Raw genomic sequence first — 57,671 nt, forward strand, 5'->3', positions numbered from 1 at the left:
GATGCTCTACTTCAACCACATCTACGACCGGATGACCGCGGCCGGTGAAGGGCTCCTCGACGACCGGGGGAACGTCCGCGCCGACGTCATCGCGGAGTTCGCCCGCGAGAGCACCCGGCTCGACCGGGCGGAGAACCTCCGGCGCCTCGACCGCGTCGACACCGCCTACCGCACGCTCGGCGGCCGGTACGCCGACTTCGCCGACCACCTGGCCGGGCGCCGCGAGCGGCTGCTCGACGAGGCACGGAGCGACATCGAGGACTTCGCGCTGCTGACCGAGGCGTGGGCACCCCTGGTCCGCGCGAGCAAGGACGCCGGTCCGCTCCTGACGGCGGGGAACCCGGCGTGAGCGCGACGATGACGCACGAGACGCGGGGGGCCGACGGCACGGAGCCCGGCCTCGACAGCCCCCGGCTCCTCGACGCCCTGGCGGCCGCCACCGAGGACCGCGTCGTCTTCGACCTCCCGGGCATCGAGGAGCGCTACCACACGCTGCGCCGCGAACTCCCCGGCGTGGCCGTCCGCTTCGCCATGAAGGCCTGCCCCGTCGACGAGGTCCTCGACCGCCTGGCGCGGATCGGCTCCGGAGTCGACGCGGCAGGACCCGCCGAGGTGGAACAGGCGCTGCGGGCCGGGGTGCCGGTCGAGCGCATGCACTACGGCAACACCGTCAAGTCCGACCGGAACATCGCCGACGCCTTCCGGCTCGGCATCCGCGACTTCGCGACGGACAGCCTGGAGGACGTGCGGGCCATCGCCGCGCACGCCCCGGGCAGCCGCGTGTTCTGCAGGCTCGCGACCACCGGCGAGGGGGCGCTCTGGGGGCTCAGCAACAAGTACGGCTGCTCGCCCGAGGACGCCGTGACGGTGCTGGAGACGGCGCGCGAACTGGGGCTGACGCCCGCCGGTCTCTCCGTGCACGTCGGCTCCCAGCAGATGACGGCCGACGCCTGGCAGGGCGCCATCGACCGCATCGCCGACGTCCTTGCCGCGCTTGCCGGGCGCGGCATCCGGCTGGACCACGTCAATCTCGGCGGCGGTCTGCCCGCCCTCGGCTACCGCGACAAGTTCGGCACGCGGCTCGACCCGCCGCTGGACAAGATCTTCACCGTCATCCGCGAGGGCATGGCACGCCTGGGCGCGCTCCCCGGCCATCGGCTCGCCTTCGTCGTGGAACCCGGCCGCTACCTCGTCGCCGACCAGGGCGCCATCCGCGCGCACGTCTCCCGGCTCGCGGCCCGCCGCCGACCGGACGGTGAGCGCCAGTACTGGCTCTATCTCAGCTGCGGCAAGTTCAACGGCCTCTACGAGATGGACCAGTTGCAGTACCGCCTGGTCTTCCCCGCGCATCCCGACGCACCGTCCGTCCCCGCCGTGATCGCGGGCCCCACCTGCGACAGCGACGACGCCTTCTCCCACGAGGACGGCCTCGTCGAGGTGCCCGGGACGCTCGCGTCGGGCGACCCGGTCTGGGTGCTCTCCTGCGGCGCGTACGCGACCAGCTACATGACGCGGGGCTTCAACGGCTTCAGCCCCCTGCCCCACACCTGGATCGACGGCGCGGGCGGCGACGCATGACCGAGGAGATACGCGTACGCCGCATCGCCGACGGGGACTGGGAGTCCATCGTGGCGCTGGAGTCCCGCGCCTACGAGCCGCTCGGCCTCTCGGAGGGGCGGCCCGCGCTGGAGTCCCGGGTGCACGCGTCCCCGGAGACGTGCTTCGCGCTGGACCTGGGAGGGCAGTTGGCGGGCTACCTGCTCGCCCTGCCGTACCCGGAGTCCACCTACCCGGAGCTGGGCGGGAGCGAGCGGGCCGCGCCGCGGCCCTCGCGCAACCTGCACCTGCACGACATCGTCGTCGCGGAGCACCTGCGCCACCGCGGCCTCGCGCGGCACCTCCTGCGGCGCCTCACGGAGACGGCCCGCTCGCACGGGTACGAGCAGATCTCCCTGATCGCGGTCGGGGGCAGCGAGACGTTCTGGTCGGGCCGGGGCTTCACCGCGCGCCGCGGGGGGCCGCCGCCGACCGGTTACGGCCCGACCGCCGTGTACATGTCGCGGCCGCTGCCCGGTGTCCCGCCCCCGCGCACAGGAACGGAAGCAGCACGTGAGCGCGACACAGAACCGGCGCGACATGTACGACCAGCACGAGAAACAGAGAAGTGGGCTGATGCGGGTGCTCCGCTTGCGTGATCCTTTCCACCGCGGCCAGTTGGCGATCGCAGCGCTGTTCTGCTCGCTGGGCTTCCAGTACGCCACCTGGGCGGCGCGGATCCCCGCCATCAAGACGGACCTCGGCCTGTCAGCGGCGGAGGTCGGCGTGCTCCTGATGGCCGCCGGCATCGGCGCGGCCGTGTCGTTCCCCATCGTGGCGGTGCTGATGCGGCGCCTCGGCTCGCAGCGCCTCGCGCTGCTGTCGGCGCTCTGCCTCGCCCTGCTCCTTCCGGCGCTCGCCGCGGCGCCCAACTACTCCGTCGCCCTCCTCGTCATGTGCGTCGACGGCGTCCTCGTCGGCTGTCTGAACGTCGCCATGAACGCGCAGGGAGCCGAGCTCGAAAGCCGCTACGAGCGCAACGCCATGGCACGCCTGCACGCGACGTTCAGCGGCGGTTCGCTGCTCGCCGCGCTGCTCGCCTCCGGGATGAACGCGGTGACCTCGGCGGTGGCCGCGCACTTCGCGGTGGCCGCGCTGCTGCTGCTCCTGCTGGTGGCCTACGCCAGGACGGGCCTCCTGACCGAGCGACCCGCCACCGAGGCGGCCGAGAAGACCGAGGGGAAGGCGGCGGAAGAGCAGAAGGCGGCGAAGAAGAAGAGCTGGACCGCGCCGTCCCGCATGACGCTGTGGATGTGTGTCGCCATGGCGTTCGGCACGGTGACCGAGGGGGCCATGAACGACTGGTCGGCCCTCTACCTCAAGGACGTGGCCGACGCGTCCGCCGAACTCGCGCCGCTCGGCATCGCCGTCGTCTCGGGAATGATGGTCGTCGCCCGCCTCTTCGCCGACGGCTGGCGCAGCCGCTGGGGCGACGGCAGGATCGTCCTGTCCGGGAGCGTCCTGGCCGGGGCCGGTCTGGCTCTGGCCCTGCTCAGCGGCGGTCTGGTGCCGGCGCTGCTCGGCTTCGCCTGCGTCGGCCTCGGCATCGCCGCCGTCACCCCGTGCGTCTATGTGGCCGCGGCGGGCCAGGGTTCCGACTCGCTGACCCTGGTCGCCGCCATGGGCACCACGGGTCTGCTCGCGGGCCCGCCGCTCATCGGCTTCATCGCGCACGCGAGCAGTCTCGTCTGGGGTCTTGCCGCCGTCGCGGCGTCCGCCCTTGTCGTGTCGGCGTGCAGTACGCGGATCCGGTGGCCCGCGACGAGCGGCTGACCGTCGCGGAAGCGACCCGACCTGCCCTGTCGAATCTCGTACTTACTCGAGGGTAGGCGGACCCGACCCCCTTGTTATACATTCCGTCTAACAAGGGGGTCGCGGCCCGCCGTGCCACAGGGTGCCGTGCCCGCTGCCCGGACGTCTGAAGCCAAGGAGTCGCAGCATGGCAAGCAGCACTGTTCGCCCGAGCACTCAGGGCGGTTCCCCGGAGGGCGATGTCGCCCGGCGGCTGCTGGACTCGGCCGCCGTGCTGGCGTACGACCCGGCGACCGAGGTCGACTGGGAGACGCCGCTCGACCGCGCGTACCACGGCGCGAGCCCGGAGTGGAGCACGCTCTACGGCACCGCCTACTGGCAGGAACTGACCGAGGAGCAGCGCAAGGAGCTGACCCGGCAGGAGGCCGCCTCGGTGGCCAGCACGGGCATCTGGTTCGAGATGATCCTGCAGCAGATGGTGCTCCGCGACGTCTACGCCAAGGACCCGACGGGCACCGAGGTCCAGTGGGCCCTGACGGAGATCGCCGAGGAGTGCCGCCACTCCATCATGTTCGCCCGCGGCGCCGAGAAGCTCGGCGCGCCCGCCTACCGGCCGCGCCGCTGGGCCATCGAACTGGGCAGGGTCTTCAAGTCGGTTGCCTTCGGCGAGGCCGCGTACGCGGCGATCCTGGTGGCCGAGGAGGTCCTCGACGTCATGCAGCGCGACTGGATGCGCGACGAGCGCGTCGTGCCCTTCGTCCGCACCATCAACAACATTCATGTCGTCGAGGAGTCGCGGCACATGAAGTTCGCCCGCGACCAGACGCGCAAGCGGCTCGCGGGCGCGGGCCGGGCGCGCCGCGAGCTCAACGCCCTGGTGGTGGCCATTGCCTCGTACGTCATCGTCACCAGCATGGTGAACCGCAAGGTGTACGCGAACGCCGGGCTCGACGAGGAGCGCGCGCTCGCCGAGGCGAAGGCCAACGAGCACCACAAGTCCATGATGCGGTCGAGCTGTTCGGGGCTGATGGAGTTCCTCGCCTCGTGCGGTCTGCTCACCAAGCCGGCGCTGGTGTTCTACAAGCGCGCCCACCTCATCTGAGCCGACGGACCCGAGCGAGCTGAGCCGACGGCCATGACCTACGCCATCACGCAGACCTGTTGCAGCGACGCCACGTGCGTCGCCGTGTGCCCGGTCAACTGCATCCATCCCACGCCGCAGGAGCGGGCGTTCGGCAGCACCGAGATGCTGCACATCGACCCCGGGACCTGCATCAGCTGCGGCGCCTGCGCCGACGCCTGCCCCGTCGACGCGATCTTCCCGGCGGACAGCCTGCCCGCCGCGCAGCGGGAGTACGCCGAGATCAACGCGGCGTACTACGACCGCGATCCGGCGCCCGGGACGTCCGGAGCCGCGCCCGGGGCGCCCGCCCCCGGGCCCGAGGGGCCGAACTTCCACACCTGGGGCGAGCCGTCCTTCCCGCGCGTGCTGCCGTCGGACTTCGCACCGCTGAAGGTCGCCGTCGTCGGGACGGGACCCGCCGGGATGTACGCGGTGCAGGATCTGCTGCTGCACACCAGCGCCGAGGTGACGCTGATCGACCGGCTGCCGGTGGCCGGCGGCCTGGTGCGCTACGGCGTGGCGCCGGACCACCCGGCGACCAAGAAGGTCGGCGAGACCTTCGCCCGCTTCCACACGCACCCGCGGGTGCGGATGCACCTGGGCCTCGAGGTGGGCACCGACGTCACCCCGCAGGAGATCGCGGACCACCACGACGCGGTGATCTACGCCGTGGGCGCGTCGGCGGACCGCCGACTGTCGATCCCCGGCGAGGAGTTGCCCGGCAGCATCTCCGCGCGGGCCTTCGTCGCCTGGTACAACGCCCACCCGGACGCGGCACCGGACGGCATCGACCTGTCGGCCGAGCGCGTGACCGTCGTCGGCAACGGCAACGTCGCCCTGGACGTGGCCAGGATCCTGCTCGCCGACCCCGGCACGCTCGCCCGCACCGACATCGCCGACCACGCGCTGCGGGCCCTGCGCGAGAGCAAGGTGCGCGAGGTGGTCCTGCTCGCGCGGCGCGGCCCCGAGGACGCCGCGTACACCAGGTCCGAGCTGCTTGCCCTCAAGCACCTGCCGGACGTGGAGCTGACGGTCGACGACCACGACCCGCGCGTCGCCGCCGCCGTCGACGCCGCCCGCGCGACGGACAAGGCGGCGGTCCTGCGGGGCGTCGCACGCATCCGGCCCGACTGGGAGCGGGAGCCCGCGCCCGGCCGCAGGATCGTGCTGCGCTTCTTCTGCGAACCCGTCGAAGTCCTGGGCGCGGGCCGGGCCGAGGCCGTGCGGGTGGCCGCGGACACGGGGGAGCGGACGATACCGGCGGGCCTCGTCCTGCGCGCCATCGGCTACCGTGGCGTGCCCGTCGCCGGACTGCCCTTCGACGAGTCCGACGGCACCGTGCCCCACGAGGGCGGCAGGGTCGACGGGCGGCCGGGCACGTACGTCGTGGGGTGGATCAAGCGGGGCCCCTCCGGCGGCATCGGCGCCAACCGCACCTGCGCCGCGGAGACGGTCTCCACCCTCCTCGCCGACGCGGTCGCGGGCACGCTCCCCGCCCCGCGACAGGGACCGAAGGCGTTCCACCGGCTGGCCCGGCGCCGCAACCGGCACGTGATCGACGCGCGCGGCCTCGCCGCCATCGAGCGGGCCGAGGTCACGCGCGGGCGGAGTGCGGGGCGCCCGCGGGTCAAGCTGGCCACCGTGGCCGAACTCGTCTCCACGGCGAGGGCGGGCCGGGGCGTGCTGTCGCGCTGACGGGACGTCCACCGCCCTCCGGGTCCGCGCCGCGCGCAGCCCCGGACGGGCATGCCCCCACCGCCTCCCGCGACCGCAGGAGCACGCTGCTCGGCGGATGACCGCGCCCACAGCGTACGCCCCGGAAACGGCTCCCGGCAGGCGAACGCGGGGGCCCGCCGTGCGGCGGGGCACAGCAGAAGGCCCGGCCTCCGTCACGGAGGCCGGGCCTTCTGTCACGAGCGCTGGGCAGGCCTTGCACCTGCATCTCCCCACAGGAAGTGGGGCGCCTTTCCTTGGACCACCAACGCCGGGCCCGGCACCGTCTGTTCGGCGGCGAGCACAAGATCGACTCTACCCCACGGCGCGGGCGGGAGCGAAATCCGCGGCGGGCGACGACGGCACCGGACCCCCGTCGGAAATCTCCCACCGGGCTCCCCGGAGTCCCCTCGTCCGCGCTCGCGCCCGCTCTACCATCGCCTGCATGTTGCTGCTGCGCCGGAAGTCACGCATGCTCACGGCCCTGGTCGTGGCGCTCGCCGCCGCGCTGGTCTGGGCGGTCCAGGGGAGTGCCCACGCGGCCCCGGCCGACGGGGACCCGCCCGCGCCCGGCCGCCAACTCCTCTTCTTCAACCACGCGTACGGAATCCTTGACCGGGAGACCGCGGACGCCATCGAGCACTCCGCCTACCTCCGTGACTTCGCGAACTTCCAGGTCCGCACCACGACCGGGTCCGACGGGCAGACCTGGACCGGCCGCTACCTGATGGGCCGGGAGACCTACGTCGAACTGTTCGGGGTCGGCGATCTGCCGGGCAGGGACGGCAAGTCCGGAGCGGGTGGGATGGGCGTCTCCGTCGAGCGGGCGGGCGACCTGGCGACGGCGCGCCGGCGGCTCGTGGACCTGGGCGTCACTCCAACCGACTTCCTCCAGACGCGCGACTTCGGCGACGGCGTCCCGGTGCCGTGGTTCGACGGCTTCTTCGCCATCGCCGCCGACCAGTACGACTCCTTCGGCGCCTGGTCGATGGAGTACCGGCCGGAGTACTTCGCCGACCCGCGCGGCAGGACCGAGCCCGCGCGTCACCCTGGGGACGTCGGCCGCGAGCGCTACCTGAGCGACGACTACCGCAAGCACCTCATGCGCGACGTGACGTCCGTGCGCATCGCCGCCACACCGCGCGACATCGACAGCACGGTGCCGCTGTTGCGGGCGGGCGGATTCGACGTCCGGCCCCTGCCGGGCGGCGGCGCCGTCGCGCTGCGGGGCGGCACCACGGTCCGGTTCGACGCGACACCGCGCGAGGAGGCCGGTCTCCGGGAGATCACCTTCTCGCTCAACCGGCCCGTGGCCCACCGCCACGAGGAGCGGATCGGCCGGTCGACGCTCACCGTGGGCCCCGGCGCGGGCGCCAAGTGGACGTTCGACAGGGCCCATTGAGCGAATGCGGCAGCGCGGGAACCATGCGGTGCCGGATCGGGCAGTGCCTGATCAGGCGGAGCCGTCGAGGAGGCCGCCCATCCACTCCTCGACGCCCGCGACGGTCCGCGGCAGCGCGCCCGAAAGCAGTCGGGCGCCCTGCGAGGTGATGACGAGGTCGTCCTCGATCCGCACGCCGATGCCGCGCAGCTCGGCGGGGAGCGTCTCGTCGTCCGGCTGGAGGTAGAGGCCGGGCTCCACGGTGAGCACGTGACCCTCCTCGAGGACGCCGTCCAGATAGGTCTCGGCCCGTGCCTTCGCGCAGTCGTGCACGTCGAGCCCGAGCATGTGACCGCTGCCGCACAGCGTGTAACGGCGGTGCAGGTCACCCGTCGCGTCCTTGAGCACGCCCCACTCGGCGAGCCCCTCCGCCACGACCCGCATGGCGGCCCGGTGGAAGTCCCGGAAGCGCGCCCCCGGCCGCAGCGCCGCGATCCCCGCCTCCTGGGCGGCCAGCACCAGCTCGTACACCTGCCGCTGGACGGGGGAGAAGCGGCCGGAGAGCGGCAGGGTGCGGGTGATGTCGGCGGTGTAGAGGCTGTCCGTCTCCACGCCCGCGTCAAGGAGGAGGAGCTCGTCCGGGTCGAGCCGTCCGTCGTTGCGGATCCAGTGGAGGACGCAGGCGTGGGCGCCGGAGGCGGCGATGGTCTCGTAGCCGGTGCCGTTGCCCTCGGCGCGGGCGCGCAGTCCGAAGGTCCCCTCAAGGAGACGCTCGCCACGCCGGTGCGTGAGGGCACCGGGCACGGCCCGCACCACGTCCTCGAACCCGGCGACGGTGTGGTCGACGGCGAGCTGCAGTTGCGCGACTTCCCAGGAGTCCTTGACGAGACGCAGCTCGGAGAGGGCCGCGGCGAGTTCGGGGTCGCTCGCGGCGTTGCGCCCGGTCGGTGAGCCGAGGCTCTCCAGGTGGGCGCAGCGGATTCCGGTGAGCCGTTCCGCCTCGGCGAGGTCGGGGCGGCGGCCGACCCAGAACTCGCCGTAGCGCCGGTCCCGGTAGAACTCCTCGTCGCCCGCGGTGCGCGGGGAGCGCGGCCGTATGTGGAGCACCGCCTCGTGTGCGTGCGGTCCCGAGGGTTCGAGGACCAGTACGGAACCCGCCTGGTCCTCCCCGGTCAGGCCGGTCAGCCAGGCGTACGCGCTGTGCGGGCGGAAGCGGTGGTCGCAGTCGTTGGAGCGGACCGTGAGCTCGCCCGCCGGGATGATCAGCCGCTCGCCGGGGAAGCGGGCGGAGAGCCGGGCCCGGCGCGCCGGGGTGACCGCGTACGCGTCGACGCGAGCGGAGTCCGGGAGAGCGGTCGGGGCCCAGGAGGCCGCCATGAAACGGGACAGCTCGGCCGAGACGGCCGGGTCGTGGCTGCCGGTGTGGAGCGACGGAGCGGGGCGGGTGCCGGATGCGGTCACGAGGACTCCCTGGAGACAACGCGAACGGAGGCCCGGAGGCCGGTCAGTAAAATGTCACATTACTATGACGCGGCCCTTCCGGGGCCTCCTGGACGGCAGTAAATCCGGCTGGGGCCAGGGGAGTTGAGGTCCGCGACGGGCTGCCTCCGGGGCATATCCGCCCGCTCGGCCGGACGGGTGACCGGACCGGCGGCCGATGCCCGTACGGAGTGCTCTCCGTACCGCCCGTGACCAGCGGAACCCAGTCCCCGCCGCTCCGATAGCATGCTCAAACTTGCCGGCCGATCGTCCTCATCGACCGGAAGCATGCCATCCGGCACGAAGAGCGACGTTTTTAGTAGATATCTAACAAATCGGCCAAAAATTGAAATCCATAGCATCGCGGGTCTTTCCGCGAATAGACGGCAGAAAGATGTTGGCCGCGTGGCGTCAGCCCCGGGCGCTCCTGTGGACCGCCGCGGTCGTGGTGGCCCTCGGATTCCTGGTCGCGCTCGAGATCGCCGCGCGCCACTACGGCGTGGCGGGACCGATCACCAACCAGGGGCGCGAGGTGATCTTCGCCCCGAAGTCGGGTCCGCTCCTCTACGCCAGCATGGCGTTGATGATGGTGGTGCTCACCTGGCGCGAACGGTTCATCGCCACCGGTGTCGCGGTGGGCATCGACGTCGTCTTCTTCCTGGTCCGGTGGATCGTCGGCGCCGACATGATGTTCGGCAACGGCGCGCTGTGGGTGATCCTCGGCTATGGATTCATCGCTCTCACGCGCCGCACCGGCCAGGAACGGATCCTGCTCCTGAAGGGCGTCGGCCTGGGCCTGCTCCTGGTGGCCGGGCGCAAGACCGGTGACGCCTGGCTGCTCATCACCTGGAAGACCCGCCCGACGGTGCTCGACCAGTACGTGGCGACCGCCGACCACGCCCTGGGCAACCCCTCGTGGGTGGTGGGCCGCATGGTCGAGGCCACCGGCTCGGTGGGCACGCACGTCCTCGAGTGGGTCTACATCCAGCTCGCGGTCGCCGCGGTGGCCGTCGCGCTCTACCAGCTGCGGCACGTCGCGACCGAGCGCCGGTTCCCCGGGCACCACCTGGTGCGCACCTTCCTGGTCATCGGTCTGCTGGGGCCGGGCATCTACATGCTCTTCCCGGTGGTCGGGCCGGTCTTCGCCTACGGTCCCGGCGCCTCCGGGACCGGTGGCGTGCAGTGGGCGGTGGCCGATCTGTGGCCGCACACGGCGCCGACGATCGCCGTGCCGCACCAGATGACGTACGACGACCTCACCCCGCGCAACTGCATGCCCAGTCTGCACACGGCATGGGCCACCACGATCTTCATCCACTCCCGGAGAGGTCCGCGGTACCTGCGCTACGCGGGGGCCTTCTGGCTGCTCGCCACGCTCGGCGCCACCCTGGGCTTCGGCTACCACTACGGCGCGGACATCATCGCGGGCGTGGTGTTCGCGGTCACGATCGACGCGGCGCTGCGCGCGCACGACCGCGGCTGGGACCGGGCGGGGATCCAGCTGGTCACCCATGGGGCGACGGTCTTCGTCGCGCTCCTGGTGTCGTACCGCTTCATTCCGCTGGAGATGGCCAGGCACCCCTGGGTGTTCGGACCGCTCCTCGTCCTGGCGACGGTCTCGGTGGTGCACAGCTATACGCGGACCACGAAACTGTGGGATCCCAAGACGGTGCCCGCCAAGCCACTGGAGCCACAGCCCGAACTGGTGTGAGCGGTTCCGCACGAGGACACGGCACGAACAGACGGAACGAGCGCCTCCCCGACGTGGGGGAGGCGCTCGGCCCGTTCACGGGCTAAGCGCTCGCCGACCCCTCGGCCAGGGAGGCGATCTCCGACAGGGACAGCTGCAGCTCGTCGTGCAGGAACCGCACGACCGTCCAGTGCGGGAGCGCCTCGTCGTCGTAGGGGCCGAACGACGCGGTGTAGAGCGGCAGCCACCGCAGCGCCTCCTCCGCGGCCGTCTCGCGCCCCGGCGCCTGCTGGTAGGCGTCGTAGGAGACGCTCCGGTGGTGGATGAAGTGACCACCGGGCAGCCGCTGTTCGCACAGCTCGCGGTACTCGCGGGTCTGGAGGATGAGGTAGTGCCAGATCTCGTCGATGTCCTGCTCGACGGGGAGGAAGAGGCCGCCGAGCCGGTCGGGGTGGCGGGAGACCAGGTAGAGGTAGCGCAGACACTCGCGGACCTGGTGCGTGACGTACGAGGCATCCGGGGCGCCGGGCCTCGCGGCGAAATGCTGGACGACCTCATCGTGCAGATCCGCGCCGAGCAGTTCCTCGGCGGTCGGGGTCCGGGCGGCGGTGGCGGGCGCGGACGGTGCGGGTGCGGGCATGTCTGGTCCTCGGGGGCTAGGGCGTGGTCAGCCAGGCGTACTTGCCGGAGCGGCCGATCGGGACGTGGGCGCGGTGCTCCACGCGGCAGGACCGGCCGGTCAGCGCGGTCACCGAGGCGGCCAGCGCGGTCTCCTCGGTGGGGGCGAGCGGCTCGCCGTCGAAGGTCGTGCACCACAGCACGCACCGCCCTTCGCCGGTCAGCCGCAGCTGGTGCAGGAAGACGTGCGGGGACGCGGCGGTGACGCGCGCGTCGAGATCGGCCTGCGCGACCGGCCCGTCGGGCGTGGGCAGCAGCTCCTTCTCGCGGCCGCAGAAGGACTCGATCCGCTCCGGGTCGGCGCTGCCGTCGCGGGTGCGGACGCAGTCGCCCGACCGGTAGCGGACGAGCGGCATGTACGGGTTTCGCACGCTGGTGACGATGAGGCTGTGGATGCCGCTGCCCGGCTCCACCGGGATCAGCTCCACGCTCATGTCGTGCAGGTAGGGGCGGTAGCGGCCGTCCTCGTCGCTGTAGAAGAGGTAGCCGAGCTCGGTGCTGCCGAAGAGGTCGACGACGGGGCAGTCGAAGTGGGCCCGCAGATACGCGCGGACGTTCAGCGGCGTGTACTCGTAGGCGTGGACGATGCCGGCGGGGCGCGGGAAACGGTCCCACAGGTCCCACTCGTCGACCCTGCGCACCAGGTGCGCCAAGTGGTATCCGGAGCAGTCCAGGAGATACGCGCCGCGGGGGTGCGCGGCGCTCACCTCGCGGATCTCGGCGAGCATCCGGTCGACCTCGGCGCGGTCCCAGCCGGCCGGGTCCAGTCCGCGGTTGAGGTACAGGGTGCGGTCGTCGAGCCAGCGCTCGCCCGGTGTCGCGCCCGGCTTGCGGGCGTTGACGCGGGCGACGTGCTCGGTGGCGAGGACGGTGGTCAGCGAGATCCGCCGGGCGCCCTCGTGCCAGAGGGCGCCGAGGTCGGGGTGCTCGCTCCACAGCCGGTAGTAGGAGCGGAGCAGGAAGTACGGCGGCCGGATGAGCCGCATGCGGGCGTGGTTGGTCCCGGTGGACAGGACGAACTCGGCCTCGCCCGTCTCCAGGGCGCGGGCCAGCTCCGGGGTCATCCAGTTGTCGGGGAAGTCCCTGGCGATCTCCGGCTTCTCGAGGATGGGGAAGTCGCCGCGTTCGACGGACGCGCGGTAGACGGGGATGTCCCGGATCCGGTCCAGGACGTCGGCGCTCGGCAGGCGGTTCAAGAGGGCTCCGGTGCGGGGCAGGGGGGGGCGGGGTACCGAGGGGCGGGGGCGGTGGCCGCGGCCGATGGCGCCGTGGCCGCCGCCCCCTGCCGGGTCAGCGGGTCAGGAGATGCAGCCGGTCTTCCCGGTGGCGCTGATGCAGCCGCTCTTCGGCGTGGCGCTGATGCAGCCGTCCTTGGAGCCCGCGCCCTGGGCCGAGTTGACCGCGACCCACTTCTGCCACACGGACTCCTGCGTCATGCGCTTGATGAGCTGTTCCACGGTGAAACCTCCATGGTTGATCGGCACTCCGTGCCGAGGGGGTGGGACACCGGGGGCCGGGCGTTCGGTGCCGGGCCCCCGGAGCGGGGGAAGATCGGTGAACGGCGAGCGGTGGCGGTGCGGGAGGGCGTCAGGCCCTGGCCACCGGAAGCGTCTTCATCCGTACGGCTTCGGTACCGCTGTCGTTGTGCCGCAGCGCCCAGTTCTCCAGCGTCGTGCGGCAGGCGTGGTCCAGGTGGCGGACCTCGGTGAGGTCCAGCTCTATCGGCCGGTCCTGGGGCATGGCCTCGAGCGTCTCCAGGATGCGGGGCAGCCGCAGGAACGTGGCGTTCCCCGTGAGGGTCACGACCATCCGACCGTCGGTCAACTCCCTTACGTCCAGCTGGACATGGGAGGTGTCCCAGGCGGACTTGACCACGGCGAGCACCAGGCCGAGCACCACGCCTTCGAACATGTTGGTCACCACGATGGCGATCGCCGTGACGCTGAGGACGACCGCCTCGCCGCGGTGGGCGCGGGCGAGCGGGACGATCTCCTTGACCGGGATCAGCTTGCAGCCCGCGTGCACCAGGACACCGGCGAGCGCCGCCAGCGGGATGATGCCGAGGGCGGACGGCAGGAGCACCGCGAAGAGCAGCAGCCACGCGCCGTGCAGGATCCGGGAGAGCGGAGTGCGGGCGCCTGCCTGGACGTTGGCGGAGCTGCGGACGATCACCGCGGTCATCGGCAGGGCTCCGAGCACACCGCACACCGTGTTGCCGACGCCCTGCGCGACGAGTTCCTTGTCGTAGTGCGTACGGGGACCGTCGTGCATGCGGTCCACGGCGGCGGCGCTGAACAGCGACTCGGCGGACGCGATCAGGGTGAACGCCAGGACGGTGCCGAGGACGGCCACGGTGCCCAGGTCCGCCAGGTCGCCGAGGCCCGGCGGCTGGATGGCGTCGACCATGCCGCGCACCGACACGTTCGCCACGTCGAGGTGGAGTCCGGCGGCCACGGCGGTGGCGAGCGCGACGGCGGCCAGTGGGGCGGGCACCACGCGCGCCGCCGCGGGCAGCTTCGGCCACAGGACGAGGACGCCGATCGTGCCGAGGCCGATGGCCGCGGCGGTCAGCGACGTGGTGTCCTGGACGGTGTCGGCGAGCAGCCCGGGCAGTCCGGTGATCTTGTCGACGCCGGAGAGCGGCTGCTTCGCACCGGCCATGGTGTAGAGCTGGCCGAAGATCAGGACGAGCCCGATGCCCGCCAGCATGCCCTGGACGACGGACACCGAGATGGCGCGGAACCACCGGCCGCAGCGCAGCAGGCCGAGGGCTATCTGCAGCGCGCCGGTGAGCAGCACGATCGCGCCGAGCATGCTGAGCCCGAATTCGCGCACCGCTTCGAAGACGAGCACGGTCAGGCCGGCGGCGGGGCCGCTCACCTGCAGGGCGCTGCCCGGCAGGAAGCCGACGACCAGACCGCCGACGATGCCGGTGACCAGGCCGAGTTCGGCGGGTACGCCGGAGGCGACCGCCACGCCGACGCACAGCGGCAGGGCGACCAGGAAGACGACGAGTGAGGCCAGGACGTCCCGGCGCGGCACGCCCGGTTCGCGCAGGGCGCCGAAGGGCGTGGGGCGGGGGGATGGGGGTGAGCTGAGGGAGGACATGAGGGAGTGGGGGTCCTGTCGTGGGAGCGGGCCGGTCAGGAGGGTGCGGCGGCTCTCACAGCGGACCGAACGCCGCCCGGCCGCTGTCCGACGGACGGTGGGCGGTGACGGTGCCGGTGTGGACCTCGTAGTACCAGGCGTGCAGGGTCAGCGAGCCGTCCTCGGTCCGCTCCCGCACGCAGGGGTAGGCCCGCAGCCGCGCCACCTGCGCGAGCACGTGCGTCTGCACGGCTTCCGCCACGTCCGGCGAGGTGGGGGTGAGGGAGCGCAGGGCGTCGTCGGGGGCGACGGAGTGGTCGAGCCAGTCCCGCACGGCCGGTACGGCTGACAGGTCCTCGCCGCGCACCAGCGCGCCCACCGCGCCGCAGTGGGAGTGTCCGCAGACGACGATGTCGCGGACGCCGAGCACGCACACCGCGTACTCGATGGTGGCCGCCTCGCTCATGGGGCGGCCCGCGCGGTCGGTGGTGCCCCCCGCCGGGTAGGGCGGGACGACGTTGCCCGCCGTGCGGAGTTCGAAGAGCTCGCCGGGGCGGGCTCCGGTGATCAGGGCCGGCACGACACGTGAGTCGGAGCACGTGACGAACAGGGCTTCGGGTGACTGTCCGGTGCCGAGGGCTTCGAAGGCCGGGGCGTTCCGGGGGTCCGCCACGTGTGTCGCGGCGAACGAACGGGCGTTGTCGATCAGTGACTTCAAGGTGGCCTGCCTCCTGCGTCGCTGCGGCGGGGCCGGGACGCGGTGTGGTCGGGTCGACGGTGAACAGTGACAGCCTGGGCGGCCGCCGTGTCCATCACTTTGCCATCGCATTACGGTTGGATGTCAGGGCAAAATTCTGCCAAAGATTGGGTAATTAGCGCCCCTCAACCGGGAATTGATTCGGCAATCAACCGTCGGGTGAAGACCTGGATGCACAATGTGTGGGGTATGTGAAGCAATTCTGTTTGCGCCGGTGCGAAAAGGAGTGGGGCGACCGGGAGGCCGTTGTTACGATCCCGGCGTCGGCCCCCGCGCGGGGGCCGCCCGACCGGGTTCACGGGACCTCGACCAGGCGCACAAGGAGCAGCGGAGACATGCCGGACACGTCGTTCCAGGGTCAGACCGTCGACGCCGAACCGGCCCCGTACGTATTCCTCGTCGTCGGCATTCCGGGGTCCGGCAAGAGCTCCGTGTCGGCGGCCCTGGCCCGCCGGTTCCCGCTCGGTGCGCACATCGAGGGCGACCACCTCCAGGAGCTGATCGTGTCCGGCAGCCGGCTGCCCACGCCGGAGGAGGACCGGGAGGCGGACCGCCAACTGCTGCTCCGCGCACGCAACGGCGCCGTCCTGGCCCGCAGCTTCCACGCCGCGGGGGTCGTCGCGGTCATCGACGACGTGGTCGTACGGCGCGCGCACCTGGAGTTCTACCGGGAGCAGCTCAAGGGCCTGCCGCTGCGGCTGATCGTGCTCGCGCCCTCGATGGAGGCCGTCTCCGGGCGGCTCACCGCGCGCGACAAGGTCCTCGCGGACGACTGGTCGTTCCTGGACGAGGCGCTGCGCGCCGAACTCGCGGGCGAGGGCGAGTGGTTCGACAGCTCCGAGCTGTCGCTGGACGAGACGGTCGACGCGATCCTGGCGAACGCCTGAGGGCGGCCCGGCCGGTGCCGGGCCGCCCTCAGGCGCATGATCCGGTCACGGATAGGAGACCACCGTCGACGGCACGGTGGAGGTTCCCGAGGTGGCGGCGCCGGTGTCATTGATGACGTGCTCGTACTGGCCCTTGCCGCCCAGGGAGATGACCAGGAGGCCGTGGAACCTGACGCCCGGGACCTTCGGCGAGGCGAAGCCGTGGTCCTGCCGGATCGACGGGTCGGACGTGTAGTTGCAGTAGCTGCCGAGTCCCCAGCCCTCGTGGGACGTCACCGAGTTCTCGACCTTGTACGCGGCGAAGCCCTTGACGTTGCCGTCCTGGACGGCGGCCTGGTCGGGGGCGTCGTAGGCCTTCTCGTTCTGGAAGAAGACCGTGCGCCCGCGCTGGCCGAACCACTGCACGTCGTACTTGTTGAAGTGCTCGACGAACAGGCCGGTCGCCAGGACGTCGTCACCGTAGACGCGCACTCCGTAGTCGGCGCGGTTGGTCTCCCAGCCCACCCCGGCACCGTGGTCGGCGCGCCACACCCAGGTGTGGTCGATGATCGTGTGGCGGCTGTTGACCTCCATGCTGGTGGTGGCCTTGCCGGGGCCCGCGCCACCGATTCTGATGAACACGTCCTGGACGGTGATCGGGTTGGCGGAGTGGTCCCTGGTGGCGCCCCGGGGGCCGACCTGCAGCAGTACAGGGGAGTTGACGGGACCCGCGTCGACGAGGAACCCGGCGAGGCGTACCCCGTCCACGTCGGCGACCCTCATCGCGGACACGCCGCCGTCCGGGACGAGCGTGGCGTAGCCGAGACCGAGTACGACCGTTCCGGCACGGTTCACCTCGATGGCCCGGTCGAGGTGGTAGATGCCCGGCGTCAACAGCAGATCGAGCCCCTGGGCCAGGGCCGCGTTGATCGTGGCCGCGCTGGCGCCGGGCTTGGCCACGTAGAACTGGGAGAGCGGCAGGGACGTGCCGCGAGGGGTGCCGTTGCCCCAGGTCGTGCCGCGCGCACCGGTCCGCTTCTCCGGCAGGAACACCCGGTAGTTCGCGCCGTCGAGATACAGGAACGGCTTCTCGCGTGAGATCGGCGTGGTCTCCAGCGTGGTGTACGGCGGGTTGGGGAAGCTCTGCCCCGGCGCGCCCTGGACGCCCGAGAACACCATGTTCCAGACGGCGTTGACCCAGCCGCCCACGGAACTGTCCCGGGTGTACCACTGCTGCTGGGAGTAGGGGCCCACGCTGCCGTCGATCCGGCTGTCGGCGATGTAGCCGCCGCTGGCCCAGCCGTAGCCGTTGGGGGCGAGGTTGAGGCCGCCCCTGATGTGCATCCGGCGGAACGGAGCCGCCTGCGCCACGGCCCACCGGTTGGTGCCGTTGACCGGGGTGAGCGCGAGGTTCTCCGCCGAACGCCAGAAGTTCTGCGTCGCGTTGCCGTTGAACCAGCCGGCGTCGACCGTCACATCGCCGTTGATCGAGGTGTCGTCGGGGGAGAGGCCGAGGCCCGCGATCGAGGTGTAGAAGCCGAGTTGGGCGTTGAGCCCGTGGTACGTGCCCGGCTTGAACAGCAGCGCGTAGCGCCCGGTGCCGAACTGCGCGCTCTCCTGCTGCTTGAAGATCTCGTCGAGTCTCGCCTGGATGCCGGGCGTGGACGGCGAGAAGACGATCACGTTGGGGCCGAGGTCGCCGCCGCCGGGCAGCCGCACGGCCGAGTCCGGGGCCTCGGCCGGGTCGGAGGCCGGGGCCGAGGCCTGCGCGGCGGTGGGGGCGAGGCTCGCGGTGGCGGCCGAAGCGGCGATCGCGCCCAGCACGGTGCGGCGTGTGGGGGAGGTTGGCATGGGGCTCTCCTGTTTCAGGAAGTGAACGATCAGGGGCCTTGGGAGCGCTCTCTTGACCGGGAATAGTTCATCCGAGTGATGGGCGAGTCAAGAGGTAGCTCCGCGGATACGTGCGTTCTCGCTGATGGGGCATCAAAAAACGTGCGGAGGCCGCCCGTTGTCGTGCGGCGGCGGGCTCGCGGGGTCCCGGCGCGGGAGTCGTGCGGGGCGGATTGTGGACGCGGTGAAGCGTTCACTTTCTATTGACACGCTCACGCCAGGGCCGCAACACTCCGCAACGGGAGAGCGCTCTCCCGGGGCGTCACGGCGATCGGTGAAGCCCCTGTCCCGCGGACGGTGCCGGACGGTACGTCCCGTATTCCGCGCGGCCCGCCCCCCCACCGCAGTCCCCACCTACGTGGCAGGAGGTCTCCATGGCACGGAGATCGAAGATCATCTCAGGGTTACTGGTATCCGGCGCGCTCCTGGTGACCTCGCTGGGGGTGGGCGGCATGGCGGAGGGCGCCGACACCGCCCCCGCACCGGCGAGCGACTCCGCCGACGGACCGGCGCGGGCCGCGCACCGGGGCCACACCATGGCGGCGTCCACCGTCGCCGCGGCGGAGGACCACGACCGCGACGGCTTCATCCCGGCGACGTCACCGCTCACCGGCGTGACGCCGTCGGTGAAGGCGCCGCCGCACCGCTACTTCCACGAGTTCCAGGCCAACTGCTCGGTGACGCACACCAAGCCGGACGACCCGATCGTCTACCCGGGCCGGCCCGGCAAATCCCACGACCACACCTTCATGGGCAACACGACGACGGACGCCGCCAGCACCACGGATTCCCTGAAGAAGGGGAACACCGTCTGCAAGGCTCCCGGCGACAAGTCGGGCTACTGGATGCCCACGCTCTTCAACGGCAGCCAGCCGGTGCTGCCGATCGGCCCGCAGGTCATCTACTACAAGGCCGGCGTCACCGACTACACCAGCGTGCGGCCGTTCCCCGAAGGGTTGCGGTACGTCGTCGGCAGCCCGACGCAGAGCGCGGACGAGTTCCGCCACCACCCCGGCTTCGTGGAGGGCTGGGAGTGCGGTGAGAGCTTCTTCAACGTCGACATCCCCAAGAACTGTCCCACCACCGCGTCGACCCAGCTCAACATCCGCTTCCAGGCGCCGAGTTGCTGGGACGGCGTGCACCTGGACACACCGGACCACAAGAGCCACATGTCGTACCCCGCGGTGAAGGCGGGCACGAACGACAACATCTGCCCGGCGTCCCACCCGGTGGCGCTGCCGATGATCGAGTTCAAGATGGCGTTCCCCGTCAACGGCGACCTCTCGCAGGTGAGACTGGCGAGTGGCGCGGGCTACTCGTTCCACTACGACTTCTTCAACGCGTGGGACCCGGCGACGCTCAAGGCGCTGGTCGACCACTGTGTCGTCGGCGGGCTGCAGTGCGACGCCCGCGGGTACGACGAGACGCACCCGGAGGCAGGCGCGGCGCTCGACGAGAACTACGAACTGCCGTGAGCACTCCCGCCCGAACCTCGCCCCCACCCCCGTCAGGAGACCCCGCATGCCCACAGTCCGCACGTCCCGACCAGTGGGCCGACACCTGGCCGTGCCCCTCAGTGCCGCCCTGCTCGCCGCGGGCTGCCTCGCGCTGCCCGCACGGCAGGCCGAAGCCGCCGGCAGCGTGGTCGAGGTGAGCGGCTCCCAGGGCGACTGGCAGCTGTCGGCGAACGGCTCCCCCTACACGGTCAAGGGCCTGACCTGGGGCCCGAGTGTCGCCGACGCCGACGCGTACCTGCCCGACCTCACGTCCATGGGCGTCAACACCATCCGCACCTGGGGCACCGACGCCTCCAGCAAGCCGCTGCTCGACTCGGCCGCCGCCCACGGCGTCAAGGTGATCGCGGGCTTCTGGCTGCAGCCGGGCGGCGGCCCGGGAAGCGGCGGCTGTGTCAACTACCTGACCGACACCGCGTACAGGAGCCGGATGCTCGAAGAGTTCCCCAAGTGGGTGCAGACCTACAAGGACCACGCGGGCGTCCTGATGTGGAACGTCGGCAACGAGTCGGTGCTCGGACTGCAGAACTGCTACACCGGCGACGAGCTGGAGCGGCAGCGCGACGCCTACACCACCTTCGTCAACGACATCGCGAAGAAGATCCACTCCGTCGACCCGAACCACCCCGTCACCTCGACCGACGCGTGGACCGGCGCCTGGCCCTACTACAAGAGGAACGCGCCCGACCTCGACCTGTACGCCGTGAACTCCTACAACGCGGTCTGCGACATCAAGTCCACCTGGGAGCAGGGCGGTTACACGAAGCCGTACATCGTCACCGAGACCGGGCCCGCGGGGGAGTGGGAGGTCCCCGACGACGCCAACGGAGTCCCCGCGGAACTCACCGACCGGGCCAAGGCCGAGGGCTACACCAAGGCCTGGAACTGCGTCGCCGGCCACAAGGGCGTCGCGCTCGGCGCCACGATGTTCCACTACGGCACCGAGTACGACTTCGGCGGCATCTGGTTCAACCTGCTGCCCGCCGGTCAGAAGCGCCTCTCGTACTACGCGGTGAAGAAGGCGTACGGCGGCGACACCTCGCACGACAACACCCCGCCCGTCATCTCCGGGATGACCGTCGAGGGCGACGCCTCCAAGGTCCCCGCGGGCGGCACGCTCACCCTCGCCACGACGACCACCGACCCGGACGGGGACGCCCTCGGCTACGAGGTGCTCGGCAGCAGCATGTACATCGACAAGGACAAGAACCTGCGGCCACTGCGCTACACCGACGCGGGCTCCGGCCGCCTGAAGGTCACCGCGCCGGACCGCACCGGCGTCTGGAAGATCTACGTCAAGGTCACCGACGGCAAGGGCAACGTCGGCGTCGAGACGCGTTCGGTGCGCGTGGTGGCGCCGCCCGTCAACGGCACGAACATCGCCCTCGGCAAGCCCGCCACCGCCTCCTCCCACCAGACCGGCGGCGGCGACTGCCCCTGCACCCCCGCGGGCGCCGTCGACGGCAGGACGACCACCCGCTGGGCCAGCGACTGGAGCGACCCCCAGTGGCTCCAGGTCGACTTCGGCTCAAGCCGGTCGTTCCGGCACGTCCAGCTCAACTGGGAGACGTCGTACGCGAAGGCGTACACCATCCAGACCTCCGACGACGGGCGGAACTGGCGGACCGTCCACGAGGTGCGGGACGGCGACGGCGGCATCGACGACTTCGACGTCAGCGGCACCGGACGCTACGTACGCGTCAACGGCACCGTCCGGGGCACCGGATACGGCTACTCACTCTACGAGTTCGGCGTCTACGGCTGACCCTCCGTCCGTGACACGGCAGGTGGCGGGGGACAGGTGGTGGAGATGACCGACGCGGAACCGGACCGGCTCGACCCGGCGCTCCCGGGCCGAACCGGATGGTGGCCTCGGGCGGCCCCGCGGGACGCGTCCCGCACGCCCCGGGCCGTCTCCGAGGGCCCGCACATCGGCCACCGGGCGTGGCTGCGCGCGGGGTGCTCGCCCGCGTGCTGGTTCGGGCACGGGCTCGGCTGCACGACCTGGGCGTACGAGGGCCCTCCCTCGTGACCAGGAGGGTCGCACCGGGAGAGCGCTCTATCTCCCTTCCGGGAAGGGGAGTTAGGGTGCACGCATGGAGAGACGGTCGCTGACGCTCGAGGATGTGGCACGGGAGGCGGGGGTCTCCCGAGCGACGGTGTCCCGGGTGATCAACGGCGTGCGCAACGTCGACCCGGCCATCCGCGACGTGGTGCGCGAGGCGATCGAGCGCACCGGCTACGCGCCCAACCGGGCGGCACGCTCCCTGGTCACCCGGCGCACCGAGACCGTCGCCCTGGTCATCTCGGGCGCGGGCGAGGAGAGCGACGGCCCCCCGGCCGACGGCACCTTGCCCGAGGACGGGCCCGACGGCCCGCAGAACGCGTTCGCGGCCCGGGTCTTCGCCGACCCCTTCTTCGGCCGCGTGGTGAGCGGGGTGGTCGGATTCCTGCGGCCGCGGTCGATGCACCCGGTCCTGATGGTCGCCGAGAGCGAGTCGGCCAGGAAGCAGGTGACCGGCTTCCTGCGGCAGGGCAGCGCCGACGGCGCGCTCGTGGTCTCCACGCACGCGGAGGACCCGCTGCCCGCGATGCTCGTCGCCGAAGGGCTGCCCGCCGTGTGTTTCGCGCGGCCCGCACGGACCGTCCCGGTCAGCTACGTGGACCTGGCGCACCGCACGGGCGGCCGCCTCGCCGCGGAGCACCTCCTGGCGGCCGGCCGGCGCCGACTGGCGACCGTCACCGGGCCCCTGGACCTGCCGGCGGGACACGAGCGGCTCGCTGGTTTCCGGGAGACGCTGGAGCGCTCGGGCATGCCGTACGTGCCGATCGCGGAAGGTGGCTTCACCCGGGAGAGCGGGGCCGGGGCGATGGCCCGCCTGCTGGCCGAACACCCCATCCTGGACGGGGTGTTCGTGGCCAACGACCTCATGGCGCAGGGCGTGTGCGAGCTCCTGCGCGAGCGGGGCAGGAGCGTGCCGGGGGACGTGGCGGTGGTCGGCTTCGACGACTCCAGCGTGGCCCTCACCTGCCGGCCGCCGCTGACCACCGTCCGGCAGCCGGTGGAGAGGATGACGGCGGCCATGGCCGGTCTGCTCCAGGAGCACGTGCGGGGTGCCCGCACCGAGCCGACCTCGTTGATCTTCGAGCCGGAGCTCGTGGTGCGGGACTCGGCCTGACGCGGGCCCCGAAGATCCGTTTCGATGAATCCGTGTAAGCGCGGCACGGGTGGGCAGGCGAGCCGATGCAGGGGTGACAACCTGCTGGGGCCGCTGAGAATGGTCAGTGGGCGGCCCCTCCTCCGAGCTGAGCGGCCGCGCCTTCGTGGGACAGGGACGCGGCCGCTCACGTTCTGTGCGCGGCTCGGGGACGGTCCTCTCGCGGTACGGCGGTAGCGGCTCTCAGCGCGTGGCCCAGGCCAGGATTCCGCAGAGGACGAAGAAGAGGCACATGGCGGCGTTGGTCCGCTTGTAGGCGACGAGAACCGCCACGAACTCGCGGATCGTCGCGTTGGGCCAGAAGTACGCAGCCGTGGTCGAGCCGACGACCTGGCCCCTGACGCCGATCCGCCGGGCGGTGAGCGCGGCGCGGAAGGCGTGGTAGTTGTTCGTGACGACGACGCACCGGTAGCCGGGATCGGCCTTCTCCATGATCGCCTTGCTGAACCGCAGGTTCTCCTCGGTCGTCGTCGACCGGTCCTCCCGCTCGATCAGGTCGGCGGGAAAACCGCGCTCCGTGAGGTGGTCCGCCATCGCATGGGACTCCGGAAGCTCCTCGTCCGGCCCCTGCCCTCCGGAGGTGATGAGCACCGGCGGGTCGCCGCGCCTGCTGAGCTGCGCGTGTACTTCCTGCGCCCGCCGAAGACGGCTGGCGAGCAGCGGCGGCACCGTGGACCCGCCGACGAGACCGGAGCCGAGGACGACCACGAAGTCCGCCTTGCGGCGGATGCGCAGCCGGCCGTAGAGGAACGCGTACGCGACGAAGCTCAGGAACAGGAACGAGAGGTAACAGGCGAGCCCGAGGGCCGCCACCCCCACCCCGACCAGCACGGGCGTCCGCAGGACGGCTGCCGTGATCACCAGGGCCACGACGCCGACGACGCACAGCGCGCCCATCAGGGAGAGCAGGTTGGAGGGGCTCCTGCCCTCCTTGCGCACCATGTGCAGGCCGTTGACGAAGAGCAGGCAGACGAGTACGAGGATGCCCAGGGCGCCCAGGCCGAGCAGCGAGGCGGCCACGATCCGCCCCGACGTGGAGCCGGCCGTGACCAGTTCGTACATCCAGGCGGCCAGCCCGCACACGGCGGCCAGGCCCAGGAGCACCGCGTTGCCGAACCGGCGGCGCTCGCGCGCCATGCGCCAGCAGAAGACGAGGAGGAGCAGGGCCGCGGGGGCGTAGAGCAGCATGCGCACGGGTGCCGGGCCGGGGGTCAGCGGACGACGTCGAAGACGTTCAGCTGCAGGCCGTTGGCGTAGGCCTCGTGCTCCACGAGCCGCAGTCTCTGCGTGTCCTTGTCCGCGTCGCTGAAGAGACGCTTGCCCGCCCCGAGCAGCAGCGGGAAGACGAGCAGGTGATAGCGGTCGATCAGACCGGCGTCCGAGAGGCTCCGGTTCAGGGTGGCGCTGCCGTGCACGATGATCGGGCCGCCCTCGGTGTCCTTCAGCGCGGCCACGTCGTCCAGCGAGCGCAGGAGGGTGGTCTCACCCCAGTTCTCGACGAGGTCCTTCTCGTCGAGGGTGGTGGAGACGACGTACTTCGGCAGCACCTTGTACCTGGCGAAGTCCTCCATGGCGGGCCAGACCGGGCTGAACGCCTCGTAGCTGACCCGGCCCATCATCATCGCGGCGGCCTCGCGCTGCTCCCGGCCCTTGATCTCGAACGCCTCCGGGAGGAACTCGACGTCCTTGAACGTCCATCCGGAGTTCCGGTAGCCGGGCTCGCCGCCAGGAGCCTCCACGACTCCGTCGAGCGAGACGAAGGCGGTGCTGATCAAGGTGCGCATCGTGAGGACTCCTGGCTGTCTGAAAGGTGTTTCGCGGCACGGTCCGCCGGCGCGTGGGAGGCCGGCCGTCCGGCCGCGACGCACCAACTATCCATGAAGACCGCGGGTCACGGCGAAACTCATCGATCTTCGCTCAGCTCTTCTCCGCCGACGTCCTCGGTGCGGGTGGCCGCCGGAACGGGGACACGGCAGTCCGGGTCAGCGCCGGCCGCGCAGCCGGGCGAGGAGCGAGCGGGCCTGGGCGCGCTTGCGCGGGTCCGCGGCGGCGCGGCGCACCGTATTGACGGTCTGTCGGCCCTGCGGGGTGCGGCTGTACGCCTTGAGCCGTGCGAGCAGTCCGGCCATGGGGTCCTCCCGGGCTCTGGCCGCCGTAGCGGCGGTGTCGTGGTGTCGGGTCGCTGCTCCCGTACCCCGAGCGGCCCCCGTGATGCGGCCCGGCGACCGCGGGTTCCTGCCCGCCCGGCGCGAAAATGTGTCTGAGCGCGGCTTCTGCGGGCAGCCGGAAGACATGGCTGTTCTCAGGAAATGCGCACGCCCGATGCTCGCCTCCGTCTTCGTCACCGGCGGGCTGCAGACTCTCCGCGACCCGCAGCGCGCGGCCCCCGCCGCCGAGCCCGTCGCGGTTCCCGTGAGCTCCAAGATCCCCTGGCTCACCGAGGACCCCGAAAAGCTGGTCCGCATCAACGGCGCGGTGCAGCTGGGCGCCGGTCTCATGCTGGCGACCGGTCGCCTGCCGCGGATCGCCGCCCTCGCGCTCGCCGGCACGCTGGTGCCGACGACCCTGGCCGGGCACGCCTGGTGGAAGGAGAAGGACCCCGAGGAGCGGGCCGCCCAGCGCACCCAGTTCATCAAGAACGTCTCGCTGTTCGGCGGGCTCCTGATAGCGGCGGCCGACACGCACGGCAAGCCGTCCGTCGCCTACCGCACCCGCGCCGCGGCCACGACCGGCCGACGGGCGGCCCGGCGCACCCGGCGCGATGCCGTCGGCGCGCTGAGCGGCGCCGCGGAGGGTGCGGCGGGATCGGTCCGCTCGCTGTCCGGGAGCGCCGCGGGGTCGGTCCGCAGCACCGCGGGGTCGGTCCGCTCGCTGTCGGAGAACGCCGTCGACTCGGTCCGCTCGCTCTCCGGGAGCGCGCAGCACGCCGTCGCGCGGCACCGGTGAGCGGCCGGTAGGCGAGGGCCGCAGGGGAGCTTCGGCAATCGGGGCGGCGATATGCCGTCCAACCGCGCGGTGGAGTTGTGAAAGGTTGAGACCAGTGTTGTGCAAGCGCTTGCTGGTGCTGCGAGCTGGTGTCATTCTCGGCCGGAGCTCGATTCCGCCACCCCCGCAACTCGCAGGAGCACGCCGTGAACAGGACCGGGAAGACGCTGACCTCGGCAGGCGGCATCGTCGTCACCGCCCTCGCCGCCTGGGCCTTCGCGGCCCCTGAATCGTTCGGCATCGCGACCGCTCCCGCCCCTCGGCCCGAGGCCCCGAGGGCGGACGCCGGGGCCCCCGCCCCCGCGCGGGCGGGGAAGCCCCCGGCGGCCAAGAGCGTGCTGTGGGACGGGGACGCGTCCCACGGCCTCGGCGTCTTCGGCACCACCCTGTGCGACGCGCCGGGGAGCGTCACCGTGGACAACTGGGGCGGCTCCCGCGGCGACATCTTCAAGTTCAACAAGCCCATCGGGGTTCCCCGGTGCGAGGCGCACAACGTACGGACCGCGAACGGCGAGTACGCCTGGCGCGAGGGGCGCACCTACTGGTTCGGCTGGGACTCGATGACCAAGACGGGCGACGCCCAGACGGTCTTCCAGTGGAAGTCGAACGGCACGAACGACCAGCACAGCCAGAACTATCCCGTGATCATGAAGGTGGAGGACGGGAAGCTGAAGGTCTGGTACGTCGCCCCCGGCGAGGAGTGGACACCCATCGGCTCCGCCGCCTGGTCCGCCGGTGCCTGGCACGCGATCCAGCTCGGCATCACCACCAGTTCGGGCAGCTCCGGCAAGCTCTCCGTCCATCTGGACAGCCACGAGATCGCCTCCCGCACCGGCGCCCGCACCTGGGACGACCTCGGCAACAAGCCGCGCTGGGGCACGTATTGGGGCACCGACACGAGTACGGCCTCCATCAACTGGATCGACGGACTCGCGATGGGGGAGTCCCGGGCGGACGTGGACTGACCGTCCGGCGCGGAGGTGATTCGTCGGGCGGGTCGCGGGCATCCGGCGGAGTATGACGACTCACGATGAGCACAGCGGCCGGCCAGGCATGGGAGAGCTGGAGCGCGGCACCCCGCAACGACTGGAAGCCCGCGCGAGGATGGGGACGCTGGCCTGGAGTGCCTTGTGCGTCCTGCTCGCCGTGTGGTCAGTGGCCTGGGGCGTCGGCGCGGCCACCGGCACGACGAACGCGTGGGTGTACTGCGCCGCCGGGGTCGCGCTGCTCGCGTGCGCGCTGTGGGCCCGCCGCTCGGTGATCCGCAACAGCCCGCCCCGCCACCTGTAGCGTCAGGAAGTGTGTCGCGGACATATCTGGATACGCTCCGCATATGCCACACCACGATCTTGTCGTCCTCGGCGCCGGTACGGGCAACGCGCTGATCGACGACCGCTTCTCGCACCTGGACATCGCCTTCGTCGCGGAGGGCCCCTTCGGCGGCACCTGCCTCAACGCGGGCTGCATTCCGAGCAAGATGCTCGCCGTGACGGCCGAGGTGGCGGACGCCGTCCGGGAGGCGGGCCGGCACAACGTACGGGCCACGCTGGACGGGATCTCCTGGCCGGCCGTGCAGGAGCGGGTCTTCGGGCGGCTCGACGCCGTCGCACGGGACGGTGAGGAGAGCCGCCGCGCAGCCGACTCCGTGACTGTGTACCGGGGGCGCGCCCGGTTCACCGGTGAGCGCGAGCTCCTGGTGGAGACCGCGGACGGAACCTCGACGCTCACCGCCGACCGGGTCGTCGTCGCCGCGGGAGGCCGCCCGGCGGTCCCGCCCGTGGTGACCGACTCCGGGCTGCCCTACGAGACGTCCGACACCGTGATGCGGCTCGACGAGGTGCCCGAACGCCTGGTGGTGCTCGGCGGCGGCTACATCGCCGCCGAACTGGCCCACGTATTCCACGCGGCGGGCGCCTCCGTCACCGTCGTCGAGAAGCGGGACAGGCTGCTCGCCGAGCAGGACGAGTCGGTCGCCTCGGCCTTCACCGACATCGTGCGCCGCGTCCACGACCTGCGGCTCGGCCGCGAGCTGGTCCGCATGGAGGGACGGCCCGGCGAGCTGCGGCTGACCCCAGACGACGGCTCGGTGATCGAGGCGGACACGCTGCTCGTCGCCGTGGGCCGCACGCCGAACAGCGACCGCCTCGACCTGGACCGGGCGGGCATCACCTGTGACGACGACGGCCTGATCGAGGTCGACGCGCACCTGCGCACCAGCGCCGACGGGGTCTGGGCGCTGGGTGACATCACGCCGGGCCCGCCCTTGAAGCACGTGGCGAACCGCGAGGGCGAGGTGGTGGCGCACAACCTCCTGCACCCCGGTGCCCCGCGCTCGATGTCGTACGACGTGGTGCCCGCGGCCGTGTTCGCCCGTCCCCAGATCGCCCAGGTGGGTCTCACCGAGCAGGAGGCCCGCGAGCAGGGCCGGGAGTACGTGGTCGGGTACCGCCGGTACCAGGACGTGGCGTACGGCTGGTCGCTGGAGGAGACGCGGGGATTCTGCAAGGTGCTTGCCGACCCGGCCTCGGGGCGGCTGTTGGGCGCGCACGTGCTCGGGCCGCAGGCCGCCACTCTCATCCAGCCGCTCGTCCTGGCCATGACCTTCGGGCTGACGGCACGCGAGGTGGCCGAACGCCCGCTGTGGATCCACCCGGCCCTGACCGAAGTGGTGGAGAACGCGCTCCGCGAGGTGGACGGGGCGAAGGGGGCGTGAGGGTGCGCCGCACGGCCACCGTCGCCGGCGCGATCGTCGCGGTCAACAGGCGGAAACGCACGGCCATGTGACGCGGCGGTACGCGGGCCGGACCGGGGTGCGGGTCGGGTGCGGGCGGGGGCGCCGGTCGGGGAGGCGGGTCATGGGAGGTCCCATGGCCCGCCTCCTCTTTCCGCGCCTCTTTCATGATTAAGTTAGGTTAGCCTTCCCTGAGTAGCGGCGAGGGGGGGCGGAGTCCGCGCTGCCATGAAACGTGGGCTTCGCCCCCTTTGCCCCCAGGGTGAAACGCCTCGCCGGGGTGCGCGCACGCGCCGCCGATCACCGTGGCGCCGGCCCCATCACCGTCTCGCCGACGCGCCGCCCGCGTGCGTCGGGCCCCGTCTCCGAAGGAGAGCCATCGATGAGCCAGACCCTGACGCCCGAGCGCGTCCGCGCCGACATCGCGGAACTGCTCGACTGCGACCCCGCCGAGATCGTGCCGGGGGAGGACCTCTTCGACCTCGGCCTGGACTCGGTGCGGATCATGAGCCTGGTGCAGCGGTGGCGCACCGCGGGGGCGACCGCACTGGAATTCCCCGACCTGGCCGAACAGCCCGAACTGGGCCACTGGACGGAGCTCCTGACGGGTCGTGCCGCATGAGCAGGGTGGACCACCGGCACCGTCACCTCGACCGGATCGCGGAGGTCCGGGCGGGCCTGCACGCCGAGAAGGTGGGCTACCCCATCGGCATCCGGGAGGTCGAGGTCGTCCGCACGGCCATGGTCGGCACGGGGCTGCTGCGGCTGACCCTGGGCGGCGCGGGCACGGAGGGGTTCGAGGCCCACGCGCCGGACGAGCACGTGAAGCTCATCTTCCCGGAGCCGGACGGCGAACTGCGGCTGCCCGAGCGGAACGGGGCGATGCTGCGCTGGCCGCGGCCCGCTCCCACCTCCCGCGAGTACACCGTGCGCCGTTACGACCCGGTGACCGGCGAGATCGACATCGACATCGTTCCGCACGCGGGTGGCCTCGCGTCGGACTGGGCGCACGGGGTCGAGCCGGGCGCCGTCGTGCATCTGGCCGGACCGCCCGGCGGCCTGATCGTCCCGCACACGTACGACCGCTACCTCCTCGCGGGCGACATCACGGCGCTGCCCGCGATCGCCCGGTGGCTGGAGGAGCTGCCCCGGACCGCGCGGGGCTGGGCCTTCGTCGAAGTCGCCGACGCGGCCGAGGAGATCGAGCTGTCCGCGCCCGAGGGCTTCGAGGTGCGCTGGCTGCACCGGGGTGGCCTCCCCGCGGGAACCGGCGGCGCGTTGGAGCGTGCCGTGACCGCGGTGACGGTCCCGGCGGGTGAGCGCGCGTACGTGTGGGTCGCCGGTGAGGCGGGGCAGATCAAGCCCCTGCGCCGATGGGTCCGCGACGAACTGGGGCTGGGCAAGGGCGACCACGACATCACCGGCTACTGGAAGCGCGGCATCGCCGACTTCGACGAGGACGACCACTGACCGTCCGGGGTGGTCACGGCGAGAAGGATCATCAACTAAGGTGAGCCTTACCTAAGTAGCAAGGAGCGAAAGAATGTCCCTACGCAGATCGTCGGGTCTGATCGGAGCCGTGGCACTGGCCCTGGCGCTGACCGGTTGCGGTTCGTCGGACGGCGGGTCGGACGACTCCGGCGCAGGCGGGACCCGGGAGTTCGCCGCCGACAACGGCAAGATCAAGATCCCGACGGACCCCAAGCGTGTGGTCGCCACCGGCTACGCCGTGCCCGTCATGATCGAGGCCCACGCCCCCCTGGTCGGCGTCTCCTCGTGGAAGCGCGGCGAGCCGATGATGAGCAAGCAGGACCTCGCCACGTACAAGAAGCTCCCCAAGGTGGCGGGCGAGCAGGCGGCCGAGACCAACTACGAGGCCGTGGCGGAGGCCAAGCCCGACCTGATCGTCATCGGTGTCCCCGCCCCGGTCCTCGGCGACATCGACGTGAAGCGCCTGGAGTCCATCGCCCCCGTGGTGGCGATCGGCCCGACCGTGCCGTCCATGTGGCGCGAGCAGTCCCGTCAGCAGGCCGACGCGGCGGGCGCGCTCAAGAAGTTCGACGCGATACAGGACGCGTACGAGGCCAAGGCCGCGAAGCTCGCCGAGAAGTACAAGAACGTGCTCCCGAAGCTGAAGCTGGGCCACGTCGGCGCGTACGGCGAGAGCGCCAAGGGCACCTGGCAGCGCGAGTTCGGCCGCTCCTGGGGCACCAACATCGCCGAGGACGTCGGCGCGAAGTACTACGGCAAGGTCAAGAAGAAGGGCCCCGGCTCGCGCGCCGTCAGCGAGTACCCCTCCCTCGAAGAACTGCCGGACGCGCTCGGCAAGGCCGACGCCATCACGTACTCCGTCAACGCCGACGGCAGCGTCCCCCAGCCGGTGAAGTACGTCATGGACTCCAAGCTCTGGAAGAACCTGCCCGCCGTCAAGGCCGGCAAGACCTTCCCGATCCGCTACACCGAGGCCGCCACCTACGGGCAGGCCGTGCAGACGCTGGACGCGATCGACACGTCGCTCGCTCCTCTCCTGAAGCGGTGACCGTCGCGGGCCGCGCCCCGGAGGCGGCCGGAACCAGGCGGACCGGCCCGCAAGTCGGCCTGCTCGTAGGGGGAGTCGCACTCCTCGCGGTGGTCGCCGTGCTGAGCATCGGCGTCGGCGCCCGGCACATCCCGCCCACCGAGGTCGTCCGCGCCCTCCTGGACCACCGAGGCACCGACGACCACGTCATCGTGTGGGACGTGCGGGCGCTCCGGGCGCTGCTCGCCGTCGCGGTGGGCGCCGCCCTCGCGGTGGCGGGCGCGCTCATCCAGACGCTGGCCCGCAACCCGCTGGCCGAGCCCGGCATCCTCGGAGTCACCGCGGGCGCCGGGTTCGCCATCACCGTCGGCTCGGGCCTCGGCCTGGCCGCCGGGCAGTCCGGCCAACTGGGCTGGGCGATCAGCGGATCGGTGCTCGCGGCGCTGCTCGTCGCCGCGGTCGGGCGCCGCTCGCCGCTGCGCCTGGTGCTCACCGGCGTGGCCCTGACCGCCGTCCTGAACGGGGTGGCGCTGGGGCTGCGGCTGATGCTCCCCGACACCTTCGACGTCTACCGGTTCTGGTCGGTCGGCTCGCTCGCGTCCCGCGAACAGGCGCCGCTGGCCCTCCCGTTGGCCGCCATCGGCATCTCCCTGCTCGGCGCGCTGCTGCTGAGCAGGGCGCTCAACGCCCTCGCGCTCGGCGAGAACGTGGCGCGGACCCTCGGCGCGGGCGTGGCCCGCGTACGGACCGCCGCACTGGTCCTGATCACCGTCCTGAGCGGCGCGGCGACGGCGGTGGCCGGGCCGATCCTGTTCGTCGGGCTGATCGTGCCGCACCTCGTCCGCAAGCCCGCCGGAGGCTCGGTGCCGTGGCTGATCCTCTACTCGATGGTCCTCGGCCCGATCCTGCTCCTGATCGCCGACATCGGCTCGCGGGTGCTGCTGACCACCGGCGAGGTGCCGGTGGCCGTCGTCACCGCGTTCCTCGGCGGCCCGATGCTCATCTGGGCCGTCCGCCGCTACGGGGCGGGGTCGCTGTGAACGCATGCGGACTGCGGGCCGAACGCCGCACGCTGGTCCTCGTCGCCGTGCTGGCCGCCCTGATGCTCGCCCTGGGCCTGACCGGTCTGTGCTACGGCGCGTCCTGGTCCACCCCCGACGAGGTGTTCGACGCGCTCACCGGCAGCGAACCCTCCGTGGTCATCTCGGACTGGCGGCTGCCGCGCGTGCTCGCCGCCCTCGTCTTCGGCGCCGCGCTCGGCGTGGCCGGGGCCCTCTTCCAGAACCTCACCCGCAACCCGATGGGCAGCCCGGACGTGATCGGCCTCGACGCGGGCGCCTACACCGGCGCACTCGTCGCCCTCACCGTCCTGTCGGGTACCTCCGCCCAACTGGCCGTCGGCTCGGTGCTCGGCGGACTCCTCGTCGCGGCCGCCATCTACCTCCTCTCCCTCGACCGGGGCTTCTCCGGGCTGCGCCTCGTCGTCATCGGCATCGCGGTCAACGCGATGGTGACCGCGGTCAACTCGTGGATCGTGCTCCGTGCCGACCTGGAGGTGGCGATCGCCGCGGTCGGCTGGAGCGCGGGTTCCCTCAACGGCGTGGGCTGGGACGACCTCGGCATTCCCTTCTCGGTGATCGCCGTGCTCCTCGTCCTGATGGCCACCCGGGCGCACGCCATGCACCAGGCATCGCTCGGCGACGCCGTCGCGGTGACCACCGGCGTCGGCCTCGACCGGCTGCGCCTGGTCATGGTCCTGGTCGGCGCCGGCTGCACGGCCACGGTGACCGCGGTGGCCGGGCCGATCGCGTTCATCGCGCTCGCCGCCCCGCAGATCGGCCGCCGGCTGGCCGGCGCCGCCGGGGTCCCGCTGCTCCCCGCCGCACTGACCGGCGCGGTGCTGCTCCTGGGCGCCGACCTGATCGCCCAGATGCTCCTCGCGCCCGTCGCCCTGCCCGTGGGCGTGGTGAGCACCGCGATCGGCGGTTGCTACTTGATCTGGCTGCTGACCAAGGAGGTGAGGCGCGCGTGACCGCACGCCTGACCGCGCGGGACATCACCCTGCGCTACGGAGACCGGGTGGTTTCCACCCGGCTGAGCCTCGACGTCCCCGACGGCGCGTTCACCGCCATCGTGGGCCCCAACGGCTGTGGGAAGTCGACCCTTTTGAGGGCTTTCGTGCGCCTGCTGCGCCCCGACAGCGGGCACGTGGAGCTCGACGGCCGCCAGGTCGGCGACTACCCGGCCAAGGCCCTGGCCAAGCAGCTCGGCTTCCTGCCGCAGGACCCGCAGGCCCCCGACGACATCAAGGTCCGCCAACTGGTGGGCCGGGGACGCTTCCCGTACCAGTCGTTCCTCGCGCTCCGGTCGGCCGAGGACGAGCAGGCCGTCACCGGGGCGATGGCCGCCGCGGGCGTCGCCGACCTGGCCGAACGGCCGGTGCAGGAACTCTCCGGCGGACAGCGGCAGCGGGTCTGGATGGCCATGGTGCTCGCCCAGGAGACGCCCTACCTGCTGCTCGACGAACCCACGTCCTTCCTGGACATCACCCACCAGTACCAACTGCTCGGCCTGCTGGCCGCGTTGCGCGACCAGGGCCGCACGATCATCGCCGTCCTGCACGACATCAACCAGGCGTGCCGCTTCGCCGATCACCTCGTCGCCATGAAGGACGGCCGGGTGGCCGCCGAGGGCGAGCCCACGGACATCGTGGACGCCGCGCTGATCAAGGACGTCTTCGACCTGCCGAGCGTCATCGTCCCCGACCCGGTGACCGATACGCCGATGGTCGTCCCCACACTGCAAGGAGCATGAGTTGAGCACCGCAAGCGTCTCCTCGGACGGCCTGCTTCCGCTGACCGGCGCCCAGGTCGGCATCTGGAACGCGCAGCGCCTGGAGCCGGACTCGCCGTACTACGTCGTCGGCGACGTGGTGGAGATATCCGGCGGCGCACCGGTCGACGTCGTCGCGCTGGTCGAGGCGGTCTGGGCCACCACCGAAGAGGCCGAGACCCTGCGCCTGCGCGTGCACGACACTCCCGAAGGACCGCGCCAGACGGTGAGTCAGGAGCCGGTCGCGCCGCCCCGGGTGGTCGACGTCAGCGACGCCGCCGACCCCGTCGCCGCGGCCCACGCGCTCGTCGACGCCGAGCGGGCGCGGACCGGTGAGGCCTGCAAGGCGATGGTCGACCGCCCGCTGTACGCACGGACCGTCATCCGGCTCTCCGACCACGAGGTCTGGTACACCCAACTCGGCCACCACCTCGTCTTCGACGGCTACACGGCCGCGATGCTCGCCCGCCGCACCGCCGCCCGCTACACCGCCCTCGTGCGGGGGACCGAACCGCGCACGTCGGCCTTCGGCGGCTTCGCCGACTTCGTCGCCGCCGACCGCACCTACCGGGAGAGCGACCGGGCCGCCGAGGACCGCGCGTACTGGGTCGAACGGTTCACTCCGCTGCCCGACCTCGGCGAGAGCGACGCCACCGCCGGAGCCCCCGGCGCGACCCTGACCGCCCGCGCCGCCCTCTCGGCCGAGGAGACCGCCCGGCTGCGCGCCTTCGCCGACGAGCGGGGCGTGACCTGGGGCGAGGCGCTCATCGCCGGTTACGCCGCGTTCCTGCACCGCATGCTGGGCCGCACCGACGTCGTGTTCGCGCTGCCGCTGATGTGCCGCACGGGCTCGGTCGAACTGCGCACCCCCGCCATGGCGGTCAACGTGCTGCCGATGCGCGTGCGCGTCGAACCCGGCGACGGGCTCGGCGAGTTGAGCCGACGCGTCGCCACCGCGATGAAGGAGATGCGCGACCACCAGCGCTACCGGGGCGAGGACCTGCCGCGCGACCTCGGCGTGCCCGGCGCGGGCGCGCTGCTGCACGGCCGTGGGATCAACCTCAAGGCCTTCGACCTGGCACTGGACTTCGCCGGGGCGAGCGGCGTGATGCGCAACGTCGCGGGCGGCCCGCCGGAGGACATGGGCCTGAGCGTCCTGCCCGCCCGGGACGGCGGACTGCTGCTCGGCTTCGAGGTCGACGCGAGGACCAACGACCAGGCCTCCGTCGATGCCCTGCTGACCGGACTGCGGGCCCTCCTGTCGGGCCTCGTCGAGGGGGAGACCGTCGGGCGGATCGCCCTGAGCGACGACGTCGACGGGCTCCTCGCGGACTGGTGCCCGCCCGCCCTGCCCGGCACGGCGGTCGACGTACCGGCCGCCTTCGGCGCGATGGTCGCCGACAGCCCCGGGCACACGGCCCTGGTCTGCGGTGACGACCGGCTGACCGCCGCGGAACTGGCCGAGCGGGTGCACCGCGTCGCCCGCGCGCTGCGCGCCCGCGGACTCGGCCCCGACGACGTGGTGGCGCTTGCCCTGCCGCGCTCCGCCGACTCCGTGACCGCCCTCCTCGCGGTCATGGACGCGGGCGCCGCGTTCCTGCCCCTGGACACCGCGTACCCGCCCGAGCGGCTGCGCGACCTGCTCGACGACACCCGCCCCGCCCTCGTCCTGAGCGCCACCGACGCGGTCGAAGGGCTGCCGTGGAACACCCTGCTGGGCGAGGCCGCCGCCCTCTCCGGCGCGCCGCTGACAACCGGCGAACTGGCCGCGCCACGCCACCCGGACCACCTCGCCTACGTGATCCACACCTCCGGCTCGACCGGCCGCCCCAAGGGCGTCCTCGGCCGCGTCGGCGGCCTGGCGTCGCTCCTGCACCACCAGCGGTCCACCGTCGTCGCCGAGGCCGAGCGCGCCGCGGGCAGACGGCTGCGCGCCTCGCACACCTACTCGTTCGCCTTCGACTCCGCCTTCGACCACCTTGTATGGCTGCTGTGCGGACACGAACTGCACGTCTACGACGCCGAGACCGTTCGCGACGCCGACGCCCTGCTCGCCGCGTACGCCCGCGACGGCATCGACATCGTGGACACCACACCGTCGATGGCCGCGCCGCTGATCGACGGCGGCCTCCTCGACCGCCGGCCGACTCTGCTCGTCCTCGGCGGTGAGGCCACCCCGCCCGCGCTCTGGCGGCGCGTGCGCGATTCCGGGATCACGGCGCGCAACATCTACGGGCCCACCGAGGCGACCGTGGACGCCGCCACCGCACGCGTCGACGGCGACGAGCCGACGATCGGCCATCCCCTCGCGGGCACCCGCGCCTACGTCCTCGACAGCGCGCTCCAGCCGGTGCCGCACGGCCGGACGGGCGAGCTGTACCTCGCGGGACCGCACCTGGCGCGCGGCTATCTCGGCCGCCCGGGAGCGAGCGCGGAACGGTTCGTCGCCGACCCCTTCGGCGCACCCGGCGGCCGCATGTACCGCACCGGAGACCTGGCCCGCTGGGTCCCCGGCCGGGGCCTCGCCTACCTGGGCCGGGGCGACGGACAGGTCAAGATCCGCGGCCACCGCGTGGAGACCGGCGAGGTCGAGGCCGCACTCGGCGCGGTCCCCGGCGTCACCGCGGCGGCGGCCCTCGTGCGCTCCTCCCGCCTGATCGGCTACGTCGTCGCCACCTCCGTCACCGGCGACGCGGTCCGCGCCGAGCTCGCCGGCCACCTGCCCGACCACCTGGTTCCCGCGGCCGTGGTCGTCCTCGACACCCTCCCCCTCACCCCCAACGGCAAGCTCGACCGCGCCGCCCTGCCCGCCCCCGCGCCGGCGGGCGGCGGCCGGGAGCCGCGCACCGAGCGGGAACGGCTGCTGTGCGCCGTGCTCGCCGAGGTGTTCGACGTCGAACGGGTCGGCGTCGACGACGACTTCTACGCCCTCGGCGGCGACAGCATCACCGCCATCACCCTCAGCAGCAGACTGCGGACCAAGGGCCTCGCGCTGCGGCCCCGCGACCTCCTCGCCCGCCGCAGCTTCGCCGCGCTCGCCGCCTCCGCGGGCCTGGTCGAGGACGCCGCCGAACCGGTGGACGAGCCGACGGGCCCCGTACCCGCGCCGCCCATCGTGCGCGGCCTGCTCGACCCCCACCCGGACGTGGACGTCGTCGCCGGGTACGCGCAGTGGACCGCCCTGCGCGTCGGCGAACTCGCCCACGCCGACCTGGTCGTGGGCGTACAGACGCTGCTCGACCACCACGACGCGCTGCGGCTGCGCGCGGACGACGGGCTGGAGGTGCTGCCCCGCGGCGCCGTGCGCGCCGTCGTCGACGAGGTCCACGGCGCGGACGTGACCGCCCTGGCCGGGCGCCTCGCCGGGCAGCTCGACCCGCGCTCCGGCGACCTCCTGCGCGCCGCCCTGCTCCGCGCCGGGGACGGCGCCCCGGACCGCCTGGTCCTCGTCGTGCACCACCTCGCCATGGACGGCGTGTCCTGGCGCGTCCTGCTCCCCGACCTGTACGCCGCCTGCACGGGCGGCACGCCGGAGCCGACCGGTTCGTCCTGGCGGCGCCACGCCCTGCTCCTCGCCGAACAGGGCGAGTCCGGTGCCCGTCGTGGCGAACTCGACCACTGGCGGGCCGCGTTGGGCTCCGCCACCCGCCTCGGCACCCGGCCGCTGGACCCGGCGAAGGACACCGTCGCGACCGCCCGGCAGTCGGTCACGGTGGCCTCGCCCGAGGCCACCGAGGCGCTGCTGACGACCCTGCCCGCCGTCTACCGCGCCGGGGTCGACGAGGTGCTCCTCGCCGCGCTCGTGCTCGCCCTGCGCGAGGTCGGCCCGTCGGCCGACGCGGTGACGGTGTCGATGGAGGGCCACGGCCGCGAACACCTCGATCTGTCCCGTACGGTCGGCTGGTTCACCAGCGAGTACCCGGTCCGCGTGCCCGCCGCCGACGGCGTCGCGGAGGTGCTGCGCGCGGCCAAGGAGGCCCGGCGCGCCGTCCCCGACAACGGCATCGGCTACGGGGTCCTGCGCCACCTCGACCCGCAGACCGGCGCCGAGCTCTCGGCCGTCCCGCCGCCGGACGTCCTGCTGAACTACCTGGGCCGGTTCACCTCGCCGCCCGGCACCGGCTGGCGCCTGCCGGAACACGATGCCTTCTCGGTGATCGAGCCCGAGGCCAAGGCACTGGAGCAGGTCCTCGCCCTCAACTGCTTCGTCCACGAGGGCGCCGAGCCCCGGCTCGCCGTCGAGTGGACGGCCGCCACCGAGGTGCTCGGCGCCGGCGCCGTGACGGCCCTGCAGAACGCCTGGGCCGCGGCGCTCGACGCGCTGGCCGAGCACGCGCGCCACACCCGCGGTGGACTGACCCCGTCGGACCTGCCGCTGGTCACCCTCGACCAGGCCGCCATCGACGCCATCGAACGCACCGGCCGGATCACCGACGTCCTGCCCGCCACACCCCTGCAGGTCGGGCTCTCCTTCCACACCCTGCTCAGCGACGACCGGGACGCCGACGTCTACGTCGTACAGGCCGTGACCACCCTGGTCGGCGAGCTCGTACCGGACCGGATGGCCGAAGCCGCCCGCGAACTCCTGCGCCGCCACCCCGCCCTGCGCGTGTACCTGGCCACGGCCGGGGACGACGTCGTGCAGGTGATCCCCGCCGACGTCGCCCTCGACTGGCGGCAGGACGACCGGTTCCCCGAGGCCGCCCGCGCCGAGCTGGGCCGCCCCTTCGACCCGGCACGCCCACCGCTGATCCGCTTCCTGCTCTCGCGGGTCGGGCCCGCCGAGCACAAGCTGGTGATCACCAACCACCACGCGCTGCTCGACGGCTGGTCCATGCCCCTGGTCGGCCGCACCCTGCTCGCCCTCTACGCCGAACTCAGCGGCGGCCCCGAAGCGCCCACCGCACCGCCGCTGTCGGAGTACTTCCGGTGGCTGGCGGGCCGCGACCACGACGTGTCGCTCGCCGCCTGGCGGAACGCGCTGGCCGGCGTCGACGACGCGACGCGCCTGGCGCCCGCGAGCGCCGGGACCGGCGTCGAGCGGCCCGGCCGCGAAACCGTCGCCCTCGGCCGCGAGTTCAGCGACCGGCTGCGCACGTTCGCCCGTGAACAGGGCGTCACCCTGACCACCGTCCTGCAGACCGCGTGGGGCCTCCTCCTCGGCAAGCTCACCGGGCGCCGCGACGTCGTGTTCGGCTGCCCCGTCTCCGGGCGGCCCGCCGAGGTCGACGGCGTGGAGTCGATGATCGGCCAGCTCGGCACCACCATCCCGGTCCGCGTCCGGCACACCCAGGACCGGACCGCGGCCGACCTCATGGCACAGGTGCACGCCGAGAGCGTCGCGCTGGCCGAACACCACCACGTGGGCCTGCCCGAGATCCAGCGGGCGGTGGGCGTCGGCGAACTCTTCGACACCATGCTGGTGATGGAGAACTTCCCGCTGTCCAGCCGAAAGCGCACCCCGCTCGCCCCCGACCTCGACCTCGCGGGCGTGGACATCACCGACGCCACGCACTACGCGCTGACCGTCATCGTCATCCCCGACGACGAGATCACCATCGGACTCGGCTACCAGCCGCGCGCCTTCGACCCGAGCACCGTGCGCGACTACGGACGCTGGCTGCGCCACCTCCTCGAGGAGATCGTCGACGACCCGGCACGCCCCGCCCTCGGGCTGTCCGCGCTCGACCCCGAGGAGCGGGCGCGCATGCTGCGCACCGGCACCGGGTCCGTCCCCGCCAGGACCCGCGGCCACTGGCTTGCGGAGTTCGCCGCCTGGGTGGAGCGCAAGCCCGGCGCAGAGGCCCTGGTCTGCCGCGACCGCAGCCTCAGCTACGCCGAACTGGACCGGCGGGCCAACCGCCTCGCCCACGCGCTCATCGCGCGCGGGGTACGGCCCCAGGACCCGGTCGCGGTCCTGCTCGGCCGCGACATCGAGATGACCGTCGCGCTGTTCGGCGTGGCCAAGGCGGGCGCGGTGTACGTGCCGATGGACGCGAGCTACCCGTCCGAGCGCCTCACGTACATGTGCGACGACATCGCACCGGCCGCCGTCGTGACGACCGGCGCCGAACCGCCCGTCGACCGCGACATCCCCGTCCTGCGCCTCGACGACCCCGCCACGCTCGCCGCCGCGCCGGACACCGACCCGGCCGAGGCCCGCGCCGGACTCACCGACGACGCGCTCGCCTACGTCATCTACACCTCCGGCACCACCGGCAGACCCAAGGGCGTCGGGGTGACCCACCGGGGCGTGCCCGACCTGATCGCCCTGCAGGAGGAGGTCGTCGGGGTCACCGAGTACGACCGGTACCTGCACTTCGCGTCGACCAGCTTCGACGTCGCGTTCTGGCAGACCATGGTGCCGCTGCTTTCCGGCGGCACCTCCGTCATCGCCCCCGAGGAGGTGCGCGTACCCGGCGACGAACTCCTCGACTACATCGCCGAGCACCGGGTGACCGGCGTCAACCTGCTGCCGTCGTTCCTGGCCGCCATGCCCGACGACCGCACCGTCGACCCGGACGTGTTCTTCGTCGTCGGCGCCGAGCGGCTCGACCCCGAGCTGGCCGCGCGCTGGGGCCGCGGCCGCCGGGCGCTCTTCAACGCGTACGGGCCGACGGAAGTCACCATCAACTCCGTGACCTGGCACTACGACCCGGACGACGCGGGACCGCTGCCGATCGGCCGCCCCGACCCCAACGTCCGCGCCTACGTCCTGGACGGCGGGCTCCAGCCCACCGGCACCGGCGTCACGGGAGAGCTCTACCTCGGCGGGCCCAGTGTCGCCCGCGGCTACCTCGGCAGGCCGGGCCTGACGGCCGAGCGGTTCGTCGCCGACCCGTTCGCCCCGCCCGGCGAACGGATGTACCGCACCGGCGACCTGGTCCGCTGGCGGCCCGACGGGCAGCTGGTCTTCCTCGGCCGCGTCGACCACCAGGTCAAGGTCCGCGGTTTCCGGGTCGAGCTGGGCGAGATCGAGTCCACGCTGACCCGTCACCCCGACGTACGGGCCTGCGCCGTGATCGTGCGCGAGGGCAGACTCGTCGGCTACGTCATCCCGACCGACGACGCCGACCTGGACACCACACGCGTCCGCGCGTTCCTGGCCGAGGAGCTCCCCGACCACATGGTCCCGACGGTCCTCGTGCCGATCGAGCGGCTGCCGCTGAGCCCCGGCGGCAAGCTCGACCCCACCGCGCTGCCCGCCCCGGAGACGGTGACCACGGCGCGCCGCGAACCCGCCACCGAAGCGGAGACGGTGCTGCTCGGCGTCCTGCGGGACGTCCTCGGCACCGACGCCATCGGCCCCGACGACGACTTCTTCACCATCGGCGGCGACAGCATCGTGTCGCTGCAGGTCGTCTCGCGGGCCCGGCGCCAAGGCCTCGGCCTGACCGCGCGGGACGTCTTCGAGGGCGCGACGGTCGCCGGGATCGCGGCACGCGCCCGCACCCTCGACGCCGGTGAGGCGCCCGCCACCGGCGACGCCCCGCTGACCCCGGTCATGCGGGACCTGCTGCGCCGCGCCGGAACCGCCGCCGACGGCTTCTGCCAGTGGACGGAGATCTGCGTCCCGCCGGGCGGCGACGCGAACACCTGGCACACCGTGCTCGACGCGGTCCTGGCCCGGCACGACGTCCTGCGGGCCCGCCTCACCGACGACGCGCTGCACATCCCGCCGGCCGGCTCCGTGACCGGCGCCGACATCCTGACGCGCATTCCGGCGACGGACGATCCGCGCGCCCTGCTCGACTCCCACGTCGCCGCGGCCTGCGCGGCGATGGACCCGCGCACCGGCCCGCTGCTGCGCGCGCTCTGGCTGGACGCCGGACCCCAGCGGCCGGGCAGGCTCGTCCTGATCGCCCACCACCTGGTCGTCGACGGCGTGTCCTGGCGCATCCTCGTCGACGACCTGGAGCACGCCCACGCGGGCGGCACGCTCACCCGGCACGGCCAGTCGTTCCTCGGCTGGGCGCGCTCGCTGCGCGACGCCGACCGGCGGAGCGAACTGCCGCACTGGCAGCGGATGACGGCCACCCCGGCGCTCGCCGGACGCCCGCTCGACCCCGCCAGGGACACCGTGGCGACGGCACGCCACCACGAGATCCGGTTCGACGCGGGAACGACCCGCGCCCTGATCACCACCCTGCCCGCCGCTCACCGCAGCACGCCGGACGCGGTGCTGCTCACCGCGCTCGCCCGCGCGGTCAAGGCATGGCGGGGCACGCCGGAGGTGCTCGTCGCGCTGGAGAGCCACGGCAGGCCGCGGCACGTCGACCTGTCCCAGACCGTCGGCTGGTTCACCGCCGTCCACCCCGTACGGCTGCACGCCGAGGACGGCGTCGAGGAGGTCAGGGAACGACTGCGCGCCCAGGGCGACGCCCTCGGCCACGGCATCCTCGCCTCGGCGGGCCTCCTCGACCACGTGACGCCGGAGGTCGCCTGGAACTACCTCGGCCAGTTCCCCGGCGCCCCGTCCCGCGAGACGCCGTGGCAGCCCGCCCCGGACGCCGGCCCGCTCGGCTCCGGCGGCACCGACGCGCTGCCCCTGCCGCACGGCCTGATGGTCAACGCCCTCGTGCGCGACGACGCGCTCGGGGTCCGCATCACCTGGCCGTCCGGACTGTTCACCGGGGCCGATGTCGAGGACCTCGCCGAGTGCCTGCGGGCCGCGCTCCTGCACCTCGCTGCCGCACCGGAGATCAGCGCGCTCGACCGCGATCAGCCGATCGCCGGGGTACAGCCGCTCACCCCGCTCCAGGAGGTGATGCTGCGGCACTCGCGCACCGAGCGCCCCGACCCGTACACCGTGCAGTCGACCTTCTCCCTCGCGGGACGGCTCGACACCGAGGCCCTGAACGCGGCGGGCGCCGACCTCGTGGCCCGTCACCCGAACCTGGGGGCCGTCTTCCCCGCCGGCCTGGCGGTGATCCCGAAGTCCCCGAGGCCGGACTTCCGCGTGGTCGACGGGGTCGCCGAGGAGGTCCTCGCGGCCGACCTGGCCGAGTCGTTCGACCTCGCCCGCGGCCCGCTCCTGCGCCTGACCGTGATCCGCGACGGCGCCGACCGCTCTGACCTCGTCATGACCAGCCACCACGTGCTCTCCGACGGCTGGTCGGCCCCGCGTATCCTCACCGAGCTGTTCGACCTCTACACGGCCCGGCTGCGCGGCACGGCGCCGGAACTGCCCGCCCCCGTACCGTTCGACGACTATCTGCGCTGGCGCGCCGAGCACGAGCCCGACCTCGACACCTGGGCCGCCGAGCTGGCCGGACTGCCCGAGGGCGACTACCTGAGCGACGGCGAACCCGGCCCCGCCTGGCAGGAGCCCACGCTCCTCACGTTCGACGCGGAGCTGGTGGCCGACCTCACCCGCCTCGCCGCGGGGCGCGGCCTGACCCGCAACACGCTGGTCCAGGGCGCGTGGTCGGTCCTGCTCGCGCGGCGTTCGGGGCGCACCGACGTGTGCTTCGGCGCCATGGTCGCCTGCCGTCCGCCCGAGCTCACGGGCGTCGAGGAGATCGTCGGTCTGCTCGCCAACACCGTGCCGGTCCGGGCCCGGCTCGACGGCACGCTCGCCGACACCCTCGCCGATCTCCAGTCCCGGCAGCGGGCGTTGGTGGATCACCACCACGTCGCGCTCTCCGACCTGGAACGCCGGACCGGGCGCCGCAGGCTGTTCGACAGCCTGGTGGTGTTCGAGAACTACCCGGTCGACCCGGACCGCCTCCGCGAACCCGCCCCCGGCCTCGAGGTCGTCGGCACCCGCTTCCGCGAGTCCACCCACCACCCGGTGACCCTCACGGTCATGCCGGACGGCGACGGCTGGACCGGCGTGCTCGCGCACCGGGCCGGGGTGGACGTCGACGGGCTCGCCGACGAACTGCTCGGCCTGATGCGCACGTTGGCCAAGCACCTCGACTCCGACGTCCGCGACCTGCTGGAGGACCGATGACCGAGGACGTCGCGCCACCGGCCGAGCGGGTGGACGGACAGCTGCTGCGGATCGCGTTCATCCTGGTGCTCGGCACCTTCATGGCCACGCTCGACGCCACGATCGTCAGTGTCGGGATCGACCGCCTCACCGAGGAGTTCGACGCCTCCGTCGCCGAGATCCAGTGGGTCAGCACCGCCTACCTGCTCGCCGTCGTCGCCGCCGTGCCCGCCTCCGGCTGGCTGGCCGACCGGTTCGGCGGCCGCCGGACCTGGCTCGCCGCCGTGGGAGTGTTCCTGCTCGGCTCGGTCCTCTGCGCGCTCGCCTGGTCGGCGCCGAGCCTGATCGTGTTCCGGGTGATCCAGGGACTCGGCGGCGGACTGCTCCCCGCGACCGGGCAGGCACTCCTCGCCCGCATCGCCGGACGTCACCGCACCGGCCGGGTGATCAGCGTCGTCGCCGTCGTCCCGCTGCTCTCACCGGTGTTCGGGCCGCTGGTCGGCGGTGCGATCCTCGGCATGGCGCCCTGGCCGTGGCTCTTCCTGGTCAACCTGCCGATCGGCGCGATCGCGGTGCTGCTCGCCCGTCGCCACGTACCCGACGTACCGCCGTCGACCCGGCGCACGGCGTTCGATCTGCGGGGAGCCGCACTGCTCTCGCCCGGTCTGGCCGTGCTGGTGTACGGGCTGACCGAGGTCGCCCACGGCCGTACCGTCCCCGCCGCGACCGGCGTGACGGCGGGCCTCGCGATGCTGGCCGGATTTGCGGCGCACGGGCTGCGGACCCGCTCCACCCCGCTGGTCGACCCCCGGCTGTTCGCCCGGCCGCCGTTCGGCGCCGCGGCGCTGGCGCTGCTCGTCCTCGGCGCGTCGGTGTTCGGCACGACGTTCCTGCTGCCGCTGTACTTCCAGACCGGCCGCGGCCTCACGGCGTGGCAGGCCGGGCTGCTGCTCGCACCCCAGGGCCTCGGCGCCGCCGCGGGATCGGTCCTGGTCAACCGCACCATCGACAAGGTGGCCCCACGCACCCTGGTGGTCACGGGGATCGCGCTGATCCTCGCCGGTACGGTCCCGTTCACCCAGCTCGGCCACGCACCCCCGGAAGCGGTGATCATCGCGGCGCTCCTGGTCCGCGGCGTCGGGATGGCCATGATCGGCGCGCCCGTGATGAACATCGTCTACAGCCGCATCGAGCCCGAGCACCTCCCTCGCGCGTCCGGAGCGCTCAACCTGCTGAACACGGTGGGCGGTTCGGTCGGCACCGCCGCCCTCGCCGTGGTCCTGCAGAACCGGCTGGCCGAGCGGGGCACGGACGTCCCGTCGGCGTTCGGCGACACCTTCTGGTGGGTGCTCGGCCTCTGCCTGCTCGCGGCGGCGGGGGCGACGCGGCTGCCCCGTGGTCCGGCGGACGCGAATCCGCCGGACCGCTCTCCGGCCGGCGTCAGACGCGGTCGGCCGCGATGAGGAGGTACTGGAAGGACCCGTCACGGTAGGAGTTGATGAACGCGTCCTCGATCCCCGTCACCAGCGACGACGTCGCCCGCAGCTCCCAGTAGGGCAGCGTGTCGGGGGTGAGGTCGATGACGGCCTGCGGCACGAGGCGGTTGTCGGCCATGGCGCGCAGGTACTCACGGCGCGAGTGGATGTTGCACTCGAAGTGCGCGTTGATCTGCGAGACCCACTTCGAGGGCTGGCCGTACCGCGGGTTCCAGCAGCCGGTGATGGTCACGTAGCGCCCGCCGACCTTGAGGATGCGCGCGTGCTCGGCGAAGAGGTCCTGCAGGTCGACGTACATGCTCGACTCGTTGTTCCAGGAGGCCGCGGCCTGCCCGGTCTCGAAGGGCATGGCGAGCATGTTGCACACGCGGGCGCGGACGTGGTCCTGGATGCGGAGTTCGTGGGCCCGCCCGTTGGCGAAGTCGGCCTGCTTCGCCGAGAGCGTGACGCCCTCGACCTTGCACCCGAAGCGCTGGTGCGCCATCACCATCGAGCCGCCGCGGCCGCAGCCGGCGTCCACCAGGGTGTCGTCCCTGCCGATGTCACCGAGCTGCCCGAGCAAGAAGTCGGCCTGCGCCGACTCCAGCCGGTGCAGCTCGGCGATCAGCTTCTTCTCACTCTCGCTGTCCCCGGCGTCGCCGAGCGCGCTCCTGTCGACCTCACCGATCCCGTAGTGGTGGTGGTAGAGGCCGTCGACGTCGCCGAGACGCAGGTTCACGGGCCGGGCCTCGCCGTCCCAGTAGCGGGCGATGTCCCCCTGGTAGGGCGTCGCCGGACCGGGGAAGCGCAGCGGGGTCGTGGTGGCGGGGGCGGTGAGTTCGGTGCTGGTCACAGATGAATCCATTCTCTTACCAGAAGTCGGGCAGGCTGTAGCGATAGGTGTTGGTCCGGTGCCAGTCGTGGTTGCCGTCGACCCACGTGGCCACGCCCCGCAGGAACCGCTGCACGTCCGGGACGGGACAGGCGGCGGCCAGGGCCGCGGCTTCGGACTCGAAGTCGTGCATGAGGTCGTTGTGGACCTCCACCGACTTCAGATAGGCGTCCCGGTCGGAGAGGCCCTCTCGCTCGGCGATCACGACGGGCAGGTTCAGGTGCCGCCCGGGTGCGTCGAGCTCCTTGGTGTAGGAGTAGAGGTCGTTCACGATGGTCGTCGCGTTGCCCGCGAGCGCGATGACCTTCTGCATGGCGGGCTGTGCGTGCAGGTCCGCCGGCAGTTCGTAGCCACCGACGGTGTCGGTGATGGTGGGGCAGGGGCGGAAGTTGTTGAACTGGCGCATCGCCAGGTACTCCCACACCTCGGGGACGCGGTCCTGCTGGGCCCAGGCGGCTTCGGCGAGGTACCCCATGTGCAGCCGGGCCATGTCGTGCCGGTACCGGTCGGCCTGGGAGGCGCTGGCCAGCTCGCCGAAGTACGCCATGGCGGAGCGGTAGGCACGCCGGGGCGCGTCCGAGTGGAGCGACTTCTCCCACTGCGGCTGGTACTCCCGCGTCGTGTGGAGGGGGTCGAGTGCGGTGTGCGCGAGGAGCAGGCGTTCGCCGAGTCCGTCGGGGGAGCCGCCGTGGTCCTCGCAGTAGCAGTCGTCCACCGCGTTCTCGGCGACCATCAGGCGGGTGGCGATCATCAGGTGGTCGATGGTGGGGGCGTCGGGATGGCAGCCGACCATGTAGCGCCCCACGGAGAAGCCGTCGAACTCCTCCTCCCAGTCGTCCGGGTACAGGCTGACCTCGTCCAGCGCCCAGGACTTGATCCTGCGGCTGACCTCCGCGACCCGCACCGGGTCGGGTTCCGGCACCGGGTGGTGGTAGAGGCCGGGGATCGGCGTCCCCTCCCCCGAAGCGGGGACCGGTGCGGACGTCGGCTCCGCGAGCGCGGGCGGCTCCTGGCGCGGGATCAGCCGCAGGCCCGCCGTGCCCAGGCCGGTGGGGCCCCGCAGGACCTGTGGCAGTTCGGCGTCCGGTGCCGGCGGCACGTCCGCCGGGGCCTCGGTCACCGGCGTGTCGGCCACGGGCAGGGCGCCGAGGGAAGGCGGGCCGGGCAACGACAGCGGGGGCGGGTCGGGTGCGGCGGTCGTGCGGGGCGGGCCGCCGGTCGCGGCCGTGATGTCGCAGGCGCGGGCTGCGGCGTCCGCGAGGACGTGCGCCGCGAAGTCGGCGGCGGCCTCCGGCAGGCCCGACTGCGGAGGTGTCGGCTCAGGCGCGGGCATCGATGGCTCCTTGCTGGGGTGGGCGGCTGGTCCCGAGGCCTGCCGGGCGGACGCGAGGGCCCCGGCGGACCGGGACGCCGTCGCGACCTGCCGGACAGGCCCGGCCGCTAGCTGGGCCAGTGGGCGATCTGCACGTTCTCCAGCACGCCGACCGCGTCCGGCACGAGGATGGCGGCGGAGTAGTAGGTGCTGACGAGGTAGGAGGTGATCGCCTGCTCGTTGAGGCCCATGAAGCGGACCGACAGGCCGGGTTCGTACTCCTCGGGGAGGCCGGTCTGGTGCAGACCGATGACGCCCTGGTTCTCCTCGCCCGTACGCATGCAGAGGATCGAGCTGGTCTTCTCCTTGGTGATGGGGATCTTGTTGCAGGGCAGGATCGGTACGCCCCGCCAGGCCGGGACCTGCTGACCGCCGAGGTCGACGTGGTCCGGATAGAGCCCGCGCGCGTTGAACTCGCGCCCGATGGCCGCGATCGTCCGGGGGTGCGCCAGGAAGAACTTGGATCCGCGGCGGCGGCAGAGCAGTTCGTCCAGGTCGTCGGGGGACGGCGGCCCCGCGTGCGTCTGGAAGCGCTGCTTGAAGTCGGCGTTGTGCAGGAGGCCGAACTCCCGGTTGTTTACCAGCTCGTGCTCCTGGCGCTCACGCAACGCTTCGATGGTGAGCCGGAGTTGCTCCTTGGTCTGGTTCATCGGCCCGTTGTAGAGGTCGGCGACCCTCGTGTGGATCCGCAGGATGGTCTGCGCGACCGAGAGTTCGTACTCGCGCGGCTTCTCCTCGTAGTCGACGAAGGCTCCGGGCAGCTCCTGCTCGCCGGTGTGGCCGGCCGACATCGCGATCTCCGCCTCGCCGCGGTGGTTCTGCCGGCGGTCGGAGCGGGACTTGTACTCCTCGATGTGGTCGCGCAGGTTCGGGGCCGAGGACAACACGGACGCGAAGTCGGCGCGGGACAGCGTGAGGAGGGTGCCGGGCGTCTCGGCGGTCGCGGTCTGCTCCCACTGGGCGTCCTCGTCCAGCAGGGCGTCGTCCCCGAAGCGGTCACCGTCCGCGAGTACGTCCAGGGTGACCTCGTCGCCGTAACTGCCCACCGAGTGCTGGCTGACGCGCCCGTGCGCGATCAGGTGCAGCCGGTCCGCGGGTGCGCCGCGCTCGACCAGCGTCTCGCCGGCCCGGAAGTCGCGCTGGACGCACCGGTCGGCGAGGGCGGTGAGCACGTCGACGTCGTCGAAGCCCTGCAGCGGGGCCAGTTCACCGAGTTCGCGCGGGATCACCCGGACGTCGGCGCCGTCCTGGACGAACTCCACGCGCCCGTCGCCGACGGTGAAGGTCAGCCGGCGGTTCACCCGGTAGACACCGCCCTTGGTCTCCACCCAGGGGAGCATCCGCAGCAGCCAGCGGGAGGTGATCTCCTGCATCTGCGGGGCGGACTTGGTCGTGGAGGCGAGATTGCGGGCGGCCGTGGTGCCCAGGCTCTTCTGCTGGGGCGGTACCGACGGAGCTTCCTGTGTCGAGTCAACGGTCATCTGGAGAGCTCTCCTTGGTCAGGGCAGGGACGCGCCGATAAGGGCGCCATCGGGCAAGCGTGAGGAAAGGGGGCAGAGGAACGGGAATCCGTCCAGATCCAGAGGAACACTAAGGGTCACGCCACCGCCCGGACCAAGGAAAGAGGGGGACATTAACTCGATACGATGATCGAGCCCGCACGATGTTTGCCCGGGTACCGGCGGGATTCAGCCCCGATTTCCGGGGCGCCGGGACGGGTGCAGGACCGGGCCGTGACGCCCGCACGCAGCGCATGCCCGTCGCATGTGCCGCTGTCGATCTCACCGCCCGCCGTCCGAATCGCGACAGTGCGCGGCCCGGTCGGGGCATGCCTGCGGTCACACTGCGCTCATCCGCCGTCCGGGGTGAAGTAGCGACGCGGTGTGCCGAGTTGAGAGGAACGACCGGTCATGGCGGACAATCAGCAGGACGTGTCGCCCGGTACCCGCTGGGAGCGGGCCGTCGTCGTCGGCGGCGGATATGCGGGGCTCGTGACCGCACGGGTCCTGGCCGATCACTTCGCCGACGTCCTCGTCCTGGAGCACGACCCGGTGGGGCCCGACACCGGGGTGCACCCCCACGTGCCGCAGGGCTACCACGCGCACGCGCTGCTCGCCCGGGGCGGTGAGGTGCTCGAGGGCCTCTTTCCGGGGCTGCGGGCCGAACTCGCCGCGCTGGGCGCGCCCGTCTTCGACTACGGGGAGCGGATCAGTTTCCTGCTGCCGACCGGCTACGCCCCGCCCGACCCGGTCGGCGTCCCCGTCCAGACCTTCACCCGCGACGAACTCGAACGGCGCCTGCGGCAGCGGGTGTCGAAGCTCCCGGCGGTCCGGCTGCTCGCGGCGACCCGCTGCGAGACGGTGACGGCGAGCGCCCCCGGCCGCCTCGACCGGGTCCGCTACCGCGCCCACGCATCCGGCGAGTCCGCGGAGGTCACCGCCGACCTCGTCGTCGACGCCTCGGGCCGCGCCACGGCCGTCGACCGGTGGCTCGCCGACGCGCGGCTTCCGGTGTCCGCCAAGACCGTCGTCAAGGCGAAGATCACCTACACCTCCGCCTGTTACGAACGTCCCGACGGGGACCGGCAGGAGTTCGACGTGGCGTACCAGATGGCCTTCGCGCCCGACGTGCCGCGCGGCGGGGTGGTGCTCGCCGTGGAGCACCACCGCTGGATGTGCTCGCTGCTCGGCGTCGACCGGCACGTGCCGCCGACCGACGACGAGGGCTACCTCGACTTCGCCCACACGCTCGGCAACCCCCGCCTCGCCGAGCAGATCAAGCGCGGCACCCGGCAGGGCGAGATCCACCGCTACACCAACCCCGGCAACGAGTGGCGCCTGCACCACAAGAACGCCCGCTGGCCCGAACGTCTGGTCGCCGTCGGCGACTCGCTCTGCGTGTTCAACCCCGTGTACGGGCAAGGGCTCACGGTCGCCGCCCTCGAGGCGGAACTGCTCGGCCGCCTGCTGCGCCGCCGCCGGGCCGAGGCGGCGGGGCTCGACGGCCTCAGCCGTGCCTACCAGCGTGCCGCGGCCCGGGTGATCCAGGTCCCGTGGACGCTGGCCACCAGCTCGGACCTCATGTGGACGCCCACCGGTCAGCCGCTGCCCGCGCGCTTCGCCCACTGGTACAACCAGCACGTGTTCGCGCTCGCCGTGCACGACGCGGACATCTGGGCCCGGTTCGTGCGCGTGCTGAACATGACGGCTCCGCCCTCGCTGCTGTTCCGTCCCGCGGTGCTCGGCAAAGTGGTGCGGCGGGCGCTCGGGCGCCGGTCCGGCTGAGCCGGGGCCGGTCCCGTCACCGCACCCCGTGCGGCCGGAACTGGATGCTGACGCGGCCCCCTGCGGCACGGGCCGACTTGGGGATCGCGTGTTCCCAGGTCCGCTGGCAGGAGCCGCCCATCACGATCAGATCGCCGTGCCCGAGCGGGCGCCGGACGGTCCCGCCACCGCCGTGGCGCGGCCGGAGCAGCAGATCGCGGGGTGCTCCCACGGAGAGGATGGCGACCATCGTGTTCTCGCGGGCGCCCCGGCCGATGCGGTCGCCGTGCCAGGCGACGCTGTCGCGCCCGTCGCGGTAGTGGCACAGGCCCGCCGTCGTGAAGGGTTCACCGAGCTCGTCGGCGTAGTGCGCGGAGAGGGCGCGGCGCGCCTCGTCGAGAACGGCGTGGGGGAGTGGTTCACCGGCGCCGTAGAACGCGAGCAGGCGCGGCACGTCCACCACCCTTTCGTACATCTGCCGGCGTTCGGCCTTCCAGGGGACTTCCCTGGCCAGTTGTTCGAACAGCAGGTCGGCGCCCTGCAGCCAGCCCGGCAGGAGGTCGATCCATGCCCCGTCCCCGAGGACGGTCCTGCGGATCGCGGTGAGCGGGCCGAGGCGTACGTCGTCGGCCTGGTCGAAGAGCGAGCCCTGGAGCTGGTGCGTGGACATGGAGTCAGTGTACGCGCGAATCGAACACGTGCACTAATTCGAATGCGGCGGTACGGGTCAGCACGCGAAAGCGCCCGCCCGGAGGCGACGGCGGAGAGAAGTCTCCGGGCCGTCGGCACCGGGCGGGCGCCGCTCGATACGACCGGTCGGGTCAGTGGGCCCGCTTCCCCGTGAACAGGCGGTAGAGGAACAGAACGATCACGGAACCGACGATGGCGGCGATCCACGTCGACAGGTGGAAGAACCCGTTGATCGAGTGGACGCCGAAGATCACCTTGCCCAGCCAACCGCCGAGCAGCCCGCCCACGATGCCGATGAGCATCGTCACCAGGCAGCCTCCCGGGTCCTTGCCCGGGGTGAGGGCCTTGGCGATGGCGCCCGCGATGAGGCCGATCAGGATCCAGGCGATGATGCCCACGAGAACGTTCCTTTCCCTTGTGTGCACGACGGCATGGGAGCTGCCGTCCGACTCAATGACGGATGTCCCGCCCTGGGCGTCTCACACAGGACCAAGGTCACGGGACGAGGGACGAAAGTCGGTTTTCGGCGGAACCGCCGGTGAGGCGGGCCCCGTAGTCACATGGTCACCCGAACCGTCCGGCCGCGCGCGTCGGGCGGCGGACGCTTATGGTGGCCGAGCGGCATACCGGAGACATCCATGACGTCAGCCAAGAAGCCACCCCTCGATCTGGAACAGTGCCTGCTCCTGACCGGCGTGGGCTGCTTCGACTGGGATCTGCGGAGCGGGGACCTCAGCCTCGGAGCGGGCGCGCTCGCGCTGCTCGACCTGCGCCCCGGCGAGTTCGACGGGCAGGTCGGCTCGCTGCAAGGACGGCTGCCCCCCGAGGAGGCCGCCCGCATCAACTCCGCCGTCACGGAAGCCATCGCCACGGGCGCCGACTCCTACGGCGTGTACTTCCGGGTCCGCAGACGCGACGGCTCCCTGCGCCTCGGCCACGCCCGCGGCCGCGTCCTGCGCGACGACGACGGCCGGGCCGAGCGCGTGGTCGGAATCCTGCGGTCGGCCGCGAACGACGGCACGGAACTCGCGGCCACCGACCCCAGGGAGGAGCGCCGCCAGGGCATCGCCCTGATGGTGCAGGGCACCACGGAGGCCCTCTCGCGGGCCGTCACCGTCGACGACGTCGTGGCCGTGCTGTCCGGCGCGAGCGGCCTGGACCGGTTCGCCGCCGACGGCCTCGTCCTCGGACTCGTCGAGGGGGAGAACCTGAAGCTGATCGCCCTGGTGGGCCAGTCGATGCAGGCTCTCGACGAACTCAAGCTCTACAAGGTCGACGAATCGCTGCCGCTCGCCGAGGCCGTGATGACCCGCCAGCCCCGCTTCGTGGGCTCACTGCCCGGCCTCGCCCGGCGCTTCACCCGCCTGCGGCCCTACATCGAGAGCATGAAGCTGGACTCGGCGGCGTTCCTGCCCCTGGTCGCGCAGGACCGCGCCATCGGCGGGCTCGCCCTCTTCTACCGCGGCCGCAGGGAGTTCAGCGAGGCGGACCGCAATCTGTGCATCGGCCTCTCCGGCATCGTCGCCCAGTCGCTGCAGCGCGCCATGCTGTTCGACGAGGAACGCGACCTCGCCAAGAGCCTGCAGGCCACGATGTTGCCGCGCGGGATCCCACATGTCGCGGACACCGAACTCGCCGTGCGCTACCACGCGGCCTGGGGCGGCCGGGAGGTCGGCGGCGATTTCTACGACGTGATCTCCCTGCCCCGCGGGCGCATCGGCGTGGTCGTCGGTGACGTGCAGGGACACGACACCCACGCCGCGGCCATCATGGGGCAGTTGCGGATCGCCCTGCGGGCCTTCGCCGGTGAGGGGCACCCGCCCGCGACCGTGCTCTCCCGGACCTCCCGCTTCCTGGCCGAGCTCGACACCGAGCGCTTCGCCACCTGCACCTACGCCCAGTTCGACCCGGCCACGGGCGTCGTGCGCGCGGTCCGGGCCGGCCATCTGCCGCCCCTCGTGCGCCACGTGGACGGCAGGGTGGGCGTGCCCCGGGTGCGCGGCGGGCTGCCGTTGGGTCTTGCCACGGAGTTCGGCATGGAGGACTACCCCGAGGTGCGGCTCGACCTCGTGCCCGGCGAGACCATGGTGCTGTGCACGGACGGCCTCGTGGAGGACGCCGGACTCGACCTCGACACGGGGATGCGGAACCTCGCCGAGGTGCTGGGCGAGGGGCCGGAGGCGGCGGAGGACCTGGCGGACCACCTCTCGCGGGCGCTCTGGGAGAGGTGGGGAACCGGTGACGACGTGGCGCTCCTGGTGCTGCGCCGCCGCCCCGACCCCGGCACCCTCCAGGAACCGCGCATCCACCGCTACGTCCACCAGGCCGACCCCGAAGGGCTCGCCGACGCACGGGCGGCGCTGCGGGAACACCTCGCGGCCTGGGGGGTGGGCGAGGTCGCCGACGACGTCGAGGTGGCGGCGGGCGAACTCCTCGTCAACGCGTTGGTTCACACCGAGGGAGGCGCGATCCTCACGCTGGAGGTGCTCAGCGGCCCGCCGCGCCGGGTCCGCCTCTGGGTGAAGGACCGCTCCAGCGACCGCCCCCGCAAGAGGACACCGGGCGAGACCGCCACGTCCGGCCGCGGGATGCTCCTGGTGGAGGCGGTGGCCACCGGGTGGGGCGTCGAACCCCGGGGCGAGGGCAAGGCCGTCTGGTGCGACTTCGACGTGCCGGAGAGGTGACGCGGGGAGCTGGCGCGGGGAGCTGACGTACCGCAGAAGCGGCGTACCGCAGAAGCGGCGTACCGCAGAACCGGCGTTCCGCAGAACCGGCCGACGGCCGCCACCCCGGAGGGCGGCGGCCGTCGGTCAGGGGGCCGTGCGCGGTGTCAGGCCTTGTCCTGCATGCTGCTCCGCGCGGGATTGGCCTGCTGGGCGGCCTTGGGGTCCTTCTCGCTCGCCTTGGCGCGCACGCCCTGCTCGATGCGCTCACCGATGGACTTGTCGATCTTCGACCAGTACTCGAAGGCGCGGGCGAGCACGGGCTCGGTCACGCCGTTGAGGAGGTGGCCGACCACGTTGTCCACGAGGCGGTCCCGCTCGGCGTCGTTGAGGACCTCGCGCACCATCGTGCCCGGCTGCCCCCAGTCGTCGTCCTCGGCGTGGTCGACGTAGGCGGCGCGGGTGATGTCGCCGTCCGCGTGCCAGCTCGGCGGGGCGTAGCGGCTCGGGTCGGCTGCCGGGCCGCCCTTGGAGTTCGGTGCGTAGACCGGGTCCTGGCGCTTGTGGATGGCCATCGCCCCGTCCTTGGAGTACGTGTGGACGGGCACGATGGGGGCGTTGACCGGCAGCTGCTGGTAGTTGCCGCCGATCCGGTAGCGGTGCGAGTCGGCGTAGGAGAACAGCCGCGCGAGCAGCATGCGGTCGGGGCTCGGCCCGATGCCCGGGACCAGGTTGTTCGGCTGGAACGCCGCCTGCTCGATCTCGGCGTGGTTGTCCGTGGGGTTGCGGTCCAGCGTCATGCGGCCGACCTCGATCAGCGGGTAGTCGCCGTGCGGCCACACCTTGGTCAGGTCGAACGGGTTGAAGCGGTACGTCGCCGCGTCCTCGTACGGCATGATCTGCACGTACAGCGTCCAGCTGGGGTAGTCCCCGTCCCGGATGTGCTCGAAGAGGTCACGGGTGTGGTAATCCGTGTCGGCGGCGGCCATCTGGTCGCCCTCGTGCTGTGTGAAGTTCTCGACGCCCTGGTCGGTCTTGAAGTGGTACTTCACCCAGCAGCGCTTGCCCTCCGCGTTGATCCACATGTACGTGTGCGAGGTGTAGCCGTTCATGTGGCGCCAGGTGCGCGGGATGCCGCGGTCGCCCATCAGCCAGGTGACCTGGTGGGCCGACTCGGGGGAGAGGGTCCAGAAGTCCCACTGCATGTCGTGGTCGCGGAGGTTGTTGTCCGCCCGGCGTTTCTGGGACCTGATGAAGTGCTGGAACTTCATCGGGTCCTTCACGAAGAAGACCGGGGTGTTGTTCCCGACCATGTCGTAGTTGCCCTCGGTGGTGTAGAACTTCACCGCGAACCCGCGCGGGTCGCGCCAGGTGTCCGGGCTTCCGCGCTCGCCCGCGACGGTGGAGAAGCGGGCCACGAGGTCGGTCCGGGTGCCCGGCTGGAAGACCGCGGCCTTGGTGTACGCGCTGACGTCCGCGGTGACCTCGAAGTGGCCGAAGGCGCCGCTGCCCTTGGCGTGCGGCTGCCGTTCGGGGATCCGCTCCCGGTTGAACTGCGCCATCTGTTCGATCAGATAGGAGTCCTGGAGGAGGATCGGGCCACCGGCGCCAACGGTGAGCGAGTGTTCGTCGCTCTCCACCGGAACGCCGGCATCGGTGGTGGTGACCTTACCTGTGGCGTCGTTCATGGGCTGCGTATGCCTTTCCTGCGGCGATGTCTGGCGTTGGCGTCAAGTCCATATTGCGGCTTTTGCGGCGGTGCGGCGATTCGCCGACACGGGCGGATCCCGCCGGACAGCCCTCGGGTGCCCGGCTTCTCGCCGCCAATACCTGGAGCGCACATCTGTTTCCTGCACGCCCTGGGGAGCGACCGGTCAGTGACCGCCGGGGCTGGTGAGGTTCTCGCGGATCTTGGCGATGGCGAAGCCCCAGCCCTGCTGCACGGTCGGCTTGGCCGGCACGGCGATCTCCTCGGGGTTGGTGAGGACGTCCAGGAGGACGGGGCCCGGCGTGGCGAAGGCCCGGGTGACCGCCTCCGCGAGGTCCTCGGCCCGGCTCACCCGGATGCCGGTGATGCCGAGGGCCCCGGCGACGGCGGCGAAGTCCGGGTTGTCGAGCTCGGTGCCGAATTCCGGCAGGCCCGCCTCCTCCTGCTCCAGCTTCACCATCCCGAGCCGCTGGTTGTCGAAGACGACGAGCTTGACCGGCAACTGACGGCTGCGGATGGTCATGAGGTCGCCGAGGAGCATGCCGAGACCGCCGTCGCCGCAGAAGGCGACGACCTGCCGGTCGGGGTCGAGGAGCTGGGCGCCGATCGCCTGCGGCATCGCGTTGGCCATCGAGCCGAGGTTGTACGAACCGAGCAGGCGCCGGGAGCCGCGCATCTCGACGAAGCGCGAGAGCCACACGGTGGCCATGCCGGTGTCCGAGGTGAACACGGCGTCGTCCGCAGCCGCGGCGTCCACCGCGGCGGCCAGCGCCTCCGGACGCACCAGGTGGTCCCGGTTGTCGAAGGCGGACCGCACCTTGCCGATGAGGCCACGGTCGTGCCCCGGGGCGGCGAGCCGCTGCTGCCCCTCCTGCCACTTGGTGAACTTCTCGCGCGCTCCGTCCAGGTGACCGCGGTCCGTGCGCTGCTCGAGCCGCTGCAGAAGACCCCGCACGGTGGGGCCGACATCGGCGGCCAGGGCCACGTCCACCGGCACGCGTCGGCCGATGTGCTCCGCGACCCGGTCGACCTGGACGACCTTCTTGCCCTGCGGATACCACTCCCGGTACGGGAAGTCGGTGCCGAGCAGCAGCAGGGTGTCGGCGTGGTCCATCGCGTGGGCGGCGGCCGGATTGCCGATCAGGCCCGTCTGGCCGACCTGGTACGGGTTGTCGCCCTCGAAGCCCTCCTTCGCCTTCAGGGTGATCACCATGGGCGAGGCAAGGCGTTCCGCGAGGGCGAGCACGTCCTCGCGGGAGCCGCGCGCTCCCCGGCCGACCAGCATGGTGACCTTGCCACCGTCGGCGAGGGCGGCGGCCGCGGCGTCGAGCACCGGGTCGTCGGGCCGGTTGGCAGACTCCGCCACGGAGAGCCGGGTCGGACGGTCGTTCGGCAGCTCCTTGTCGCCGACGTCGCCGGGGACCGTCAGTACGGCCACACCGCGGCGCCCGATCGCGCTGCGCACGGCGATCTCCAGGAGACCGGGCAGCTGCTCCGGAGAGGTGACGGTGGCGCGGAAGACGGCGACGTCGCGGAAGAGCAGGTCGTTGTCGACCTCCTGGAAGTAGTCGGTGCCCACCTCCCCGAGTGGCACCTGACCGGCGATGGCGAGCACCGGGGTGCCGCTCTTGGCCGCGTCGTACAGGCCGTTGAGCAGGTGCACGGAGCCGGGCCCGACGGTGCCCATGCAGACCCCGAGGGTGTCGGTGAGCTGCGACTGCGCGCCCGCGGCGAAGGCCGCGGCCTCCTCGTGCCGACAGCCCACCCACTCGACGGAACCGCTCTCACGGATGGCGTCGGTGAAGGGGTTGAGAGCGTCTCCCACCACGCCGAAGACATGGCGCACCCCGAGTTCTTCCAGGGC

Annotated in this window: 44 protein-coding genes (2 of these 44 cut by a window edge); 27 read left to right on the forward strand and 17 right to left on the reverse strand. The window is 72.3% G+C overall.

The genetic code is table 11. The features are described from left to right. From ACZ69I_RS12760 to ACZ69I_RS12790, 7 genes are all read left to right on the forward strand, one after another. Window positions 1–349, forward strand: partial view of a DUF6271 family protein gene (locus tag ACZ69I_RS12760; protein WP_470831982.1) — the final stretch only. The gene continues 971 nt to the left of window position 1, outside the view; only the last 349 of its 1,320 coding nucleotides appear in the window; the start codon falls outside the window, past its left edge; the stop codon is at window positions 347–349. A gap of 8 nt (window positions 350–357) precedes the next feature. Beyond that, window positions 358–1,578, forward strand: a complete 1,221-nt coding sequence (locus tag ACZ69I_RS12765) for a type III PLP-dependent enzyme (protein ID WP_470832063.1) — start codon at window positions 358–360, stop codon at window positions 1,576–1,578. Then, entirely contained in the window at window positions 1,575–2,195 is a 621-nt protein-coding gene (locus ACZ69I_RS12770) for a GNAT family N-acetyltransferase (protein WP_470831984.1), read from the forward strand. Before ACZ69I_RS12765 ends, ACZ69I_RS12770 begins: the two co-directional genes overlap by 4 nt. Further along, the gene (locus tag ACZ69I_RS12775) at window positions 2,173–3,369 is read left to right on the forward strand and encodes an MFS transporter (protein WP_470832065.1); all 1,197 of its coding nucleotides are present in this window, start codon (window positions 2,173–2,175) and stop codon (window positions 3,367–3,369) included. The genes ACZ69I_RS12770 and ACZ69I_RS12775 overlap by 23 nt, the downstream gene beginning before the upstream one ends. 166 nt (window positions 3,370–3,535) lie before the next feature. Further along, the gene (locus tag ACZ69I_RS12780) at window positions 3,536–4,450 is read left to right on the forward strand and encodes an AurF N-oxygenase family protein (RefSeq protein WP_467679800.1); all 915 of its coding nucleotides are present in this window, start codon (window positions 3,536–3,538) and stop codon (window positions 4,448–4,450) included. A gap of 33 nt (window positions 4,451–4,483) precedes the next feature. Next, entirely contained in the window at window positions 4,484–6,166 is a 1,683-nt protein-coding gene (locus ACZ69I_RS12785; RefSeq protein ID WP_470831987.1) for an FAD-dependent oxidoreductase, read from the forward strand. A gap of 502 nt (window positions 6,167–6,668) precedes the next feature. Beyond that, window positions 6,669–7,586 (forward strand): DUF5829 family protein, encoded by a 918-nt coding sequence (locus ACZ69I_RS12790; RefSeq protein WP_470832067.1) that lies wholly within the window; start codon window positions 6,669–6,671, stop codon window positions 7,584–7,586. A gap of 51 nt (window positions 7,587–7,637) precedes the next feature. On the opposite strand, the gene ACZ69I_RS12795 is transcribed toward ACZ69I_RS12790, so the two are convergent. Further along, complete coding sequence (locus ACZ69I_RS12795; RefSeq protein WP_467679795.1) at window positions 7,638–9,026, reverse strand: aminopeptidase P family protein; 1,389 nt, start codon at window positions 9,024–9,026, stop codon at window positions 7,638–7,640. A gap of 412 nt (window positions 9,027–9,438) precedes the next feature. Between ACZ69I_RS12795 and ACZ69I_RS12800 the strand changes: the two genes are divergently transcribed. Further along, entirely contained in the window at window positions 9,439–10,755 is a 1,317-nt protein-coding gene (locus tag ACZ69I_RS12800; protein WP_467679793.1) for a phosphatase PAP2 family protein, read from the forward strand. 82 nt (window positions 10,756–10,837) lie between these two features. Here ACZ69I_RS12800 and ACZ69I_RS12805 read toward each other — a convergent pair whose 3' ends face one another. The 5 genes from ACZ69I_RS12805 to ACZ69I_RS12825 all read right to left on the reverse strand — a co-directional run bounded on the left by ACZ69I_RS12805 (window position 10,838) and on the right by ACZ69I_RS12825 (window position 15,217). Further along, window positions 10,838–11,374 carry a glycine-rich domain-containing protein gene (locus ACZ69I_RS12805; RefSeq protein WP_470831988.1) on the reverse strand — a complete coding sequence of 179 codons (537 nt, stop codon included), beginning with the start codon at window positions 11,372–11,374 and terminating at the stop codon, window positions 10,838–10,840. Between the two features lie 16 nt (window positions 11,375–11,390). Continuing rightward, complete coding sequence (locus ACZ69I_RS12810) at window positions 11,391–12,608, reverse strand: phenylacetate--CoA ligase family protein (RefSeq protein ID WP_470831989.1); 1,218 nt, start codon at window positions 12,606–12,608, stop codon at window positions 11,391–11,393. A 102-nt stretch (window positions 12,609–12,710) separates the two neighbouring features. After that, window positions 12,711–12,869: a hypothetical protein gene (locus ACZ69I_RS12815; RefSeq protein WP_361722876.1), complete on the reverse strand. Its 159-nt coding sequence runs from the start codon at window positions 12,867–12,869 to the stop codon at window positions 12,711–12,713. A 130-nt stretch (window positions 12,870–12,999) separates the two neighbouring features. Further along, on the reverse strand, window positions 13,000–14,520 hold the full coding sequence (locus ACZ69I_RS12820) for a SulP family inorganic anion transporter (protein WP_470831990.1): 1,521 nt from the start codon (window positions 14,518–14,520) through the stop codon (window positions 13,000–13,002). A 55-nt stretch (window positions 14,521–14,575) separates the two neighbouring features. After that, the gene (locus tag ACZ69I_RS12825; RefSeq protein WP_467679785.1) at window positions 14,576–15,217 is read right to left on the reverse strand and encodes a carbonic anhydrase; all 642 of its coding nucleotides are present in this window, start codon (window positions 15,215–15,217) and stop codon (window positions 14,576–14,578) included. 374 nt (window positions 15,218–15,591) lie between these two features. Between ACZ69I_RS12825 and ACZ69I_RS12830 the strand changes: the two genes are divergently transcribed. Next, window positions 15,592–16,143, forward strand: coding sequence for an AAA family ATPase (locus tag ACZ69I_RS12830; RefSeq protein WP_470831991.1), 552 nt, complete (start codon window positions 15,592–15,594; stop codon window positions 16,141–16,143). Window positions 16,144–16,188: 45 nt separating this feature from the next. Here ACZ69I_RS12830 and ACZ69I_RS12835 read toward each other — a convergent pair whose 3' ends face one another. After that, window positions 16,189–17,973 carry a coagulation factor 5/8 type domain-containing protein gene (locus tag ACZ69I_RS12835; RefSeq protein ID WP_470831992.1) on the reverse strand — a complete coding sequence of 595 codons (1,785 nt, stop codon included), beginning with the start codon at window positions 17,971–17,973 and terminating at the stop codon, window positions 16,189–16,191. Between the two features lie 413 nt (window positions 17,974–18,386). On the opposite strand from ACZ69I_RS12835, the gene ACZ69I_RS12840 reads away from it, so the two are divergent. The 4 genes from ACZ69I_RS12840 to ACZ69I_RS12855 all read left to right on the forward strand — a co-directional run bounded on the left by ACZ69I_RS12840 (window position 18,387) and on the right by ACZ69I_RS12855 (window position 22,705). Further along, on the forward strand, window positions 18,387–19,487 hold the full coding sequence (locus ACZ69I_RS12840; RefSeq protein WP_470831994.1) for a DUF1996 domain-containing protein: 1,101 nt from the start codon (window positions 18,387–18,389) through the stop codon (window positions 19,485–19,487). Window positions 19,488–19,533: 46 nt separating this feature from the next. Continuing rightward, window positions 19,534–21,291, forward strand: coding sequence for a discoidin domain-containing protein (locus tag ACZ69I_RS12845; RefSeq protein WP_470831996.1), 1,758 nt, complete (start codon window positions 19,534–19,536; stop codon window positions 21,289–21,291). A 45-nt stretch (window positions 21,292–21,336) separates the two neighbouring features. After that, window positions 21,337–21,558: a hypothetical protein gene (locus ACZ69I_RS12850; RefSeq protein ID WP_470831997.1), complete on the forward strand. Its 222-nt coding sequence runs from the start codon at window positions 21,337–21,339 to the stop codon at window positions 21,556–21,558. A gap of 64 nt (window positions 21,559–21,622) precedes the next feature. Beyond that, complete coding sequence (locus tag ACZ69I_RS12855) at window positions 21,623–22,705, forward strand: LacI family DNA-binding transcriptional regulator (RefSeq protein WP_470831998.1); 1,083 nt, start codon at window positions 21,623–21,625, stop codon at window positions 22,703–22,705. 222 nt (window positions 22,706–22,927) lie between these two features. Here ACZ69I_RS12855 and ACZ69I_RS12860 read toward each other — a convergent pair whose 3' ends face one another. The 3 genes from ACZ69I_RS12860 to ACZ69I_RS12870 form a co-directional block, all read right to left on the reverse strand. Beyond that, window positions 22,928–23,932, reverse strand: coding sequence for a YdcF family protein (locus tag ACZ69I_RS12860; protein WP_470831999.1), 1,005 nt, complete (start codon window positions 23,930–23,932; stop codon window positions 22,928–22,930). 23 nt (window positions 23,933–23,955) lie between these two features. Next, window positions 23,956–24,528, reverse strand: a complete 573-nt coding sequence (locus tag ACZ69I_RS12865) for a dihydrofolate reductase family protein (RefSeq protein ID WP_470832000.1) — start codon at window positions 24,526–24,528, stop codon at window positions 23,956–23,958. A 198-nt stretch (window positions 24,529–24,726) separates the two neighbouring features. Beyond that, entirely contained in the window at window positions 24,727–24,873 is a 147-nt protein-coding gene (locus tag ACZ69I_RS12870; RefSeq protein ID WP_467679768.1) for a hypothetical protein, read from the reverse strand. A gap of 163 nt (window positions 24,874–25,036) precedes the next feature. On the opposite strand from ACZ69I_RS12870, the gene ACZ69I_RS12875 reads away from it, so the two are divergent. The 12 genes from ACZ69I_RS12875 (at window position 25,037) to ACZ69I_RS12930 (ending at window position 45,207) form a co-directional block, all read left to right on the forward strand. Further along, window positions 25,037–25,690, forward strand: a complete 654-nt coding sequence (locus ACZ69I_RS12875) for a DoxX family protein (RefSeq protein WP_467679766.1) — start codon at window positions 25,037–25,039, stop codon at window positions 25,688–25,690. A gap of 185 nt (window positions 25,691–25,875) precedes the next feature. Beyond that, complete coding sequence (locus tag ACZ69I_RS12880; protein ID WP_470832002.1) at window positions 25,876–26,694, forward strand: heparin lyase I family protein; 819 nt, start codon at window positions 25,876–25,878, stop codon at window positions 26,692–26,694. Between the two features lie 52 nt (window positions 26,695–26,746). Continuing rightward, on the forward strand, window positions 26,747–27,019 hold the full coding sequence (locus ACZ69I_RS12885) for a hypothetical protein (protein WP_470832003.1): 273 nt from the start codon (window positions 26,747–26,749) through the stop codon (window positions 27,017–27,019). Window positions 27,020–27,062: 43 nt separating this feature from the next. Next, window positions 27,063–28,442, forward strand: a complete 1,380-nt coding sequence (locus tag ACZ69I_RS12890) for a mycothione reductase (RefSeq protein WP_470832005.1) — start codon at window positions 27,063–27,065, stop codon at window positions 28,440–28,442. A gap of 400 nt (window positions 28,443–28,842) precedes the next feature. After that, window positions 28,843–29,082, forward strand: a complete 240-nt coding sequence (locus ACZ69I_RS12895; RefSeq protein ID WP_361722848.1) for a phosphopantetheine-binding protein — start codon at window positions 28,843–28,845, stop codon at window positions 29,080–29,082. Next, window positions 29,079–29,930, forward strand: coding sequence for a siderophore-interacting protein (locus ACZ69I_RS12900; RefSeq protein ID WP_470832007.1), 852 nt, complete (start codon window positions 29,079–29,081; stop codon window positions 29,928–29,930). Before ACZ69I_RS12895 ends, ACZ69I_RS12900 begins: the two co-directional genes overlap by 4 nt. Before the next feature lie 73 nt (window positions 29,931–30,003). Then, window positions 30,004–30,999 (forward strand): ABC transporter substrate-binding protein, encoded by a 996-nt coding sequence (locus tag ACZ69I_RS12905; protein ID WP_470832008.1) that lies wholly within the window; start codon window positions 30,004–30,006, stop codon window positions 30,997–30,999. Next, complete coding sequence (locus tag ACZ69I_RS12910; RefSeq protein ID WP_470832010.1) at window positions 30,996–32,018, forward strand: FecCD family ABC transporter permease; 1,023 nt, start codon at window positions 30,996–30,998, stop codon at window positions 32,016–32,018. Before ACZ69I_RS12905 ends, ACZ69I_RS12910 begins: the two co-directional genes overlap by 4 nt. A 62-nt stretch (window positions 32,019–32,080) precedes the next feature. Beyond that, the gene (locus ACZ69I_RS12915) at window positions 32,081–33,010 is read left to right on the forward strand and encodes a FecCD family ABC transporter permease (RefSeq protein WP_470832069.1); all 930 of its coding nucleotides are present in this window, start codon (window positions 32,081–32,083) and stop codon (window positions 33,008–33,010) included. Further along, complete coding sequence (locus ACZ69I_RS12920) at window positions 33,007–33,792, forward strand: ABC transporter ATP-binding protein (protein ID WP_470832011.1); 786 nt, start codon at window positions 33,007–33,009, stop codon at window positions 33,790–33,792. The genes ACZ69I_RS12915 and ACZ69I_RS12920 overlap by 4 nt, the downstream gene beginning before the upstream one ends. 1 nt (window position 33,793) lies before the next feature. Further along, window positions 33,794–43,765 carry an amino acid adenylation domain-containing protein gene (locus ACZ69I_RS12925; RefSeq protein ID WP_470832013.1) on the forward strand — a complete coding sequence of 3,324 codons (9,972 nt, stop codon included), beginning with the start codon at window positions 33,794–33,796 and terminating at the stop codon, window positions 43,763–43,765. Continuing rightward, a complete protein-coding gene (locus tag ACZ69I_RS12930) occupies window positions 43,762–45,207 on the forward strand; it encodes an MDR family MFS transporter (protein WP_470832014.1) in 1,446 nt (481 codons plus the stop codon). The genes ACZ69I_RS12925 and ACZ69I_RS12930 overlap by 4 nt, the downstream gene beginning before the upstream one ends. Here the strand turns inward: ACZ69I_RS12930 and ACZ69I_RS12935 are convergent. From ACZ69I_RS12935 to ACZ69I_RS12945, 3 genes are all read right to left on the reverse strand, one after another. Then, window positions 45,185–46,072, reverse strand: a complete 888-nt coding sequence (locus ACZ69I_RS12935) for a geranyl diphosphate 2-C-methyltransferase (RefSeq protein ID WP_470832015.1) — start codon at window positions 46,070–46,072, stop codon at window positions 45,185–45,187. The genes ACZ69I_RS12930 and ACZ69I_RS12935 overlap by 23 nt on opposite strands. 16 nt (window positions 46,073–46,088) lie before the next feature. Further along, window positions 46,089–47,444, reverse strand: a complete 1,356-nt coding sequence (locus ACZ69I_RS12940; RefSeq protein ID WP_470832017.1) for a family 2 encapsulin nanocompartment cargo protein terpene cyclase — start codon at window positions 47,442–47,444, stop codon at window positions 46,089–46,091. A 107-nt stretch (window positions 47,445–47,551) separates the two neighbouring features. Beyond that, the gene (locus ACZ69I_RS12945; RefSeq protein WP_470832019.1) at window positions 47,552–48,964 is read right to left on the reverse strand and encodes a family 2B encapsulin nanocompartment shell protein; all 1,413 of its coding nucleotides are present in this window, start codon (window positions 48,962–48,964) and stop codon (window positions 47,552–47,554) included. A gap of 429 nt (window positions 48,965–49,393) precedes the next feature. Here ACZ69I_RS12945 and ACZ69I_RS12950 point away from each other — a divergent pair, with 429 nt between their 5' ends. Then, on the forward strand, window positions 49,394–50,767 hold the full coding sequence (locus ACZ69I_RS12950) for an FAD-dependent oxidoreductase (RefSeq protein WP_470832021.1): 1,374 nt from the start codon (window positions 49,394–49,396) through the stop codon (window positions 50,765–50,767). 16 nt (window positions 50,768–50,783) lie between these two features. Here the strand turns inward: ACZ69I_RS12950 and ACZ69I_RS12955 are convergent, their stop codons facing one another. Together ACZ69I_RS12955 and ACZ69I_RS12960 are read right to left on the reverse strand one after the other, a co-directional pair. Further along, window positions 50,784–51,416: an alpha-ketoglutarate-dependent dioxygenase AlkB gene (locus ACZ69I_RS12955; protein WP_467679735.1), complete on the reverse strand. Its 633-nt coding sequence runs from the start codon at window positions 51,414–51,416 to the stop codon at window positions 50,784–50,786. Between the two features lie 151 nt (window positions 51,417–51,567). Further along, window positions 51,568–51,834: a GlsB/YeaQ/YmgE family stress response membrane protein gene (locus ACZ69I_RS12960; protein ID WP_389722894.1), complete on the reverse strand. Its 267-nt coding sequence runs from the start codon at window positions 51,832–51,834 to the stop codon at window positions 51,568–51,570. A gap of 240 nt (window positions 51,835–52,074) precedes the next feature. Here ACZ69I_RS12960 and ACZ69I_RS12965 point away from each other — a divergent pair, with 240 nt between their 5' ends. Further along, a complete protein-coding gene (locus ACZ69I_RS12965) occupies window positions 52,075–54,120 on the forward strand; it encodes a SpoIIE family protein phosphatase (RefSeq protein WP_470832022.1) in 2,046 nt (681 codons plus the stop codon). 146 nt (window positions 54,121–54,266) lie between these two features. On the opposite strand, the gene ACZ69I_RS12970 is transcribed toward ACZ69I_RS12965, so the two are convergent. Both ACZ69I_RS12970 and ACZ69I_RS12975 read right to left on the reverse strand, forming a co-directional pair. Continuing rightward, window positions 54,267–55,787 (reverse strand): catalase, encoded by a 1,521-nt coding sequence (locus ACZ69I_RS12970; RefSeq protein WP_467679729.1) that lies wholly within the window; start codon window positions 55,785–55,787, stop codon window positions 54,267–54,269. Window positions 55,788–55,973: 186 nt separating this feature from the next. Beyond that, a protein-coding gene (locus ACZ69I_RS12975; protein ID WP_467679727.1) for a thiamine pyrophosphate-dependent enzyme crosses the window boundary here: on the reverse strand, window positions 55,974–57,671 show its 3' portion. The gene runs 33 nt beyond the window's last position; 1,698 of the gene's 1,731 nt are visible here — the last part of the coding sequence; its start codon lies beyond the right edge, outside the window; its stop codon occupies window positions 55,974–55,976.

The sequence above is a fragment of the Streptomyces sp. NPDC036815 genome (genome assembly GCF_055609205.1).

What these genes read in the sequence shown, in the direction of transcription:
- ACZ69I_RS12915 (WP_470832069.1), top strand. Translation starts at nt 32,081, where the DNA reads ATGCTCGCCCTGGGCCTGACCGGTCTGTGCTACGGCGCGTCCTGGTCC.
- ACZ69I_RS12890 (WP_470832005.1), top strand. Translation starts at nt 27,063, where the DNA reads ATGCCACACCACGATCTTGTCGTCCTCGGCGCCGGTACGGGCAACGCG.
- ACZ69I_RS12785 (WP_470831987.1), top strand. Translation starts at nt 4,484, where the DNA reads ATGACCTACGCCATCACGCAGACCTGTTGCAGCGACGCCACGTGCGTC.
- ACZ69I_RS12870 (WP_467679768.1), bottom strand. Translation starts at nt 24,873, where the DNA reads ATGGCCGGACTGCTCGCACGGCTCAAGGCGTACAGCCGCACCCCGCAG.
- ACZ69I_RS12805 (WP_470831988.1), bottom strand. Translation starts at nt 11,374, where the DNA reads ATGCCCGCACCCGCACCGTCCGCGCCCGCCACCGCCGCCCGGACCCCG.
- ACZ69I_RS12945 (WP_470832019.1), bottom strand. Translation starts at nt 48,964, where the DNA reads ATGACCGTTGACTCGACACAGGAAGCTCCGTCGGTACCGCCCCAGCAG.
- ACZ69I_RS12965 (WP_470832022.1), top strand. Translation starts at nt 52,075, where the DNA reads ATGACGTCAGCCAAGAAGCCACCCCTCGATCTGGAACAGTGCCTGCTC.
- ACZ69I_RS12860 (WP_470831999.1), bottom strand. Translation starts at nt 23,932, where the DNA reads ATGCTGCTCTACGCCCCCGCGGCCCTGCTCCTCCTCGTCTTCTGCTGG.
- ACZ69I_RS12895 (WP_361722848.1), top strand. Translation starts at nt 28,843, where the DNA reads ATGAGCCAGACCCTGACGCCCGAGCGCGTCCGCGCCGACATCGCGGAA.
- ACZ69I_RS12780 (WP_467679800.1), top strand. Translation starts at nt 3,536, where the DNA reads ATGGCAAGCAGCACTGTTCGCCCGAGCACTCAGGGCGGTTCCCCGGAG.
- ACZ69I_RS12900 (WP_470832007.1), top strand. Translation starts at nt 29,079, where the DNA reads ATGAGCAGGGTGGACCACCGGCACCGTCACCTCGACCGGATCGCGGAG.
- ACZ69I_RS12885 (WP_470832003.1), top strand. Translation starts at nt 26,747, where the DNA reads ATGACGACTCACGATGAGCACAGCGGCCGGCCAGGCATGGGAGAGCTG.
- ACZ69I_RS12865 (WP_470832000.1), bottom strand. Translation starts at nt 24,528, where the DNA reads ATGCGCACCTTGATCAGCACCGCCTTCGTCTCGCTCGACGGAGTCGTG.
- ACZ69I_RS12835 (WP_470831992.1), bottom strand. Translation starts at nt 17,973, where the DNA reads ATGCCAACCTCCCCCACACGCCGCACCGTGCTGGGCGCGATCGCCGCT.
- ACZ69I_RS12820 (WP_470831990.1), bottom strand. Translation starts at nt 14,520, where the DNA reads ATGTCCTCCCTCAGCTCACCCCCATCCCCCCGCCCCACGCCCTTCGGC.
- ACZ69I_RS12830 (WP_470831991.1), top strand. Translation starts at nt 15,592, where the DNA reads ATGCCGGACACGTCGTTCCAGGGTCAGACCGTCGACGCCGAACCGGCC.
- ACZ69I_RS12845 (WP_470831996.1), top strand. Translation starts at nt 19,534, where the DNA reads ATGCCCACAGTCCGCACGTCCCGACCAGTGGGCCGACACCTGGCCGTG.
- ACZ69I_RS12765 (WP_470832063.1), top strand. Translation starts at nt 358, where the DNA reads ATGACGCACGAGACGCGGGGGGCCGACGGCACGGAGCCCGGCCTCGAC.
- ACZ69I_RS12775 (WP_470832065.1), top strand. Translation starts at nt 2,173, where the DNA reads ATGCGGGTGCTCCGCTTGCGTGATCCTTTCCACCGCGGCCAGTTGGCG.
- ACZ69I_RS12940 (WP_470832017.1), bottom strand. Translation starts at nt 47,444, where the DNA reads ATGCCCGCGCCTGAGCCGACACCTCCGCAGTCGGGCCTGCCGGAGGCC.
- ACZ69I_RS12875 (WP_467679766.1), top strand. Translation starts at nt 25,037, where the DNA reads ATGGCTGTTCTCAGGAAATGCGCACGCCCGATGCTCGCCTCCGTCTTC.
- ACZ69I_RS12855 (WP_470831998.1), top strand. Translation starts at nt 21,623, where the DNA reads ATGGAGAGACGGTCGCTGACGCTCGAGGATGTGGCACGGGAGGCGGGG.
- ACZ69I_RS12930 (WP_470832014.1), top strand. Translation starts at nt 43,762, where the DNA reads ATGACCGAGGACGTCGCGCCACCGGCCGAGCGGGTGGACGGACAGCTG.
- ACZ69I_RS12800 (WP_467679793.1), top strand. Translation starts at nt 9,439, where the DNA reads ATGTTGGCCGCGTGGCGTCAGCCCCGGGCGCTCCTGTGGACCGCCGCG.
- ACZ69I_RS12905 (WP_470832008.1), top strand. Translation starts at nt 30,004, where the DNA reads ATGTCCCTACGCAGATCGTCGGGTCTGATCGGAGCCGTGGCACTGGCC.
- ACZ69I_RS12955 (WP_467679735.1), bottom strand. Translation starts at nt 51,416, where the DNA reads ATGTCCACGCACCAGCTCCAGGGCTCGCTCTTCGACCAGGCCGACGAC.
- ACZ69I_RS12840 (WP_470831994.1), top strand. Translation starts at nt 18,387, where the DNA reads ATGGCACGGAGATCGAAGATCATCTCAGGGTTACTGGTATCCGGCGCG.
- ACZ69I_RS12970 (WP_467679729.1), bottom strand. Translation starts at nt 55,787, where the DNA reads ATGAACGACGCCACAGGTAAGGTCACCACCACCGATGCCGGCGTTCCG.
- ACZ69I_RS12850 (WP_470831997.1), top strand. Translation starts at nt 21,337, where the DNA reads ATGACCGACGCGGAACCGGACCGGCTCGACCCGGCGCTCCCGGGCCGA.
- ACZ69I_RS12950 (WP_470832021.1), top strand. Translation starts at nt 49,394, where the DNA reads ATGGCGGACAATCAGCAGGACGTGTCGCCCGGTACCCGCTGGGAGCGG.
- ACZ69I_RS12770 (WP_470831984.1), top strand. Translation starts at nt 1,575, where the DNA reads ATGACCGAGGAGATACGCGTACGCCGCATCGCCGACGGGGACTGGGAG.